General features: G+C 35.8%; 48 protein-coding genes and 10 pseudogenes (2 of these 58 only partly in view). 31 read left to right on the forward strand and 27 right to left on the reverse strand.

What is annotated here, in order from left to right; genetic code table 11:
- The 3 genes from carB to OPR17_RS06135 all read right to left on the reverse strand — a co-directional run.
- Positions 1–3,239, reverse strand: partial view of a carbamoyl-phosphate synthase large subunit gene (gene carB, locus OPR17_RS06125; RefSeq protein ID WP_265021518.1) — the 5' portion only. It extends 217 nt beyond the left edge of the window; only the first 3,239 of its 3,456 coding nucleotides appear in the window; its start codon is at positions 3,237–3,239; the stop codon falls past the left edge of the window.
- 444 nt (positions 3,240–3,683) lie between these two features.
- On the reverse strand, positions 3,684–4,439 hold the full coding sequence (locus tag OPR17_RS06130) for an SDR family oxidoreductase (RefSeq protein WP_265021519.1): 756 nt from the start codon (positions 4,437–4,439) through the stop codon (positions 3,684–3,686).
- Positions 4,426–5,241, reverse strand: a complete 816-nt coding sequence (locus OPR17_RS06135) for a YihY/virulence factor BrkB family protein (RefSeq protein ID WP_265021520.1) — start codon at positions 5,239–5,241, stop codon at positions 4,426–4,428. Before OPR17_RS06135 ends, OPR17_RS06130 begins: the two co-directional genes overlap by 14 nt.
- 135 nt (positions 5,242–5,376) lie before the next feature.
- Here OPR17_RS06135 and OPR17_RS06140 point away from each other — a divergent pair, with 135 nt between their 5' ends.
- Positions 5,377–5,730 carry a TrbC/VirB2 family protein gene (locus tag OPR17_RS06140; protein WP_265021521.1) on the forward strand — a complete coding sequence of 118 codons (354 nt, stop codon included), beginning with the start codon at positions 5,377–5,379 and terminating at the stop codon, positions 5,728–5,730.
- 207 nt (positions 5,731–5,937) lie between these two features.
- Positions 5,938–6,150, forward strand: a pseudogene (locus tag OPR17_RS06145) (TrbC/VirB2 family protein); the annotation flags it as partial.
- Here OPR17_RS06145 and OPR17_RS06150 read toward each other — a convergent pair.
- The 4 genes from OPR17_RS06150 to OPR17_RS06165 all read right to left on the reverse strand — a co-directional run bounded on the left by OPR17_RS06150 (position 6,149) and on the right by OPR17_RS06165 (position 11,790).
- Complete coding sequence (locus OPR17_RS06150) at positions 6,149–7,033, reverse strand: IS982 family transposase (protein WP_265021522.1); 885 nt, start codon at positions 7,031–7,033, stop codon at positions 6,149–6,151. The pseudogene OPR17_RS06145 and the gene OPR17_RS06150 sit on opposite strands and share 2 nt — an antisense overlap.
- A gap of 442 nt (positions 7,034–7,475) precedes the next feature.
- Entirely contained in the window at positions 7,476–10,139 is a 2,664-nt protein-coding gene (locus OPR17_RS06155) for a 2-oxoglutarate dehydrogenase E1 component (RefSeq protein WP_265021523.1), read from the reverse strand.
- A gap of 600 nt (positions 10,140–10,739) precedes the next feature.
- On the reverse strand, positions 10,740–11,657 hold the full coding sequence (locus OPR17_RS06160) for an IS982 family transposase (protein WP_265021524.1): 918 nt from the start codon (positions 11,655–11,657) through the stop codon (positions 10,740–10,742).
- Positions 11,620–11,790: a hypothetical protein gene (locus OPR17_RS06165; RefSeq protein ID WP_265021525.1), complete on the reverse strand. Its 171-nt coding sequence runs from the start codon at positions 11,788–11,790 to the stop codon at positions 11,620–11,622. The genes OPR17_RS06160 and OPR17_RS06165 overlap by 38 nt, the downstream gene beginning before the upstream one ends.
- 142 nt (positions 11,791–11,932) lie before the next feature.
- On the opposite strand from OPR17_RS06165, the gene OPR17_RS06170 reads away from it, so the two are divergent.
- Positions 11,933–12,505 carry a cell cycle transcriptional regulator TrcR gene (locus OPR17_RS06170; RefSeq protein ID WP_265021526.1) on the forward strand — a complete coding sequence of 191 codons (573 nt, stop codon included), beginning with the start codon at positions 11,933–11,935 and terminating at the stop codon, positions 12,503–12,505.
- A 206-nt stretch (positions 12,506–12,711) separates the two neighbouring features.
- Positions 12,712–14,115 (forward strand): transcription termination factor Rho, encoded by a 1,404-nt coding sequence (rho, locus tag OPR17_RS06175; RefSeq protein WP_007549497.1) that lies wholly within the window; start codon positions 12,712–12,714, stop codon positions 14,113–14,115.
- Between the two features lie 340 nt (positions 14,116–14,455).
- On the opposite strand, the gene OPR17_RS06180 is transcribed toward rho, so the two are convergent.
- Genes OPR17_RS06180 through OPR17_RS06190 form a run of 3 tightly spaced genes read right to left on the reverse strand, consistent with a single transcriptional unit; the run spans position 14,456 to position 15,816 of the window.
- Positions 14,456–14,758, reverse strand: coding sequence for an RDD family protein (locus tag OPR17_RS06180; RefSeq protein WP_265021527.1), 303 nt, complete (start codon positions 14,756–14,758; stop codon positions 14,456–14,458).
- A 22-nt stretch (positions 14,759–14,780) separates the two neighbouring features.
- Entirely contained in the window at positions 14,781–15,203 is a 423-nt protein-coding gene (locus tag OPR17_RS06185) for an RDD family protein (RefSeq protein WP_265021528.1), read from the reverse strand.
- Positions 15,193–15,816, reverse strand: a complete 624-nt coding sequence (locus OPR17_RS06190) for an RDD family protein (protein ID WP_265021529.1) — start codon at positions 15,814–15,816, stop codon at positions 15,193–15,195. The genes OPR17_RS06185 and OPR17_RS06190 overlap by 11 nt, the downstream gene beginning before the upstream one ends.
- Positions 15,817–15,964: 148 nt before the next feature.
- On the opposite strand from OPR17_RS06190, the gene icd reads away from it, so the two are divergent.
- The 5 genes and pseudogenes from icd (at position 15,965) to secA (ending at position 23,693) form a co-directional block, all read left to right on the forward strand.
- On the forward strand, positions 15,965–17,392 hold the full coding sequence (gene icd / locus OPR17_RS06195) for an isocitrate dehydrogenase (protein WP_265021530.1): 1,428 nt from the start codon (positions 15,965–15,967) through the stop codon (positions 17,390–17,392).
- Between the two features lie 169 nt (positions 17,393–17,561).
- A pseudogene (locus OPR17_RS06200) lies at positions 17,562–18,215 on the forward strand (IS982 family transposase); the annotation flags it as partial.
- Positions 18,216–18,633: 418 nt separating this feature from the next.
- The gene (gene odhB / locus OPR17_RS06205; RefSeq protein WP_265021531.1) at positions 18,634–19,806 is read left to right on the forward strand and encodes a 2-oxoglutarate dehydrogenase complex dihydrolipoyllysine-residue succinyltransferase; all 1,173 of its coding nucleotides are present in this window, start codon (positions 18,634–18,636) and stop codon (positions 19,804–19,806) included.
- Between the two features lie 103 nt (positions 19,807–19,909).
- On the forward strand, positions 19,910–20,797 hold the full coding sequence (locus OPR17_RS06210) for an aminoglycoside phosphotransferase family protein (RefSeq protein ID WP_265021532.1): 888 nt from the start codon (positions 19,910–19,912) through the stop codon (positions 20,795–20,797).
- Positions 20,798–21,032: 235 nt separating this feature from the next.
- The gene (gene secA, locus OPR17_RS06215) at positions 21,033–23,693 is read left to right on the forward strand and encodes a preprotein translocase subunit SecA (protein ID WP_265021533.1); all 2,661 of its coding nucleotides are present in this window, start codon (positions 21,033–21,035) and stop codon (positions 23,691–23,693) included.
- Between the two features lie 116 nt (positions 23,694–23,809).
- On the opposite strand, the pseudogene OPR17_RS06220 reads toward secA, so the two are convergent.
- The 4 genes and pseudogenes from OPR17_RS06220 to OPR17_RS06235 all read right to left on the reverse strand — a co-directional run.
- Positions 23,810–24,369, reverse strand: a pseudogene (locus tag OPR17_RS06220) (S49 family peptidase); the annotation flags it as partial.
- A 21-nt stretch (positions 24,370–24,390) separates the two neighbouring features.
- Positions 24,391–25,808: pseudogene (locus OPR17_RS06225) on the reverse strand (phage portal protein).
- 121 nt (positions 25,809–25,929) lie between these two features.
- Positions 25,930–26,190 (reverse strand): type II toxin-antitoxin system RelE family toxin, encoded by a 261-nt coding sequence (locus OPR17_RS07500; RefSeq protein WP_253303276.1) that lies wholly within the window; start codon positions 26,188–26,190, stop codon positions 25,930–25,932.
- Positions 26,187–26,444, reverse strand: coding sequence for a hypothetical protein (locus OPR17_RS06235; protein WP_265021534.1), 258 nt, complete (start codon positions 26,442–26,444; stop codon positions 26,187–26,189). The genes OPR17_RS07500 and OPR17_RS06235 overlap by 4 nt, the downstream gene beginning before the upstream one ends.
- Positions 26,445–26,621: 177 nt before the next feature.
- On the opposite strand from OPR17_RS06235, the gene OPR17_RS06240 reads away from it, so the two are divergent.
- Both OPR17_RS06240 and OPR17_RS06245 read left to right on the forward strand, forming a co-directional pair.
- Positions 26,622–26,801, forward strand: a complete 180-nt coding sequence (locus tag OPR17_RS06240) for a hypothetical protein (protein ID WP_265021535.1) — start codon at positions 26,622–26,624, stop codon at positions 26,799–26,801.
- Complete coding sequence (locus OPR17_RS06245) at positions 26,764–27,690, forward strand: IS982 family transposase (RefSeq protein WP_458694331.1); 927 nt, start codon at positions 26,764–26,766, stop codon at positions 27,688–27,690. Before OPR17_RS06240 ends, OPR17_RS06245 begins: the two co-directional genes overlap by 38 nt.
- Here OPR17_RS06245 and uvrC read toward each other — a convergent pair.
- The 8 genes from uvrC to OPR17_RS06285 form a co-directional block, all read right to left on the reverse strand.
- Complete coding sequence (uvrC, locus tag OPR17_RS06250; RefSeq protein WP_265021536.1) at positions 27,666–29,483, reverse strand: excinuclease ABC subunit UvrC; 1,818 nt, start codon at positions 29,481–29,483, stop codon at positions 27,666–27,668. The two genes, OPR17_RS06245 and uvrC, sit on opposite strands and share 25 nt — an antisense overlap.
- Positions 29,467–31,584, reverse strand: coding sequence for a glycine--tRNA ligase subunit beta (glyS, locus tag OPR17_RS06255; protein ID WP_265021537.1), 2,118 nt, complete (start codon positions 31,582–31,584; stop codon positions 29,467–29,469). Before glyS ends, uvrC begins: the two co-directional genes overlap by 17 nt.
- 3 nt (positions 31,585–31,587) lie before the next feature.
- The gene (locus OPR17_RS06260) at positions 31,588–32,427 is read right to left on the reverse strand and encodes a glycine--tRNA ligase subunit alpha (protein ID WP_265021538.1); all 840 of its coding nucleotides are present in this window, start codon (positions 32,425–32,427) and stop codon (positions 31,588–31,590) included.
- A gap of 44 nt (positions 32,428–32,471) precedes the next feature.
- Entirely contained in the window at positions 32,472–33,230 is a 759-nt protein-coding gene (locus OPR17_RS06265; RefSeq protein WP_265021539.1) for a phosphatidylglycerophosphatase, read from the reverse strand.
- A 137-nt stretch (positions 33,231–33,367) separates the two neighbouring features.
- On the reverse strand, positions 33,368–34,372 hold the full coding sequence (gene hemB, locus OPR17_RS06270) for a porphobilinogen synthase (protein WP_265021540.1): 1,005 nt from the start codon (positions 34,370–34,372) through the stop codon (positions 33,368–33,370).
- A complete protein-coding gene (gene nuoH, locus OPR17_RS06275) occupies positions 34,365–35,390 on the reverse strand; it encodes an NADH-quinone oxidoreductase subunit NuoH (RefSeq protein WP_265021541.1) in 1,026 nt (341 codons plus the stop codon). The genes hemB and nuoH overlap by 8 nt, the downstream gene beginning before the upstream one ends.
- Positions 35,374–37,422, reverse strand: a complete 2,049-nt coding sequence (gene nuoG / locus OPR17_RS06280) for an NADH-quinone oxidoreductase subunit NuoG (protein WP_458694352.1) — start codon at positions 37,420–37,422, stop codon at positions 35,374–35,376. The genes nuoH and nuoG overlap by 17 nt, the downstream gene beginning before the upstream one ends.
- Before the next feature lie 5 nt (positions 37,423–37,427).
- A complete protein-coding gene (locus tag OPR17_RS06285) occupies positions 37,428–37,640 on the reverse strand; it encodes a hypothetical protein (protein ID WP_182319003.1) in 213 nt (70 codons plus the stop codon).
- Positions 37,641–37,975: 335 nt separating this feature from the next.
- On the opposite strand from OPR17_RS06285, the gene OPR17_RS06290 reads away from it, so the two are divergent.
- The 8 genes and pseudogenes from OPR17_RS06290 to OPR17_RS06320 form a co-directional block, all read left to right on the forward strand.
- Positions 37,976–38,860, forward strand: a complete 885-nt coding sequence (locus OPR17_RS06290) for an IS982 family transposase (RefSeq protein WP_265021329.1) — start codon at positions 37,976–37,978, stop codon at positions 38,858–38,860.
- 551 nt (positions 38,861–39,411) lie between these two features.
- A complete protein-coding gene (locus tag OPR17_RS06295; RefSeq protein WP_265021543.1) occupies positions 39,412–39,600 on the forward strand; it encodes a hypothetical protein in 189 nt (62 codons plus the stop codon).
- Positions 39,563–40,420, forward strand: a complete 858-nt coding sequence (locus OPR17_RS06300; protein WP_265021544.1) for an ankyrin repeat domain-containing protein — start codon at positions 39,563–39,565, stop codon at positions 40,418–40,420. The genes OPR17_RS06295 and OPR17_RS06300 overlap by 38 nt, the downstream gene beginning before the upstream one ends.
- A 632-nt stretch (positions 40,421–41,052) precedes the next feature.
- A pseudogene (locus OPR17_RS06305) lies at positions 41,053–42,047 on the forward strand (IS630 family transposase).
- A gap of 68 nt (positions 42,048–42,115) precedes the next feature.
- Complete coding sequence (locus OPR17_RS06310; RefSeq protein WP_265021545.1) at positions 42,116–42,922, forward strand: PDDEXK nuclease domain-containing protein; 807 nt, start codon at positions 42,116–42,118, stop codon at positions 42,920–42,922.
- Positions 42,923–42,990: 68 nt separating this feature from the next.
- A complete protein-coding gene (locus OPR17_RS07505; RefSeq protein ID WP_265027521.1) occupies positions 42,991–43,182 on the forward strand; it encodes a hypothetical protein in 192 nt (63 codons plus the stop codon).
- A gap of 8 nt (positions 43,183–43,190) precedes the next feature.
- Complete coding sequence (locus tag OPR17_RS06315) at positions 43,191–43,526, forward strand: GPW/gp25 family protein (protein WP_265022185.1); 336 nt, start codon at positions 43,191–43,193, stop codon at positions 43,524–43,526.
- 2 nt (positions 43,527–43,528) lie between these two features.
- Positions 43,529–44,293: pseudogene (locus OPR17_RS06320) on the forward strand (baseplate assembly protein); the annotation flags it as partial.
- Here OPR17_RS06320 and OPR17_RS06325 read toward each other — a convergent pair.
- Positions 44,293–44,424: pseudogene (locus OPR17_RS06325) on the reverse strand (IS256 family transposase); the annotation flags it as partial. The pseudogenes OPR17_RS06320 and OPR17_RS06325 overlap by 1 nt on opposite strands.
- 225 nt (positions 44,425–44,649) lie before the next feature.
- Positions 44,650–45,456: a CAF17-like 4Fe-4S cluster assembly/insertion protein YgfZ gene (ygfZ, locus tag OPR17_RS06330; protein ID WP_265021546.1), complete on the reverse strand. Its 807-nt coding sequence runs from the start codon at positions 45,454–45,456 to the stop codon at positions 44,650–44,652.
- A gap of 165 nt (positions 45,457–45,621) precedes the next feature.
- On the opposite strand from ygfZ, the gene OPR17_RS06335 reads away from it, so the two are divergent.
- From OPR17_RS06335 to OPR17_RS06395, 12 genes and pseudogenes are all read left to right on the forward strand, one after another.
- Positions 45,622–45,903, forward strand: a complete 282-nt coding sequence (locus OPR17_RS06335) for a co-chaperone GroES (RefSeq protein WP_265022186.1) — start codon at positions 45,622–45,624, stop codon at positions 45,901–45,903.
- A 100-nt stretch (positions 45,904–46,003) separates the two neighbouring features.
- Positions 46,004–47,653, forward strand: a complete 1,650-nt coding sequence (gene groL / locus OPR17_RS06340) for a chaperonin GroEL (RefSeq protein ID WP_265021547.1) — start codon at positions 46,004–46,006, stop codon at positions 47,651–47,653.
- A gap of 450 nt (positions 47,654–48,103) precedes the next feature.
- The gene (locus OPR17_RS06345) at positions 48,104–48,445 is read left to right on the forward strand and encodes a protein-disulfide reductase DsbD domain-containing protein (RefSeq protein ID WP_265022187.1); all 342 of its coding nucleotides are present in this window, start codon (positions 48,104–48,106) and stop codon (positions 48,443–48,445) included.
- Positions 48,446–48,478: 33 nt separating this feature from the next.
- Positions 48,479–48,655: pseudogene (locus tag OPR17_RS06350) on the forward strand (phage major tail tube protein); the annotation flags it as partial.
- Between the two features lie 36 nt (positions 48,656–48,691).
- Complete coding sequence (locus OPR17_RS06355; protein ID WP_265021549.1) at positions 48,692–48,946, forward strand: phage tail assembly protein; 255 nt, start codon at positions 48,692–48,694, stop codon at positions 48,944–48,946.
- A 115-nt stretch (positions 48,947–49,061) separates the two neighbouring features.
- Positions 49,062–51,331, forward strand: a pseudogene (locus tag OPR17_RS06365) (phage tail tape measure protein).
- Positions 51,331–51,687, forward strand: coding sequence for a phage tail protein (locus OPR17_RS06370; protein WP_265021552.1), 357 nt, complete (start codon positions 51,331–51,333; stop codon positions 51,685–51,687). Before OPR17_RS06365 ends, OPR17_RS06370 begins: the two are co-directional and overlap by 1 nt.
- Entirely contained in the window at positions 51,684–51,893 is a 210-nt protein-coding gene (locus OPR17_RS06375) for a tail protein X (RefSeq protein WP_265021553.1), read from the forward strand. Before OPR17_RS06370 ends, OPR17_RS06375 begins: the two co-directional genes overlap by 4 nt.
- Positions 51,894–52,829: a contractile injection system protein, VgrG/Pvc8 family gene (locus OPR17_RS06380; protein ID WP_265021554.1), complete on the forward strand. Its 936-nt coding sequence runs from the start codon at positions 51,894–51,896 to the stop codon at positions 52,827–52,829.
- A 13-nt stretch (positions 52,830–52,842) separates the two neighbouring features.
- A complete protein-coding gene (locus OPR17_RS06385) occupies positions 52,843–53,424 on the forward strand; it encodes an ankyrin repeat domain-containing protein (RefSeq protein ID WP_265021555.1) in 582 nt (193 codons plus the stop codon).
- Positions 53,425–53,491: 67 nt separating this feature from the next.
- Positions 53,492–53,713 carry a hypothetical protein gene (locus OPR17_RS06390; protein ID WP_265021556.1) on the forward strand — a complete coding sequence of 74 codons (222 nt, stop codon included), beginning with the start codon at positions 53,492–53,494 and terminating at the stop codon, positions 53,711–53,713.
- Positions 53,714–53,728: 15 nt separating this feature from the next.
- Positions 53,729–54,658, forward strand: a complete 930-nt coding sequence (locus OPR17_RS06395) for a patatin-like phospholipase family protein (RefSeq protein WP_265022188.1) — start codon at positions 53,729–53,731, stop codon at positions 54,656–54,658.
- 39 nt (positions 54,659–54,697) lie between these two features.
- Here OPR17_RS06395 and wmk (OPR17_RS06400) read toward each other — a convergent pair whose 3' ends face one another.
- From wmk (OPR17_RS06400) to OPR17_RS06410, 3 genes and pseudogenes are all read right to left on the reverse strand, one after another.
- Positions 54,698–55,618, reverse strand: a complete 921-nt coding sequence (gene wmk, locus OPR17_RS06400) for a WO male-killing family protein Wmk (RefSeq protein WP_265021557.1) — start codon at positions 55,616–55,618, stop codon at positions 54,698–54,700.
- Positions 55,619–55,643: 25 nt separating this feature from the next.
- Positions 55,644–56,531: a WO male-killing family protein Wmk gene (gene wmk, locus OPR17_RS06405; protein ID WP_265021558.1), complete on the reverse strand. Its 888-nt coding sequence runs from the start codon at positions 56,529–56,531 to the stop codon at positions 55,644–55,646.
- An 87-nt stretch (positions 56,532–56,618) separates the two neighbouring features.
- Positions 56,619–57,671: pseudogene (locus tag OPR17_RS06410) on the reverse strand (hypothetical protein); it runs 86 nt beyond the window's last position.

The following is a 57,671-nucleotide window of genomic DNA, read 5'->3' on the forward strand; positions in this document are numbered from 1 at the left end:
ACTATGTGGGGTCTGCCTTCTCTCACTTTATTTACAGTTTGTGCAGCAATGCCATTATTATTCAGATAAGAAGCTGTACCTTTGGTTGCATATATTTCAAAACTCAGTTCTTTCAACATTCGTACAACAGGCAATATATACTCTTTATCATCATCTTTTACTGAAACCAGAGCTGCTCCTTCTGTTGGTAACTTGTATCCCGCAGCTATATGCACTTTTGCAAGTGCAGCTTCGAAAGATGAGTCAATTCCCATCACTTCTCCTGTTGATTTCATTTCAGGACCAAGTAGAATATCAATTCCCGAAAAGCGCGTGAATGGAAAAACAGCAGCTTTAACTGCAAAATGATTGAAAGGCTCGTTTTCCTGATTCAATTTTTTACCCAAAATAACTTGAGTGGCAAGTTTTGCAATAGGGATGTTAATTACTTTGGAAATAAAAGGAACTGTGCGACTAGCCCTTAGATTCACTTCAAGTATGTATACATCACTAGACCTCTTGCATAACTCGATTTCTGAAGGCAATTTTGTCGTCAAAGCTTGTCTGCGCTCCTCAAATACATTCGAGTATTCTGTGGTGCTCATCTGCACTTTTTCTAAAAATTTCTCATCACAAACAGGTTCTGCAAGAGGTCTATTCTCTTGAACAGCAAACTGAATGTTTATCAGACCTTTCACTTCTAGTGCAAGAGCTATTCTTTCAGTTTGTAGCTTAATCTCTTTTATTACTTCGTCACTCAATGTATTTGTCGGTATTGAGCATGTTGAATCACCAGAGTGGATACCAGCTTCTTCAATATGCTCCATGACCGCTGCAATGAAAACTTTTTCCCCATCACATACAGCATCAACGTCAACCTCAACTGCATTGACTAAAAATTTATCAAGAAGCAGCGAACCATGCTCAAAGATTTTAGTTTGATCTAAGACGTACTCTTTAAAGCTCTGAGTATCGTGTCTAATCGACATAGACTGACCGCCGAGGACATATGATGGCCTGACTACTAGTGGAAACCCCACCTTTTCTGCGTTGGTTAACGCTTCTTCTACTGAATGGCAGATAGAATTTTCAGGTTGTTTTAAATTAAGTTGCAAAGCAAGGTTTTTAAACCTCATGCGATCTTCTGCAAGGTCAATAGAATCAAACGAAGTTCCCAGAATTTTGAAACCTCTCTCGTTAAGCACTTTGGCTAACTTTAAAGGTGTTTGACCGCCTATTTGAACTATTACACCAACCAATGTGCCATTTTCTTGCTCTTTACTTAGTATTTCAAGCACATCCTCTGCAATGAGTGGTGCAAAATATAAACGATCAGCGGTATCGTAGTCAGTTGAGACAGTTTCGGGATTACAGTTGATCATTATTGTTTCATACCCCATTTCTTTGGCGGCAGAAGCTGCATGTACGCATGCATAATCAAACTCAATACCTTGACCAATGCGATTTGGACCACTTCCTAAAATGACAACCTTTTCTCGGTCAGAAATATTCGCCTCACATTCCGTTTTGTTTTCAACATCACCCTCATAGCAGCCATACATATAAGCAGTGCTCGATTCAAATTCAGCTGCACAGGTGTCTACGCGTTTATAAACTTGTTTAATGCCAAATTTTTTTCTTATTTCTTCGATTTGTTTTACTCGATCTCCAGCGTGTAACGCTGGCTGGATCCCAGTGTCACGCACTGGGATGACATTAGAGGGTACTGGAATGACAGAGGTAGGTCTATTACTTAACTTTGCTAATCTTGCATCTGAAAATCCCATTTTTTTCAGCTCTAACATTTCGTACGCAGTTCCAGGAAATCCATTTTCCTTGATTTTTTGTTCAGTTAATATAATTTGCTGTATATTTTGCAGAAACCATAAGTCATATCCTGTAATCGAATTTATTTCTTCTATGCTAATTCCGTGGCGCATTGCGTCAGCAGCAATCAGCAATCTGTTTGGTAGCAATTTTGCTAATTGAGATTTTACGTGATCAATATCAATGTTCTCAGGAAATACTTCATCAAGTCCTGTAAGATCAGTTTCAAGTGAACGAAAAGCTTTCTGCAGTGACTCATTAAAAGTGCGGCCTATAGACATTACTTCTCCCACTGATTTCATGGAGGTTGATAGTTCACAATTCGTTCCTTTAAATTTCTCAAACTCAAATCGAGGAATTTTAGTGACGATATAATCAATCACTGGTTCGAATGCTGCTGGTATTATTGGAGCACAGTCGTTACGTATTTCGTCGAGCGAATAGCCAATAGCAAGTTTAGTTACAACTTTTGCAATAGGATAGCCTGTTGCTTTCGAAGCAAGTGCAGAAGAGCGAGAAACCCTTGGATTCATCTCAATCACAACGAGGCTTCCATCTTCTTTAGGATTCACTGCAAATTGAACATTTGCACCACCGGCACTAACATCAATTTCTCTCAGCACTGCTATAGATGCATTTCTCATCTGTTGGTATTCTACGTCACGCAGAGTCAAAGCAGGAGCAACAGTTATGCTATCCCCAGTGTGCACTCCCATCGGATCAACATTTTCTATCGAACAGACTATTATGCAGTTATCTTTACAATCGCGGATAACTTCCATTTCATATTCTTTCCAGCCAATAATTGATTCATCTATCTGAACTTCATTTATTGGCGAAATTTTGAGAGCACTTTCTGCGATATTGAAAAACTCCTCTTTATTATATGCTATACCACTACCTGCGCCACCAAGAGTGAATGATGAACGGATGATTGCTGGTAATCCAACGTAGTCCAAAGCCTTTTTTATTTGTTCTTGATTTTTTATAATGATGCTTTTGGGGTATTTCAGTCCTATTCTATCCATGGACTGACGGAATAACTCTCTATCCTCTGCTTTTTTTATTGCTTCTCTATTTACCCCTATTAATTCTACATTGTATTTGTCTAACACTCCATCATCTGCAAGTTTTATTGCACAATTAAGTGCTGTTTGCCCGCCCATTGTTGGCAATATTGCATCTGGCATCTCCTTAATTATAATTTTCTCTATGATTTCAGGCAGTACCGGCTCAATATAAGTTGCATCAGAAAACTGAGGATCTGTCATTATAGTTGCGGGGTTGGAGTTAACTAAAATGACTTTATAACCTTCACTTTTTAATACTTTACAGCTTTGCGTTCCGGAATAATCAAACTCGCATGCCTGACCTATAACTATTGGGCCTGCTCCTATTACTAATATAGATTCTATATCTGTACGTTTTGGCATAATTACAATAACGGTCTTTATTCAAGTAATGTTACCAATCTTTCCTGTATATGTGAATTTTTATTAAACCTATTAGCTAATTACTTTTAGGCTTGACGCATAACTGTACGAACATTGCAATTTGCGTGGCAGATTCCAGTGCTTGACACACAGCTGTACAAACATTCATTTTTGAAGGTAAATTGCACAGCAAATGATGTCATTCAAGTAGCTGACACTGGTTCCTTTATGACGGCAGTGCCCAGAGGTGTCATCCCAGTCTGGGATCCAGAAAACTTAACTTTAAATAAGTGGCTGCATAATAAAGACTAGATTCCAGTGTCAAGCACTGGAATGACACCATAGAGGCACTGGGATGACATCCTTCCTAGTGGAGATTACTCTCAAATCACAATGTTCATACAGTTGTGGGCTTAACGGTATCTTTGCAGATACTATGGTAATTTATTCGGGAGATTTGCTGAGCGGTAAGATTTTTCCTGATACGCTGCAATCGTTAGAAGCTAATTCCACAAATTTATCTGTTAGTTCATCAGGTGACACCAATTCAGATCCAGGAAATGCCTGCTCACTACCCACAGGTCCTTCCGTGTATACAGCATTTGCACATAATTTTGTATGTTTTGTCTCAGATGCATATATTTTCACCATTATTTCCAGTGCAGCTTTACTTGCAGCATACGGCATCCAATATGGATAAGAGGAAGGAGAAAGTGTCACTTCTGAAGTCATGAATATCGCTCTTCCAGCATTAGACTTTTTTAGCATTGGATCTAAGTTTTTTAGTAAGTACCAATTGGCAGTAAAATTTGTATTCATTACGTTCTGTAGCTCTTCAATCTCACAGTCATGAATGGGGTTCAGTTTGCCTAAAATTCCAGCACACGCAACTAATATATCAAGTGCTCCAGATTCTGATAATTTCAGGCTTTCTATCATGTTTGTCAGTATCTTTACATTCTCAAAGTCTAAAAGATCAAGCTGAATTAGTTTCACAGAGCCTTCTTTAAATTCTTCAAGCTCTTCAATTTCATTATATAGTGGCCTGAGATTATCAAGAGATCTTGAAATCAGAATCACACATGCACCTTCTCTTATAAACCTTTTTGCAACAGCAGAGCCTATTCCACCTGAAGCTCCGGTGATTAAAGCTACTTTACCTTCTAACTTACCCATTTCTTTCTCCTTAGCGAGATCCATTGAAATATTTTAGCTGAAAATTGAATTTTGCTCCATATATAAAAATCAAACTTAGCATATAAAAAAATAGTAATGACATTACCACACCACCTAAACTTCCATATATCAAATCCAGTTGGTCAAAGGAAGCTTTTAAGTATTGCTTAAAAGCTGAAGCAGAAATCGTCCAAAGAATAACAGCTACACAAGATCCAGGAAATACGTCTGATAAGTTTTGTTTTATGTTTGGCAACATAAAATATAGCCAAGAGACTATCATAAAAAGTACAAATTCAATAAGTAAATACCTAGTATAACTTAGTCCCTGATAGGAAAAATCAATTAGCATTGGCACTAATGTAGAGAACACTATAGTTAGAGTTATAATAAGCGTGATCACTAAAAATTGTAATATACTGAGTACCCTTCTCCATATATAAGGCGGCGAAACCGGAATTTTATAAGCTTTGTTCAATACTGTTCTTAGCCCTTCAATTGTTGACGAGGCGGTCCAAATAGCACCTACAATTGCTAAAGTTAGTAAGCTTTGTGGCGGGCCTGATATTATCTCCCTAATACGCGGCATCAAAGATGATAAAATATCCTGTGGCATGTTATCAATGATAAATACCCAGCCAATGTTATACTGGTCTAAGAAATTTGCAGATGTTGACGCCACAGCCATTAAAACGATGAGAAAAGGAAATATCGATAACAGGATTAAAAATGACAAATACCCTGCGTGCTCCACTCCATCATTATAAATTGTGTCAATCAAAGCACGATAAAGGCAATAAACGATGCTGTAAAATTTCTGTAGCATGTAATATAAATGAACCAAGAAAAGTATTCTAAATGAAATAAAGGATACTTTTAAGCAAAAAAATCCTCACCGTTTACTTAAATTTAATCAAAGTGAAGGATAATCCAGCGTTAAATAGAAATTATCGGAGGCGTAATGAAAAATTTTCTTCTACTTGTGGCTTTAATTTTCTCCTTTGCGTTTGATAATGCTTTTGCTAGCAGTGTTACTGATGACGCAACGTCAAATACAATATGCAAAATAGTAGGCTATACTCACGGCATAGGTGGACCGATGATCACAATAGTAATAATTGGTGCAGCATTGCTTGCAATATTTGGCAGAATGCCGTGGCCAGCGCTTTTTGCACTCGGTGCATTTACTGCTGTGTTTTTTGGTGCGCCTGTAGTTGTTTCAAAAATAGTACCAGGCGGTGTGATTTGTAAAAATGGTGCAACTGCTTGCCCTGATGGTAAAGTATGGAATGCAACAACAAATACATGCAACTAGGCACTAAAATTTCAGAAAAACATTAGCTAAATGGTGCTCCTTAAAGGAGCACCATTATTCCACAATTGTATAAATGTTGTCCAAGTGAATAACACTGAGATCCGGGAATTTTTATAAACTGATAGGATGACAAATTTACTAGAACCCTTACCATTTACTCAAATTGCAGAATAATCTAACTTAGGATAGAAATGATTGGAGGGTATAATGAAAAATTTTCTTCTACTTGCGGTTTTAATTTTCTCCTTTGCGTTTGATGCAAATGCTGCAGATGCTTTTGTTGATACAAGTGATACAACATCATCAGTGATATGCAAGATAATAGGCTATACTCATGGCATAGGTGGACCAATGATCACAATAGTAATAATTGGTGCAGCGTTGCTTGCAATATTCGGCAGAATGCCGTGGCCAGCGCTTATAACGCAAATTCTGGATTAAGGAAGGAAGTATAGGAAATAGAAGGCTTTTTGGATTTGATGGAATAGGAGATGAGAGTAGAAAAGATATGAACCAAGAAATCAACAGGGGATCTATGGCGAGTGTGTTCAATTTCTAGTCTATTTTTTAGGTAACCAAAAACAGTCTCAATGATAGACCTTTTTCTCAGTAAAATCTTCTCATTTAGCGAAATTAATGTATTTTTCATACCTTTTTTCACCTTGGTAACAAGTTTCAAACCTCGGTCAAACAGCTTCTGAAAAAGCTCTTTTGCAATATAACCTTTGTCACCAAACAAAAGGCCGGTTAATTTTTCCGTCAAATTTGGCACAGGTATCCTATCATCAACATTGTCTTTTGTTAGCGTAAGTGCATGAATTTCACCATTTTCATTGATTACCATATGTAATTTGAAACCAAAAAACCAGCCGTAAGTACTCTTGCTTAATTTTGCAATTCCAGCAAAAACTTTGTTTTTGGATATTCTTTTTGCATGACAAACTGCAATGGGAGTTGTGTCTATATATGAAATTCCAGTGTTTTCTGACTGTCCACAAAGCCAATGCAACAACATTGCTAAATGCCACAAAACCCTAGGCTTTAGAGCAACAAACCTGGTATATGAAGGCAACTTTGGAAACTCTGATTTGTAGAGCAACGTTAGGTAATGTAGATAGAAAGTTTTGAAATTTTTACACGGAGATTGTTGATATAGCAGGATTATTGTCATGATTTCAGAGTGCTCAATTTCCGTTGTTCTTGTGGGTTTTTTACCATTTGGCAGTAGTTTGCCTGCAAAATTTTTCTCTATATCTCTGCAAAAATCATCGACCAAACAAAACAGTTTTGTTATATCTTCCATGGGTAACCTCATCTATTTTTTTATAATTGCTGAGTTACCCTGTTTTCTGCCTTTTCTATTCTCCTTTAATCCAGAATTCGCGTGTTAAGTGTTATAGCCGATTTTGCCTCAAACACAAAGGTGTCATCCCAGTGCCCAGACACTGGGATCCAGAAAAATTGTAAACAAACGCACTATACAACATTTTCGATCAAAAGCTGGATTCCAGTGTCAAGCACTGGAATGACACCATTTATTGTAAGGACTTACCTCACATTTACTCTATGGTCTTGCCGCTATCCTGAACAGATACGAATGAAAGTCTTTTTATATTTGTCTGAGCATCAAAGAGGTTTGATTGGTGTGATACGTTTTCTATCGCGCCTGGCTACAGTGCCCAGCGTCAAGATCTGATGAACAATGTTCGCTTGCCAGCTTTCGCTTCAATATTTGCACAATTGTGCTAGATCCCCTGCATAACCTGCTTTAAAATTTCCTCCTGCTGCTGAGTGTGAACACTAACATAACCACATGCAGGAGATGCAGCAGCAGGTCTTGCGATACACTTAGGTCTTTTTGCTTGAATATTGAGATTGGATAACACTTCCTCTATCAATGGGTTGACAAAAAACCATCCTCCCATATTTTTTGGTTCTTCTTGACACCATATAATTTCAGCGTTCTCGTATTTCTCAAGTTCACTGCTTAGTTTATCGGCCGGAAACGGATAGAATTGCTCCAAACGTATTACTGCTATATCGTTTATTTTTTGTGCTTCACATACTTCAATTATGTCGTAGTAAACTTTACCACTGCATATTACAACTTTACGTATTTTATCATTTAGAACCAAATCTGTTCTATATTCTGGGATTACCGTGAGGAATTTTCCTTCAAAGTCAGATAGGTTAGAAACTGCTCTTTTATGACGCAATAGTGATTTAGGTGTAAACACTACTAAAGGCTTGCGAAAGTCTCTGTGGATTTGCCTGCGTAAAGCATGAAAATAATTTGCTGGAGTAGAGCAATTAACAACTTGCATGTTATCTTCTGCGCAGAGTTGCAAAAATCTCTCTATACGCGCGGAGCTATGCTCAGGTCCCTGTCCTTCATAACCATGAGGCAGCAACAAAACTAGACCGCTTGATCGCAACCACTTTGTTTCTGCAGATGCAATAAACTGGTCGATCATAATTTGTGCACCATTTGCAAAATCACCAAATTGTCCTTCCCAGAGCACCAGTGAATATGGGGAATCAAGGCTATATCCATATTCAAAGCCCATTACAGCATACTCTGATAAAGCGCTATCTATGACCTCAAAGTGAGCTTGCTTTTCATTTATATTGTTTAGCGGAATAAACGCTTCTTCTGTTACCTGATCAACAAGCCTTGAATGACGGTGCGAGAAAGTTCCACGACCAGAGTCTTGTCCTGATAAACGCACTCCTATTCCTTCTGTGAGCAGTGATGCAAACGCAAGACTTTCGGCAGTTGCCCAGTCTATATTACTACCGGAATTTATGCTGTCTATTCTGCCATCAAGTATTTTTCTAACCTTATTGTTAATGTTAAAGCTACTTGGGATGTTGCTATTTATATGTACACCTAATTTTTTCAACTCATCTGGCGGAACACCAGAATCTGTATAGTATTCGCTCAAATCGTTCAACCTTGCCTTTCTTAATTTTGACCATACTCCACAAAACCAGTCAGCTTTTTTTGGAGTATAAGCCGCTGATTCAGCAAGACTTTTATCCAATCTTGCCCTGAACTCACTGCGCAATTTATTTACCTCATCACCACTTAATACTTTCTCTGCGATCAACTTCTCTTCATACAGTGTTCCTGGAGTTTTATGCTTTGATATTACCTTATACATGAGTGGCTGAGTGAAATTTGGTTCATCACCTTCATTATGGCCATATTTGCGGTAACATATTATGTCAATCACTACGTCCTTTTTAAATTTCTGCCTATATTCCATCGCCAGACTTGTAGCAAAACTCACAGCTTCTGGGTTATCTCCATTAACGTGAAACAATGGAGCTTCTATTGATTTTGCTACATCAGTACAGTAAAAAGAGGATCGCGCACAACACGGATTAGCAGTAAAACCAACTTGGTTATTAATAACAATGTGCACAATGCCATCTACCTTATAACCTTCAATATTGCTTAAGGTTAGAGTTTCAGCAACCACTCCTTGGCCGATGAAAGCCGCATCACCATGAATTGATATGCCAAGCACAGATCTTATATTCTGTTTTGCTCTTATTCTTCCAGCCAAAACCGGATTTACCGCTTCAAGGTGAGATGGATTAGGGCATAAACTTAAATGTATTTTCTTACCACTGGCAAGTGTTTGATCAGAAGAGTAACCAAGGTGATATTTAACATCACCGGACACCTCAAGACCACCTGGATATGCAAGATTGCCTTGAAATTCAGATAGCATTGCCGCATATTCTTTGCCCATAACTTTGGTTAGAACATTGAGTCGTCCGCGGTGAGCCATGCCAAGGACTATTTCTTCAATACCAAAAGCTGCAGAATCACTAATGATTCTCTCAATTGCAACAATAGCTGACTCTCCACCTTCGATAGAAAAACGCTTATATCCAGGAAATTTCATATGGAGAAATTGTTCGAACATCTCAGATTCAATTAAGTGCCTCAGTATTTCCTTTTTATCTTGTGAACTCAGCGTATAGGTTTGATTTTCGATCTTTTCCTGCAGCCACATTCTCTCCTCATAAGAGGAGATATGCATAAATTCAAAACCGATGTTCTTGCAGTAAATATCTCTATAGATTCCAGCGTCACTTGCCGGATATAGATTCGAATATTTCTGATAATCTACTTCCTTATTCACATTGAGTGATAACGGATTAAGATCCGCAAAAAAATGACCGTAAGATCTGAAAAAATTTGCTAAACTAGAAACTGAATCATCCACCTTAGTTACATGTTGTGCACCGCAGGTCTCTGCTTTATTAACTTCTAAATTGCTTGAAAAAATTCTATACCAATCCTCCCCGATTGATTTATCACCCTGCAAATAACGGCTATACATTTCTTCCACAAATTCTGCATTATCACCATAAAGGCAGCTTAAACTCGACATAATCACTATAAAAAGTATCAAATACTTATAAGTATAACTTAAGTTTTTTAAAAAAGAACTTTTTTAGTTTCTATACGTCATACCGCGATTCATTCGCGGTATCTCTTAACATAGATCCCGCTAACACGTAGCGGGATGACGATTGTCAGGGTGTCATTCCAGCGCGTGACGCTGGAATCCAGTTTTTATTTGCAGCCTACTTGACTCGAAGCTAAGTTTTCTGGATCCAAATAGTCAAGGCACTGGGATGACAAAAAAGGAGCACTGGAATGACAAAGCTATAGGTTGCAAGCGAGAAGTCATACCGCCGCGGCGCTAACAAGAGATCCCGCTAACACGTAGCGGGATGACGGTTGTCGTTTAGCTATAAACATTAAGAAATTTACTAAGCGAAAAAAAATGCAAAAGAAGCCCCGTGGTTGGCTAATTACTTACATTATACTTTCAAGTATGGCGTTTTTTTATTCTAAACGCTTAATAACCGTGATTTAGCTGCTTTTTAATGCAACTAACCTTTAGTCATAAATGTTTAAGAAATTTACTAAACAGAAAAAAAGACAAAAGAAACCCTAGGGTAGCTAATTATTCACTATCCATTTTTTAAGTTGGCGTTTTTTTATGTTTTAAATGCTTTATAAACGCAAATTCTGGATTAAGGAAGGAAGTATAGGAAATAGAAGGCTTTTTGGATTTGATGGAATAGGAGATGAGAGTAGAAAAGATATGAACCAAGAAATCAACAGGGGATCTATGGCGAGTGTGTTCAATTTCTAGTCTATTTTTTAGGTAACCAAAAACAGTCTCAATGATAGACCTTTTTCTCAGTAAAATCTTCTCATTTAGCGAAATTAATGTATTTTTCATACCTTTTTTCACCTTGGTAACAAGTTTCAAACCTCGGTCAAACAGCTTCTGAAAAAGCTCTTTTGCAATATAACCTTTGTCACCAAACAAAAGGCCGGTTAATTTTTCCGTCAAATTTGGCACAGGTATCCTATCATCAACATTGCCTTTTGTTAGCGTAAGTGCATGAATTTCACCATTTTCATTGATTACCATATGTAATTTGAAACCAAAAAACCAGCCGTAAGTACTCTTGCTTAATTTTGCAATTCCAGCAAAAACTTTGTTTTTGGATATTCTTTTTGCATGACAAACTGCAATGGGAGTTGTGTCTATATATGAGATTCCAGTGTTTTCTGACTGTCCACAAAGCCAATGCAACAACATTGCTAAATGCCACAAAACCCTAGGCTTTAGAGCAACAAACCTGCTATATGAAGGCAACTTTGGAAACTCTGATTTGTAGAGCAACGTTAGGTAATGTAGATAGAAAGTTTTGAAATTTTTACACGGAGATTGTTGATATAGCAGGATTATTGTCATGATTTCAGAGTGCTCAATTTCCGTTGTTCTTGTGGGTTTTTTACCATTTGGCAGTAGTTTGCCTGCAAAATTTTTCTCTATATCTCTGCAAAAATCATCGACCAAACAAAACAGTTTTGTTATATCTTCCATGGGTAACCTCATCTATTTTTTTATAATTGCTGAGTTTACCCTGTTTTCTGCCTTTTCTATTCTCCTTTAATCCAGAATTCGCGTTTAGGAAGGGGAAATATTTTGTTTGAAATATGCTTAAAGGTAAGCGCATTTAATTAACTTAAGAGGCGGGAAGTGACAAACAAAAAGTTATTGAATGACAAAATTAATGCTTTTTTAGTTTTAATAGTTTATATTTTAGCTCTGTATAACAGTAACGGATACTTTAAATGGGAGATGCTTTTTTGATGTCAATGGAATCTTCTAAGGGCAATAACGATAGAAATAAACAGTTTCTAGTGCAAATAGCTGCTTGGTTAGTAGACAACACTGGTTTAACTTTTAATCAAATAGCACAATGTTGCAGATTGGCCCTTGAAGAAGTACAAGACATAGCTGATGAGGAAATAGAAGTAGAAAAATATAACCCTATTATTTCTGGAATAATTACTGAAAAAGAAATCGATGATTGCAAAAAAAATCCAAATCGTGTACCAAATTTGATTATAAAAAATATAAAAAAAAGGAGTAAAGCGATTGGTAGCATTCTTGGCTTTGCCTCTACGGCAAGACGTAGAGATAAACCTGATGCGATTTATTATTTAGTAAAAAAATTTCCTATCTTGGACAATAACGTTATAGCTAAATTAATTAGTACAACAAATTACACAGTTGAGCAGGTAAGAGATGGATCTCATCATAACATGCAAAATATAAAACCCCAAGATCCTGTACTACTCGGCTTATGTAGTCAAGAAAATTTAGAAGCAGAAGTGGAAAAAGCAAAAGTAGAAGAGGAGAAGCAAGAAAGGTTAAAAAAAATATAAAGAATAGCTATTGAAAATCCTCAAATTTTTGTGCTTTGTTAACATTAAATTAACTTGACTTGCTAGTGTTTATTAGTATAATGTAAGTAAAGTACGGGGTTTAATGATAATTAAGCTTAATACGCACTGAAACTAACTCAGCCTAATTTATTATCTTATAGTCACATTTTAGGTTAGTAAGCATCAATTAAAATTTTTGGAGGATTATGACAACAATCAATGAAGATGTTTTGGCAAAAGGAAAGGTTACAGCTCAACCTGAAAAAAGTGAGCAAATTTACAATAACGATACAGTAAAACAGATGGTTAATGAAGGTACTGAGAAAAACAGAAAAACATTAGATCTGAGCGAATTAAAAGAGAAAACAGCAGAAGAATTGTTAGAGTTAGCTGAAGAAAGAAAAATTTCAACTAACGGTAAAAGCAATGGTAGAATGCTAAAGCAGGAAATAATATTCAGCTTAATGAAAAAAATGAGTGAAGAAGGAGGCATAACCACAGGGAGTGGAATAGTGGAAATATTGCCTGATGGTTTTGGTTTCTTACGTTCAGCAAGTGCAAATTATGCCCCAAGTACCGATGATGTTTATATTTCTAACGGGCAAATAAAGAAGTTTAATTTACGTACAGGAGATATGGCATATGGAGAAATAAGGCCACCTGGTGATAAAGAGAGATATTTTACTTTAACTAAGGTTCAAAGTATAAACTCTACTGAAGTAAGTGAATTAAGAAAGTACGTCCATTTTGATAATTTGCTTCCTCTTTATCCTGAGGAAAGCATAGTACTTGAGTGTAATAATGGTGATGATAAAAAAGGCTTAAGCATGCGTGCTATAGATATAGTAGCTCCTCTTGGAAAAGGGCAAAGAGCGTTAGTAGTTGCTCCACCTCGCACAGGAAAAACTGTATTGCTTCAGCAAATGGCTAACTCTATAGCTATAAATCATCCTGAAGTAGAATTAATAGTGTTACTTATAGATGAAAGACCTGAAGAAGTAACAGATATGATACGTTCTGTAAAAGGTGAGGTAGTAAGTTCTACGTTCGATGAGCCTGCTTACCGTCACGTACAGCTTGCTGAAATAGTAATAGAAAAAGCTAAAAGAATGGTTGAGCATAAAAAAGATGTGGTAATTCTACTTGACAATATTACTAGACTTGCACGTGCTTATAATGCGGTTATTCCTTCGTCTGGGAAAGTTCTAACTGGTGGTGTAGATTCAAACGCACTGCAGAGACCAAAACGCTTTTTTGGAGCAGCTCGTAATATTGAGAATGGGGGTTCTTTAACTATAATCGCCACAGCTCTTATAGAGACTGGTTCAAAAATGGATGAAGTTATTTTTGAAGAGTTTAAAGGTACAGGAAATGCTGAGATCATACTTGATAGAAAACTTTCTGATAAACGTATATTTCCAGCTATTGATATTACAAAATCCGGAACAAGGAAGGAAGAGCTATTAGTTGATAAGGCTATACTAAATAAAATATGGGTGGTGCGTAGGATACTCAATCCTATGGGACCCGTTGAAGCAATGGAATTTTTACGTGACAAACTACTTTTAACAAAGAGCAATGCTGACTTTTTTAACTCCATGAATCACTAAAAGTAAGCCAGTTATGATGGATATGCTGAGCAAAAAGTAAAACGCTCTTATAGCTAAAATAATTCGGATTTACCAAAATATATTTATAGTTAAGTTGGCAATCTACCTCAAGTTAGCGCGTGACACTGAAATGACACCCTTGGTGGCAGATAGCTAAAGGAAAATATCAACTAGGTTTATAATCTATCACTACCGTGTTTGCAATTTTGTCGTGAAAAGCTTCTTTATGTTCATCACCTACTGCACATACTAAAACTAAGATTAGTATAGCTAAGAATAAAATGGGATTACAAAGTGATATGCAATAAATTATAAAAAGAGCTATAGTCCTTTTCATTGCTTACATTGTAGTGATTGACTCAAATGTATCTTTGTCTTTTACACGCATGCTAAATAACAAGTGTCCTGGAGTGCCGCCAAATTTTACTAGCATGAATATATGAAATATACATGGTATCATTAAAAATAAAGAAAATATAATCGTGGTGATTACAATTATTGCACCCATGATCCCTTGTATTGCGTGTGTAAGTGAGAAACCCACCGCCATTAAACCAAATGGTATTGCAATAAATAAAATACAATCAACTATAAATGCTAGAACACGTCTTGTCATCGTTGAGTAGTTTACTTTTTTATCCATGTACTACCTATAAAGAAAAATATCAACTAGGTTTATAGTCTATTGCCACTGTCTTTGTAATTCTATCATAAAAAAACTGCTTGCGTTGGTTAAATACTGCATATATAAAAATTAGTATTATAGCTATAATTATAGTTATGGAGACTAAGTTTACTGGAAGTAAAAACCACCATTCATAAGGGTTATCAAGAGATTCGTTTATAATGCCCACAATAACTATAAAGCTCAATACAAATAAGCTAGGCACTTTAGATAAAACATACCTAGTTGTTGCTTGCACTAGAGTAATATTTTCAAGCATATTTGCATCTTTTATACAAATACAGCACAGCAATTGCCCTGGAGTGCCACTGAACCTCCTTACTATGAATACTCCGAATATTATTGATAGCAAAAAGCACAGGCATATAGTCAACAGTTTAGATCCATCAGGATCAAAAACCATCTTTGCAAGAGAAAAAAAAGACTAAAGAAATTCCTGTAATAATAAAAAGGTCAATAATATATGCTATTACACGCCTAGTTATTCCCACATAGTTTAAATTTAAGTGGCATTCTTCAGGTTTTTTTGCAGTTTTATCATATACTGCTGTTTTTGCAATTTTGTCGTAAAAAGTCTGTTTGCGTCGATCAAATACTGCAAATATTAAAACCAAGATTGGTAAAATAAAAAACCAACCAGAAATATAGCAAGGTACACATAAAAACACTTTAAAAGTACTTCTTATTACTCCTTGCATTAAAGCAACATTTTTAGGTGTATTTGCATCTTTTATATATATACCACATAACAATTTCCCTGGAGTCCAGCCAAGTTTTATTATCATTAATACTTCTAATACTATATATATTAATGCTTCTAGTACTTCATTTTGCACTGAAGGGGCTGTCTCAGTATCAGAAAAGAAATCGCTAAAAAAGTCAGCATAGGGTTTACCTGATAACATGAACAAAATGAATAAATAAAAGGCTAGAAATATTATTTGGTCAACTACATACGCTGTAACGCGTTTAGTAAATTTCGCATAATTTACTTTAACACTCGTTTCAGTATTCATATACGCCTCACTTATGTTTCATAATATCATCATATAATATAAAAATACGTTATTAAATAACCGTAAATATACTAATTTGGGTAATATTAGCTACTTGTGCCACTCTATTATTTAAATTAATATTAAATCATTTATAACTAGGAAAGTTATGTCAACACTAATCACAGTTGCATATGGCGACGGTATCGGACCAGAAATTATGGAAGCGGTGCTGTCGGTATTGCGCGAAGCAGAAGCAAAGATCTCAGTAGATATTATTGAAATAGGTGAGCGTGTTTATAGTAAAGAATGGTCTCACGGAATTTCTCCAAGTGGTTGGGAATCAATTGAAAGGACAAAAATATTATTAAAATCTCCGACAACAACTCCTCAAGGTAAAGGCCACAAGAGCTTAAATGTAGCGCTCAGAAAGAACCTAGGGTTATATGCAAATATCAGACCATGCATTTCATATCATCCTGTGATAGAAAATAAATTCGATAAGTTTGATATCGTAGTGATACGTGAAAATGAAGAGGACGTTTACACCGGAATAGAGCATAGGCTCACCGGTGACTCTTACCAATGCACTAAAATTATTACTAGATCTGGCTCAGAGAAAATATGCAGGTACGCTTTTGAATACGCGAAAAAACACAACAGAAAAAAAGTAACTTGCCTGACTAAAGATAACATCATGAAAATGACTGACGGAACTTTCCATGCAGCGTTTGATCGTATTGCAAAAGAATACCCAGATATAAAGGCAGAACATTATATAGTTGATATTGGAATGGCGCGTGTTGCAACAGAACCGGAGAATTTTGATGTTATAGTAACCGAGAACTTATATGGCGACATATTATCAGATATAGTCGCACAAACCTCTGGATCTGTGGGGCTTGCCGGAAGTAGCAACATCGGGAATGAATACGCAATGTTTGAAGCAGTGCACGGTTCTGCCCCTGATATTGCAGGAAAAAACATAGCCAATCCTTCTGGTCTTTTAAATGCTGCAGTGCATATGCTAATTTACATAGGTCAAGTAGGTACTGCAAAACTAATCTACGATGCATGGCTGAAGACTTTAGAGGATGGAATACACACTGCCGATTTGTACAAGGAGAAAAGAAGTAAACAGAAAGTTGGTACAAAAGAGTTTGCAGAAGCTGTTATAGATAACCTAGGAAAGAAACCTACAACATTACCTGAGCTTATAATTAGCAGTGGTTCAGATAGTAAAATAAATAAAGTACAAGACAATTACGAACAAGATTACAAAGTTAAAAAGCTAGTGGGTAGTGATATAGTACTTGCTTGGAACAAATCTAGCAACTTTGACCAAATAGTTAGGTTATTTGAATCGAGTAATCTGCAAATGATAGCAATATATTCAAAAGGCCTTGCAATTTGGCCAGGAAGTTCAGAATCTTCAAGTGATCAAATAACCTGTAGGTTTATCGCAAATAATGAAAAACAAGCTATTACAAATAGTGATGTGAATAACTTGCTAATCAAACTTGAAGAACACAATTTTGATGTTGTAAGGATGGATAAATTGTATTTATATGATGGGAAAGAGGGGTTTTTCTCTTAATGATCGTTTGACATTCTTATGATTGCATAAAACATTTAAATAGATTATACTAGAGATATAATTTATTTATGTGAGATGTAGTAATACGCGAATTCTGGATTAAAGGAGAATAGAAAAGGCAGAAAACAGGGTAAACTCAGCAATTATAAAAAAATAGATGAGGTTACCCATGGAAGATATAACAAAACTGTTTTGTTTGGTCGATGATTTTTGCAGAGATATAGAGAAAAATTTTGCAGGCAAACTACTGCCAAATGGTAAAAAACCCACAAGAACAACGGAAATTGAGCACTCTGAAATCATGACAATAATCCTGCTATATCAACAATCTCCGTGTAAAAATTTCAAAACTTTCTATCTACATTACCTAACGTTGCTCTACAAATCAGAGTTTCCAAAGTTGCCTTCATATACCAGGTTTGTTGCTCTAAAGCCTAGGGTTTTGTGGCATTTAGCAATGTTGTTGCATTGGCTTTGTGGACAGTCAGAAAACACTGGAATTTCATATATAGACACAACTCCCATTGCAGTTTGTCATGCAAAAAGAATATCCAAAAACAAAGTTTTTGCTGGAATTGCAAAATTAAGCAAGAGTACTTACGGCTGGTTTTTTGGTTTCAAATTACATATGGTAATCAATGAAAATGGTGAAATTCATGCACTTACGCTAACAAAAGGCAATGTTGATGATAGGATACCTGTGCCAAATTTGACGGAAAAATTAACCGGCCTTTTGTTTGGTGACAAAGGTTATATTGCAAAAGAGCTTTTTCAGAAGCTGTTTGACCGAGGTTTGAAACTTGTTACCAAGGTGAAAAAAGGCAAAGAAACCCCGTAGTAGCTAGCATTCAAATTCTCCCTTGTCAATTTGACGTTTTTTGCTGTCTTAAACGCTTTGTAAGCGCGTTTCGGCTTATATAGGTAAAAACCTAAAAATTTTTAAAGACATGCGATGCACGTAGTGCGAAAAATTAAACATGAGACGCCAAATACCCTAAGTTTTTTGTCATTAACCTGCACAGATTGCGAAGATAAATAAATAGCTTCAGTACCATGATAGGGGGGCTGACAAAGCTTGTCAAGGAATTTTTATGGCCTAGCGTCACGTGCTGGAATGACATTTGGGAATATGTTATCCGTTTGTCACTTCTAAATGATAAGAGCCTCAATGAATTTATTAGTTTATTACATGTCTCTTTTCATGTATAAATCTATAGAAAGTTTTATATGGAAGTTGTTTTATGAGCAAAATTATAGAAATCAGAGCACCAAAAACTCTTGGTGGTGAGTCAGTTACGGAAGGTATAGTAAAAATAAAGAAAAATATTGGTGAAGCAGTAAAAGTAGATGATCTGATTTTTGAAATTGAAACTGACAAAACAGCACTCGAATTAACTGCAGAAGCTTCAGGGCAAATAACTGAATTTCTTGTAAAGGAAGATGATGTGATAAGTCCTGATCAATTGTTAGCGAAGCTTTCCGTGGGAGAAGTAAAAGAGGAAGCGAAAAAAGAAGATAAAAGCGAAAGTTCTGCCAAAAAAGATGCTCCGTCAGCTCGTAAAATTATGGAAGAAAATGCAATTAATGCAAAAGGTGTCAAAGGAACTGGCATGGGAGATAGAATAACAAAAGCAGATGTGATAGGCCACATGAACAAAGCTGAACAGCCTGCAATAAAACAATATGAATTGCCAAAAAGTATAGTAAGTGGAGAGCAAAGAGAGGAACGAGTAAAAATGAGCAAAATAAGGCAAGTAATTGCCGCTCGTTTGAAGGCGTCGCAAAATACTGCCGCAATACTGACCACGTTCAATGAAATTGACATGAAAAATGTCATGGATCTCAGGGCGAAATATAAAGAAACTTTTGAAAAGAAATATGGAATAAAACTAGGTTTTATGTCGTTCTTTATAAAAGCAGCAGTACAAGCGCTGAAAGAGATTCCTGAAATTAACGCTGAAATCTCAGGCGATGAAATCGTGTATAAACATTACTATGACATAGGTGTTGCTGTTGGTACCGATAAAGGCCTTGTTGTGCCAGTTATTCGGGGTGCTGATCAGATGTCATTTGCCGAAATCGAGTTGATCTTGGCTGCCCTTGGCAAAAAAGCGCGGGAAGGCAAGCTGCAAGTGTCAGAAATGGAAGGTGCAACATTTACCATCTCAAATGGCGGAGTATACGGTTCGCTCCTTTCCACCCCGATAATAAACCCTCCACAATCTGGGATACTTGGAATGCATTCAATACAAAACAGGCCAGTTGCCGTGGGCAACTCGATTGAAATTAGACCTATGATGTACATTGCCCTCTCTTACGACCACAGAATAGTTGATGGCAAAGGAGCAGTAACTTTTCTTGTTAAAATAAAAAATTATATAGAAGATCCAAATAGGTTGGTTTTGGAAGTGTAAATTGGTATTAACTTAAACAATGTCAGCAATTAAAAATGACAAGTAAGTTTTTCTGGGATCAGAAGGTTTCTAAGGCGGATGGTAAAATAGGAGAAATCGGCAAATGGCATCAAAAATTGATAGTCGCTCTTGGTTATTACTTGTTACCGAACTTGTTGCACAGCAATTTCCAAAGTGGGCTCACTTAGAGATCAAACCTGTTGAACTCAGTGGTATAGACAATAGAACTTTTCGCTTGGGTGAAGAGATGTTGATCAGGCTACCAAGCGCAGAAGATTATGCGCTACAAGTTCTAAAGGAGCAAAAATGGCTTGAGGTACTTGCACCACATTTGTCATTTTCTATTCCTAAGCCACTTGCAATGGGACAACCATCAAAGCATTATCCCTGGAATTGGTCAATATATAAGTGGATCGAAGGGGAAAGCATAAATGCATTGTCTATAGATGATCTGGATTTACAGATTATTGCTTCTCAGCTTGCACAATTTTTGAATGAGTTACATAAAATTGATGTTAAAGGAGGCCCTAATCCTGGACTCCATAACTTCTGGCGCGGCGATCACGTATCAGTCTATGACACAGAGGTAAGATCGGCCATTAAGGAATTGCAAGGTTTTATTGATGCTAGAACTATAATGTCCTTTTGGGAAAAAGCTATAAGCTCAAGATGGAACAAGAATCCAGTATGGATTCATGGTGACTTTGCAAGCGGGAATATCCTAGCGAAAGATGGATGTGTAGTTGCTGTAATCGATTTTGGATGTGTGGGTGTCGGCGATCCAGCCTGTGACTTGGTAATTGCCTGGACACTTTTGAACAACGAAAATCGGAGAATCTTCAAGTCACATCTATGTTTAGATCCAGACACATGGACCAGAGCAAGCGGCTGGGCTTTATGGAAGGCACTAATTACAATGCGTGACTGGAAGACAACAGAAGTTATGAAACAACAGAAAATTATTAATGAAATTCTAAATGAAGAAGCTTAGTTTAACCAAAGATTTTCAGTCCTATTTTTGCATACCTACCTTTCTTTGCTGTTCTCAAGTGAATTACTCTTAATCTAGCATAACTAACAACTTAAACGAACAACTATTTTCAGCAAACTAAACAATGCCTGTGATAGGTTCTTAATTTGAAAAGATTCCCCAAATCTAATATATCATTGCTGTAGGCTGCATTTAGTAATATAATCTCATATTAAATAAGACTTTACTTAAGTTTATGCTAGATTCTCCGCTAATTTTGACAGCCATTCTTATATTTTTCATTTTTACGTTGTCATTCTTTTTTATAAGAAAGATATTTGGGTCAACAAATAAGAAGATAATAAAATCCTTTAGGAAAATTGTTCAGCAAATAAATGCATTAGAAACAGAAATGCAGAGCTTATCTGATGAGGAGCTTGCTGGTAAAACTGAAGAATTCAAACGAGAATTGAAAAATGGGAAAACGTTAAATGATCTTCTCGTACCTGCATTTGCAGTTGTGCGTGAAGCCTCTCGAAGGTTTCTTAACATGAGGCACTTTGATGTTCAACTGATTGGTGGAATGGTGCTCCACAATGGCATGATATCAGAAATGAAAACAGGAGAGGGAAAGACACTCGTTGCAACTTTAGCAGCATATCTAAATTCCTTAGAAGGGAAAGGCGTACATGTCGTAACTGTTAACGACTATCTTGCAAAACGGGACACAGAGTGGATGAGCAAATTATATAATTCTCTTGGGGTTTCTGTTGCGTTTATTACGAATAACTTGACAGACGAAGAGAGGAAAGAGGCTTACAGTGCAGATATCGTGTATTCCACAAATAACGAGCTTGCCTTTGATTACCTGCGAGACAATATGAAATTTTCTCAAGAAGACATGGTTCAGAGAGGCTTTCACTACGGAATAGTTGATGAAGTGGACTCAATACTCATTGATGAAGCTCGCACTCCGCTTATTATTTCTGGCCCGGTTGAGGAAAACAATCAGATATATAAGCATATCAATAAAATAGTAACCAAATTAGTTGACTCCGATTATGAAGTAGATGAAAAAGGTAGAACGGTATTCTTGACTGAAGATGGTATTTCACGAGTGGAGGAACTACTAAGGTCATACAATCTCATTCCTGAAAATTCCTCGCTCTATGATACTGACAGCATGATAATGACTCATTATATAGACCAAGCATTACGTGCATATAAGCTGTTTACTGCTGATAAAGATTATATAGTAAAGGATGGCAAGGTAGTGATTATTGATGAATTTACTGGGCGTATGATGGAGGGCAGGAGATATTCCGATGGTCTTCATCAGGCACTTGAAGCGAAGGAGAATCTTGAAATTCAGCATGAAAACCAAACTTTAGCATCGGTCACATTTCAGAATTACTTTCGTATGTACAATAAACTTTCCGGAATGACGGGAACAGCAGCAACAGAGGCAGAAGAGTTTTGTGATATATACAGATTAAATGTAGTAAAAATTCCAACCAATGTACCTGTAAAAAGAGTTGATATTGATGATGAAATTTACGGTACAGAAAAGGAAAAATTTAATGCTGTACTAAAATTTATAGAAGAATGCCACAAACGCCTTCAACCGGTCCTTGTTGGCACGGTAAGCATTGAAAACTCTGAGAAGCTTTCTGCGCTTTTGCAAAGCCATTCTCTTAAGCACTCAGTATTGAATGCTCGTTATCATGAACAAGAGGCGTACATAATAGCACAAGCTGGAGTGCCAGGCAGTGTCACCATAGCAACTAACATGGCAGGGCGTGGAACTGATATTCAGCTTGGTGGAAATGCTGAAATGATCGCAAAGGTGGAGCTAAAGAAGATAAAAAATGCTGATGAAAGAGAAAAAAAATACCAAGAAATAGTCGAAAGAGTAAAAAAAGATAAGGAAATTGCTATAAAAGCTGGTGGTTTATGTGTGGTTGGAACTGAAAGACATGAAAGCAGGAGAATAGATGATCAATTACGTGGCCGTTCTGGCCGTCAGGGTGATCTTGGACTTTCTAAGTTCTTTTTATCACTTGAAGATGACCTAATGAGAATATTTGGTTCTGATAGAATGAGAAGCTTTTTACAAAAAGTAGGGTTAAAGAATAACGAAGCTATTCATCATCCATGGATCAATAAGGCACTCGAGAAAGCGCAAAAGAAAGTTGAAGCTAGAAATTATGATGTGCGGAAGTCTTTGCTTAAGTTTGATGACGTAATTAACAACCAACGTAAAGTTATTTTTAAACAGAGAAACAATATCTTAGGCAACGAAATTAATGATTTACTTGAAGTATATAGCGAAGTAAATGAGAGCGTAGTAGAAGGTATAATCCAAAGTGGCTATTATGAGGATTATATTGAAAATATAGTCAAAGAATTCCATACAAGGTATGGAATAACGCTCGATAAAGAAGATTTAGCAACGTTTTTAAACAAACAAGAAGCTTTGAATTATATAAATGATAAGATACAAGAATTCTTTACTGAGAAAGAAAAATATTTCAACAGTCAGCACACTACAGATTTGTGGAATACGATCGTGAAGCAAATGATGATCATGACACTCGATCATTTATGGAGGGAGCACCTTTCAGTTCTAGAGAGCCTAAGACAAAGCATAAGCTTACGTGCCATGGGGCAGAAAGATCCACTGAATGAATTTAAACGCGAAGCTTTCTTGATGTTTGAGTCAATGCTTGAAAAATGGAAGGAACTCACCATTCATCGCTTAGCACACTTTAAGTTGGTAGACAACCAAGAGATAGGCAATAGGTTACATTCTGCTAGAAATAGCAGACTTCCCAAAATCTCAAGAAACGACAAATGTCCTTGCAACTCCGGAAAGAAATACAAACACTGCCATGGTGCGGTTACTGTGGTGAGCTAATAATTATGGTTATACAGTTTGTTTATTTCCATCAACATTACTGCATCTAACCTCACTTAGCTTACTGTTTAATGAGTGCTCTGATGACTTATACGCAGCTCCATAGAACATTCCCCCTCTCTCAAACTTTCTAAACCTTCAGAGTTAATAGGCTCATGCGGATTTAAATCGTTTTTTCTCTTTCCTGCAAATAATGTGGTATATTTTATCCCTTGCTTTTCATCAAATCCACTTTGATCTATATGACTTGCTATTACTCCTATACTTCCCACTCCTGATGTTCTCGTTACCAATACTTTTTCAGCACTTGATGCAATTGCATACGCCGCAGAATACGCATCATCATTTGCTATTGCTACGATCTTTTTTAATCCCCTTGCTTCGTAAATAAAATCAGAAAGGTCGAATAAACCGTTTACTTCCCCTCCGGGGCTGTCTATGTCCAAAATTATTGTTTCTACTTCTTTATCTATTAAAGCTTCTTCTATCTCTTCACGTATCTTCTCGTATGATGTCATCCCCAACACATCATCAAAAGCTTCTGAATTCTTCGTCAAGATTCCATGCACCTTTATTCCCCTTTCACTATTTCTTACTGCATGTTTTATATTTTTAAACGTTGATGCTTCTCTGCATGTAATGACAACAAATCAAAGCTTCTTTGCTCTATCATCATCGGTTTATTGAGCCAGTTCACTTATATTATTTCAGTATTAGAATCAAAACTACTGACGTCCGAGTCAAAACTTAAGCCCAGTTCACTTGCACGTCTTTGATCTTCAGCAATTTCCTGGTCTATTTCTTCTATATCGTAACCTAGCTCTGAAACCACCTCTGACCTACTTTTACCCATTTCTTACCGCCATTTGCTGTGCTTGCTGGTCTTTCAGCGGATCTACCCAATCAAACCCTTGCGCTATCCATTTTACCTTTTCTTTTCCCCCTTTTTTCACCTATATCCAGTTCTCCAGATAGTATTGCTAATTCTAACCACCTATCCCATACCGGACGGCAAAATTGAAATACCATTACGTTATGCTGTAACATTCCGCACCTCCGGCGAAACTCTATTAACCCTGCTCTTATCGATGAATAATTAACGTTGGTAAGATCTCCTGTTAGCTGCTCGTAAGTTATCCCTGTGCCTACTGCTATTGCCCTGAGCTGCTATTTCATAAATGCTTCGTAACTTCCTCCAACATCTGATGGTTCTGAGAACTTGATATCTTCCCCTGGATCTAAAAGTTGCATAGTCCCTGGCTCTAAACCTGATAGTGCTACTCCATGCTCATTTGCTTCACCTTCTCCTAAAATATTTGCTTCTGGATCGAGTCTGGTAATAAACCCAGCAAACATTGCAGCAGTCTTTTTTCTGACTAATTCCGCATCATCGTATTGATCAAGTTCATAGAGCTTTAACAGTACACTGGACAACCATGGTACTCCTCGAATCTGCCCAGGTCTTAGTGGTCTGTAAATATGTAAAACATCATTTGCTGGTACTCTCACTGATTCGCCAAACGAGCCTTCTCCAGGATGTTCTCTAAATAGGTGATATGCTTCTCTTTGCCCAAGTCGGTTAAATTCAATGCCGTTTCTTATTACATTACCATTGGCAAGGGTTTGATTGCTCTTATTGTCTAAATGCTCTGATTCAAGTACTTGCAGTTGCAACGGCACACAAAGACCATCTTCTCGTTTTCTTGTTCGGAGTCTTACAAAACATTCTCCTCCTTCTATCATGCTCCTACAGACCAAAGCTTGTAATCCATAAAAATCACTTACTCCGCTACTGTCTGCTTCATCTGTCCATCTTAGCCATAATTCTTGCACTTTTTTCCGAAATTTTGCATCTTTCGCCTTTGATTGCGGCTTTATTCCTGTTCCAACGCAATTACTCACTATCGTATCGATGATGTTTGCTGCATAGGAATTCTTTCTTACCATGTCACGTGAACGACTACGCAGATGTTCAAGGCTCTGGGAAAGTAAGCTATTTATACTTCCTGCTTCTCCTTGCCAATACATCACCCTTCTTCCAGATCCAGCCGCATCCCATGCTGAGCTCTTGATTTTTGGTTTGCGGAATAATTGTTTGAATGATTTTAGTAACATTTAGCCTCTGATTGTTCTAATTATGCAGCGGGTTGTTGCACAAATTTATAGTTTAATATTGAGAAATTCCGGCAAGCTGCTGGAGAATTTGGTCAATAAGTCGTTACAGTGCATTTACCTCTTAATAAATGGTACTTCTGTGTCCTATTTCTGTGATGATTACTGTGTTCTCTAATTTATCTACTTTATAAATAATCCGATAATCGCCTACTCTTAATCTTTTGCTTCCTACTAATCTACCACTTAATGGTTTACCAAGATTAATGGGATCAATTGTAAGCCGTTCGTCTATAGCTCTTCTAATTCTTGATCTTATTGTTGGTGGTAAAGTAAGGAAATCTCTCTCAAGAACCTTTTCTGAATAGATAATATTGTATTTCACTCATCTTTAATTGTCTTTGCAGATAATATTTTATCCCAGTCAACATCCTCATTTCTGACCATCTTTGCATCTGGCACATCACGTTCTTTTATAATTTTAGCCATCTCTTTCTCTGCTTCAAATTCTTCTTTCACAAGACACACTAAAACTTCTGGTATAGTTTTATTCCATGCTTTTGCGACCTCTGTAAGATATTGAGCAAATTCACCCTCGAAACTTACATTAATATTGAGCTTTTTTTGACTTTGAGCCATATGATTAACCAGAAAACATCAACTATAAACTATAACATTTTTACACAATTTTGTCAATCCCCTTACTCGTTGAAAACACAATCTTTCTCTTCGGCTTCACACCTGCGACTTTCAATTCAGATTTAATGCGTTGTCTTAAGCTCAAGAGGTCATTTATCTGCACTTCTCCATACGGGAGTGTTAAATAAACTGTGTCAAACCGCATTTTTAGTTCAACTCAATTTTCAATCTATTAACGCGAATTCTGGATTAAAGGAGAATAGAAAAGGCAGAAAACAGGGTAAACTCAGCAGTTATAAAAAAATAGATGAGGTTACCCATGGAAGATATAACAAAACTGTTTTGTTTGGTCGATGATTTTTGCAGAGATATAGAGAAAAATTTTGCAGGCAAACTACTGCCAAATGGTAAAAAACCCACAAGAACAACGGAAATTGAGCACTCTGAAATCATGACAATAATCCTGCTATATCAACAATCTCCGTGTAAAAATTTCAAAACTTTCTATCTACATTACCTAACGTTGCTCTACAAATCAGAGTTTCCAAAGTTGCCTTCATATACCAGGTTTGTTGCTCTAAAGCCTAGGGTTTTGTGGCATTTAGCAATGTTGTTGCATTGGCTTTGTGGACAGTCAGAAAACACTGGAATTTCATATATAGACACAACTCCCATTGCAGTTTGTCATGCAAAAAGAATATCCAAAAACAAAGTTTTTGCTGGAATTGCAAAATTAAGCAAGAGTACTTACGGCTGGTTTTTTGGTTTCAAATTACATATGGTAATCAATGAAAATGGTGAAATTCATGCACTTACGCTAACAAAAGGCAATGTTGATGATAGGATACCTGTGCCAAATTTGACGGAAAAATTAACCGGCCTTTTGTTTGGTGACAAAGGTTATATTGCAAAAGAGCTTTTTCAGAAGCTGTTTGACCGAGGTTTGAAACTTGTTACCAAGGTGAAAAAAGGTATGAAAAATACATTAATTTCGCTAAATGAGAAGATTTTACTGAGAAAAAGGTCTATCATTGAGACTGTTTTTGGTTACCTAAAAAATAGACTAGAAATTGAACACACTCGCCATAGATCCCCTGTTGATTTCTTGGTTCATATCTTTTCTACTCTCATCTCCTATTCCATCAAATCCAAAAAGCCTTCTATTTCCTATACTTCCTTCCTTAATCCAGAATTTGCGTTAATAATAAAACGGGTTTTGTGTCATTCCAGTACTCCTCTCTTATAATTCACGTATTTAAGAATGACTTCTGCTAAACCTTTACTAATTCCAGGTACGTTTTGAATTTTAGCCAGAGAAGCTTTGCTTATATTTTTCACTGAACCAAAATAAGACATCAACGCTTTTTTTCTTTTGTTGCCAATGCCGGGTATTTTGCTTAATTGTGAAACTATAAACTGTTTATCGCGTTTTTTTCTATGTGAAGTTATCGCAAAACGGTGGGCTTCATTACGCAGCGATTGTAAGTAAAGCATGACTTTGCTGTCATTTGCCAGACTGAATTCTCCCCTGCCCAGCATATAAAATCTTTCATTTCCTGCGTTACGATCAGGACCTTTTGCCATACAAGCAAAAGGAACGTTTATATTCAATACTTCCAGTACATTCTGTACTATGGAAACATATCCTGGTCCACCATCAATCAGTAAAAAATCAGGTATTATGCCTTTTATATTGCCGGAGAAACGTCTGGTTAGCACTTCCCTCATCATTTTATAATCATCGCCTGAAAATTTTTCCTTTATAGTAAATTTTCTGTACTCACTCTTTAAAAAACCCTCCTGCCCTGCAACAACCATTACACCAATTTGTTGATTTCCAAATATATGGCTATTGTCATAAACCTCAATACGCTTTGGAATATTTGGTAACAAGAAGATTTTGCTAAGCTCCTCAAGCTTTTCTAGGTTATTTCTATAATCGATAAGCTTCTGCTCTAAGCTATGCTGAGAGTTATCATAAACAAATTTCAATAAATCACGCTCTTTTTTATTCTTTACATGCAGAACTTTTACTGGCTTTTGAGCAACCTTATATAGTGCTTGTTCTATAATTTCCTTATCCACAATAGAATCTGGAACGTAAATTTGCATTGGAGGTATGTTAGCTGAATTATAAAAATCGACCAAAAAGGTGGATAAAATTTCATCATTTGAGTGATCACCACAGTTCTCGGCAAAGTAAGGAGTGCTGCCGTAGTTGTCTTTATTTCTGAACGATAACACACTAATACATGCTAGATCCTCTTCACGTACAATACTGAAGAAATCTGCATCTTTTTCAAAAGAAAAATCCGTGTGCTGTATTTGAATTTGCTCAAGAAACTTTACCCGATCTCTATATATAGCAGCAAGCTCATAGTTTTCTTCACTGCTGCACTTTCTCATTGTGAAAAGTAACTGTTCTTTCACTTCCTTATTTCTTCCAAGCAATGTATTTCGTGCCTGTTTTACTGATTGGCAGTAGTCGTCTTTTGTGATTTTGTTTATGCATGGTGCTGAGCAGCGCTTAATTTGATATTCAATACATGGTCTTTTTGTTGAGGAAAAGTATTGATCTGAACATACTCTTAGGAGAAAAGCTTTTTGCAATGACAATATAGTTTGCTTAACAGCAGCGGCAGATGTAAAGGGACCATAATAATGAAACTCATTCTTCTTAAATTTGCCTCTATATTTTGCTATTCTTGGATAATCGTGCTTGGAAATTGTTATATAAGGATAAAATTTTCCATCCTTGAGCACAATATTATAAAGTGGTTTCAATGATTTTATTAACTGTGCTTCAAGAAACAGTGCTTCGATTTCATTCTCAGTGATGAATATTTCAACCTTAATAACCTGTAAGAGCATAACTCTAATTCGTTCAGAAAGGTTTTCGAATTGAAGGTAGTCGGATAACCTCGACTTCAAGTTTTTTGCTTTTCCAACATATAAAACTTTATTCTTATCTCCAACCATCTTATACACGCCACAGGAATGTGGAGATGATTTGATTTGTTCTTTATATTGCCTGAGCATTTATCCATTGCTTAACCTGTATGAGGTTAAAATCTGCTACTAAATGAAAGATGGAAACTACATTTTCAAGCAAAGATAATCTGTTTCTTCTCAGCTTATCAGAATCACAGTTAATCTTTATACTGTCCATAAACTGATTGATAAACGGAGCAAAACCAGCAAGTTCATCAAGTGCTACATTAAAGTGGTTATTTTTTATCGCTTGTTTTATGTTTTTACAAGCAGTTATAGCACAATTTGATAGCGCAATTTCTTCACTTTCAATCAAAAACCTCTTACCGTAAGATGCACTATAAGTAGTGCCATCACTTTTCCTTGCTTTGCTCATCATGTTACTAACTCTTTTGTAAGTGCTTAGAATTTGTTCACCTTCTGGAGTACTAAGATAACGATCCAATATAACAGTTTGCTTTTCTGCTGTCAGCAGATCATTAATATCGATTTTATATAGTATTGAATCTACAACATCTTGCCTTATATCTCTATTTTTTAAAATAACCTTGAATCTTTCTAAGCAGAATCTAAATACTAGTTCTAAAATTTGTTTTCTATTTGGCTTATCAACTGACGCTGTATTTTTATTAAATAGAAGCCTTGAATATAAAGATACTGACTTGTCTATCATTAGCCTAATTGGAACATGCAAATTATTTTCAAGTATTGTCCTAATTATACCAATTGTCATTCTCCGCAAACCAAATTGATCATACGAACCAGAGATTTTCTCACCTGCTGCAATTAAACCAACTAAGCTATCCACTTTGTCTGCAATTGACACAGCAATTGCAGAAGGAGATTTAGGACACTCCTGCTCTGGCCCGATTGGCTTATAATGCTCAGTTATAGCTTCCACTATTTCTCTATCTTCTTGAAAATAAGAAGCATAATATCCACCCATTACTCCTTGTAATTCTGGAAACTCTCTTACTATCGATGTTGCCAAATCAGCTTTTGCCAAATATGCAGCACGTTCAACTTTTATCAGCGAAGCATGTGGAATAAATATAGCTATATACTTTGACAGAGCCGTAATACGCTTCACCTTTTCCCCCACGCTGACAAGTGAAGCATGAAATAATATTGAACCTAATCTTTTGACATAATAATCTAGATTTTCCTTTTTATCTTGAGATATTAAAAATTGGGCATCAGCAAGACGTGCTTCTAATATTCTTTCGTGTCCTTTAACAACTTCACCATTGTTGACGTTGACAACAGTGACAAAGTGTGAAATTCTCTTTCCATTACTCAAAGCAAGGTATTTTTGTTGTGTATTAACTATACTAATTATTACTTCCTTCGGTAATCCAAATGACTTTTCTTGATTCACTTCACCAAACAGTACGATTGGCCACTCTATAAGCCCTGTCAATTCATTTAGTAAATAATCATTTTTCTCAAGTTGTAAATTCTGCTCTTTTGTGAATTTATTAATCTGATCTAGTGTAAATTGCTTTCTTTTGTCCATTTGGAGAATTACACTGTTTTTTTCTAGCAATTCAAAATAGTCTTTAGGTGTTTTAACAGTAAGCGCCGTACCACTTGAGAGAAATCGATGGCCATATGTTGTGTTAGATGCTGTAATCCCGGCAAAAGATACAGGTATTATTTCATCATTTAAAATGCATAAAATGTTTTTAATTGGCCTAACCCACCTTTCTTTTCCTTTGCCCCATCTCATACTTTTTGGCCAAGAGAAATTTTTTAATATTTCTCCTAGTTGATTTTTGAGGAATTCTCTGATGTTAAATGAGCAGCTTTCTCTTTTAATGAAGTAAAAATCCTCATTATTTACTTTTCGAACGAGCAAATCTTCTTCATTTTTCTGATATTTTCTTAAAAAACCTTCGATAGCACTTTTTGGTGCGTTAATGTTTGGTCCCTTAACTTCGTTATTGGAATCCTTTAGCTCCAAAGCATTTATGTTGTCAACAAATAGGGTAATGCGACGTGCCGTTACAAAAACCTCCATTGATGTAAATTTTACATTATTTTTGTTAAAAACATTGGCAATACAACTCTTAACTTGAGTTGCAGCTACATTCTGCATTCTCGGTGGTATTTCTTCTGAAAGGCACTCAAATAATAACTGCAATGACATACGCTATTTACTCATGTACAATTCACAACATTTTTTTGTCAGCTCTCTAACTCTACCAATATAAGCTGTACGTTCATTTACACCAAGCACACCTCTTGCATCAAGCAGATTAAGTAGGTGACTAGTTTTAATACATTGGTCATAAGCTGCCATTGGTAGCTCCTTTTCAATAAGGAACTTACACAATTTTTCCGTATCTTCGAATTGCTGCTGTACCACTTTAGTATCATAATAATCTAACGCTAGATAAGAAAATTCATATTCTCTTTGTTTAAAAATATCTCCGTAAGTTACACCGTTATCGTTCCAAGTTATATCGTAAACATTATCTACACCTTGTATGCACATTGCTAAACGTTCCAACCCATATGCCACCTCACCAGGAATCATCTTGCAGTCAATCCCTCCAACTTGCTGTATATAAGTAAGCTGTGTTACTTCCATTCCATTGCATGTAACTTCCCATCCAAGTCCTGATGCACCAACACTTGGATTTTCCCAATCATCTTCAACAAACTTAATATCATATTTTTCTGTAGATATGCCAAGAACTTTTAAGCTATCTAAATAGACGTCTTGTAAATTATTACCAGATGGCTTTATTATAACTTGATATTGGTGATGTTGATATAAGCGATTAGGGTTATCACCATAGCGCCCATCTGCTGGCCTAATTACTGGTTGTAGATATGCAATTTTTGTCGGTTTTGTATCAATTGCAGACATAATTGTTGCAGGGTGTAATGTGCCAGCACCAACTTCAGATGTGTATGGGTGAAGTATAACGCACCCTTCACCAGCCCAAAAATCTTGCAACTCTTTTATTATACTTTGTAAGTTCACACAAATTGTACACTTTTTATACTAAATATATAAATAAATAAGTACTATTCAATACCTATTTTTTTAACAGTATCATGTAAATAATCACCTAAAACTGCTGAACTTTCCCTCACATACTGAATTATGCTTTTATTTAGGACAATTGCATCATGCATAGTTAAATCGCAGAATATAAATGCTGTTAAATACAGTAAAATCACCGCATAAAATGTGTGAAAAATCCCCTCAAATGTAATTGACATTGCATTATTATAGCTGAGCTGTATTGAACTTATCGGCCATGGTTTTATCGCTTCTACGACATTAAAAAATACGTAAGGTATCATAAGAAAAAAGAAAAAGTGCATAAAATCATTAAACCAAAATGGGCATTGAAGCATCTGCTTACATATACTCCCATAGAGGTTACTTACAGCATAATAAATCGACATTATTGCTGGCATTGAAAGTGCTACAGTCAGCACTTGCCCTGATGCTATTTGTATTACTATATCTTCACCACTGTTTGCTGAAGGGTCCTGAGCATGAAAAATAAATATTCCAAGTAATTGCATTACTAACATAACTATTGCCAATTTTGTAAAAATAGCAGCTACAACTATTCCTGAATTTGGCATTTTATATAGTAAATATTCGCCCCCATATGTAAGAATTAATATAATATCGACAATAAGTAATATAAAGAAAGCAGACCAATAGTTCTGCCAACCTGGTAAATATCCTATTCCCAAAAAAGAGCTTACTGTTTTGGCAGGAAAAACCTTACCTAGCATCTTTCCCAAAAATTCAAAAAAAATCCCCATGCTCTAAGTAACACTTGGTTTATATTATTTATAATACTGTATTGTAACGGACTTATCAATAACTTAAAACATGTATTGGAAAATTTTAGGTAATATGCAGCGACAGTAGAAGAACATGCGCCAAAAATTTAGTAATTTTATAGGGCTTGTGCACTTAAATTTTTTGCAATATCAAGTGCAGCGTAAGTGAATATTGCACTTGCACCCGCACGTTTGAAACTAATCAAAGATTCATAAATCACCTTGTCATAATCCAGCCAGCCATTATTTGCTGCAGCTTTTATCATTGCGTACTCACCGCTTACTTGGTAAGCAAAAATCGGAAAGTTAAACTTATCGCTTGCTGTTTTTATCACATCCAAATATGGCATGCCTGGTTTAATCATAATAAAATCTGCACCTTCATTTATATCCATTTCAATTTCGCACATTGCTTCGTGCGCATTTTTATAATCCATTTGATAACCACTTTTGTCTATAGAATGTGATAGCCCACATGAACCAACGACTTGCCTGAATGGAGCATAGAAGCTAGAGCAATATTTCACTGCATAAGATAATATTAATACGTCTTGAAAGTTATTATCATCTAATGATTTTCTGATTCTTCCTATTCTACCATCCATCATATCAGAAGGAGCAACTATATCACATCCTGCCTTCGCTAAAGCAAGTGCTTGCTTACACAGTACTGATATAGTTTCATCGTTTTCTACATCCATCTGATTATCTTTTAAAATGCCGTCATGGCCATGAATAGTGTATGGATCCAGTGCAACGTCTGCAATAACACCAATTTCAGGTACCTTTAATTTTACAGCACGAATTGCTTTGCAGATTAAGTTGTCAGAATTATATGCTCCCTCAGCGTTTTCAGATTTTAGTTTACTATCAACTACAGGAAAAATTGCAACAGCATTAATTCCTAAATCTTTAGCTTCCTTAACTATAGACACTAATCCATCTATTGAATAACACTTTACGCCTGGTAAGCCAGAAATTGGTTCAGTTGTTTCTTCTCTGTCGTGAACAAACAGAGGAAGAACCAGATCATTCACTGATAAACTATTTTCACTTGTTAAATTGCGAACCCATTTGCTCGAGCGCCTGCGCCTTAATCTTGTATTTGGAAAATTAAACATTGGACCCAGGTAAATTCCCAGCAAAGAGCAACACTCCTGAAATGAGTACCACCCAAAGCACCGATATTGGCAGAAACACTTTCCAACCAAGGCGCATTAGCTGATCATATCGATAACGAGGTATTGTTGCTCTAATCCAAATAAATACGAACAAAAGTATAACTATTTTTAAAATAAACCAAACTAAACCTGGAACTTTATAAAATAAACTAAGCTCCAATGGTGGATACCACCCTCCCAAAAAGAATATAGTCATCATAGCACTTGCTAGAATCATATTTGCATATTCTCCAAGAAAAAAGAGGGCAAAAGGCATGGATGAATATTCAACGTTATATCCAGAGACAAGCTCTGCTTCAGCTTCTGGTAAATCAAATGGGTGACGATTAGTTTCTGCAAGCAAAGAAATAAAAAATATTGTTCCTATAGGCATTAGTAGCAAATCAACCCAAAATGGCATATTGTGTTTCGCTACCACCATCTCTCCAAGGTTTAACGTACCAGTTGTAACAACAACTGTAGCAACTATTAAACCTATTGAAACTTCATATGAAATCATCTGAGCAGCCGACCGTATAGCGCCAAGAAATGCATAATTAGAATTGCTTGACCAGCCTGCAATAATTACGCCGTATACTCCCAGCGACGATATAGCTAGCACATAAAGCACTCCAACATTAATATTTGCTATAACCTTAGGAATCACTACTTGCTGGCCATTTTCTACAATTACTTCAGCACCAAACGGCATAACTGCCCAGGCAATCAACGCTAAAATAAAGGTCAGCATTGGAGCCATAATAAATAGTATGGTGCTCGCTCTAAAGGGTATTATCGGCTCTTTAATTATTAGCTTGATAGCATCTGCAAACGGTTGCAATAACCCAAATGGCCCAACCACACTTGGACCATGTCTCAGTTGAATTGCAGCAATAACTTTACGCTCAAAATATACCAAGTACGCAACTGAAAGTAGTAGCGGTACTAAAATAAATAAAATATTAACTAGCGTGTTCATAAAAAGCTTTAGTACAATCTGCCATTATTTTTGAAGCGCGACTTATTGAATCCGTCATATAGAAATTACACTCCTTTAAAGTAAAAGGTGTATTACTTAAGCTTATCTCACCATTGCTAATTGGCATCCATGTGTTTTTTACCACTTGATCGGCATTTCTAAACTGTGGACCGATAGTATCTAATTTTTTTCTCACATCAAATAAACTATCATACGGTAAAGAAAGGTCTAAATATTGTGAAAGATTTTTAATAATTAACCAATCCTCCTTTGCTTCACCTGGAGGAAACACAGCTAAATTTGTTCTTTGCACTCGACCTTCAGTATTTACATAAGTTGCATATTTTTCTGTATATGCAGCACCAGGCAAGATAACATCTGCCACATGTGCACCCTTATCACCGTGATGACCTTGATAAATTACAAATGTATTTTCTAATTTTGATGTATCAATTTCATCTGCACCAAGAAGATAAACCACTTCTATTTCACCACTTTCTGCATGTTCCAATATTTGATTAATATCCCTTTCGCCTTTTTTAGGAACAAACCCAGTATCTAGCCCACCAACTCTTGCTGCAGCTTTATGCAGCATATTAAAGCCATTCCAGTCATCTCTGACCATGTTAAATTTTTCTGCAATTTTGCCAGCTAGAACTAGAACTGATTCAGAATCGTCTCTTACTAATGCATCTTGACCAATAATCAGCATAGGGCTCTGAGCAGCACTCAGCAGCTCACAGAACTTATGATTTCCATTTGCTATTTCACTCAAAATATCAGGATTATCGCCCAATTTCTCAACATAATACAAATATTCAATGTTAGGACCAACACTTGCAACAGGAAAGTTGCCCTGTAAATATCTCTTTCTCAATCTTACGTTAATGATCGGTGCTTCTATCCTTGGATTTGTATTTATAAGCAGACATAAATCTGCATTTTCTATACCTTCAATAGTGGTATTGAACACATACGATCCACGATTACTTGGTATAAGCTTTGCACCATCTTGCCTACAGTCTATATTCCCCGAGCCGAGCTTCTGCATCACTTCTTTGAGTAGAAGCATAGACTCACAATCTGCTAAATCACCTGCAATTGCAGCTATTTTATTTGATTTTGTATTCTTTAATTTCTTTGCAGCAACAGTTAATGCTTCATTCCAATCAACTGGGGCTAATTTACCATCTTTTTTTATATAAGGTCGATCAAGACGCTGAACTTTTAGTCCATCATAGGCAAAGCGGGTTTTATCTGATATCCATTCTTCATTTACCTCTTCGCTCAGCCTTGGTAATATCCTCATAACCTCCGGGCCACGATAATCAACTCTAATTGCGCTACCCACAGCATCTAGCACATCTATAGTCTCACAATGTGATAGCTCCCATGGACGCGCTGTAAAGGAGTAAGGCTTTGAAGTTAAAGCCCCTACCGGGCAGAGATCTATGATATTTCCAGATAATTCAGAACTAATATGCCTTTTTATGTAAGTGCTAATCTCTACATTTTCTCCCCTTCCGATTCCTCCAAGTTCATTTGTACCTGCAACATCAGACAAAAATCTAACACACCGAGTGCAATGAATGCATCGATTCATCGCAGTCTCAATCAGTGGTCCGAAGTGTTTTTTTGGCACAGCCCTCTTATGCTCATCAAGTCTGCTGGTTCCTTTCCCATAAGCCATCGTGATATCTTGCAAATCGCATTCACCACCTTGATCGCAAATTGGGCAATCAAGCGGGTGGTTAATTAGCAAAAACTCAAGCACACCTTCACGTGCTTTTTTAACCTTAGGGGTATCAGTGTGAATAACCATCCCTTCTGCAACTGGCATTGCACAAGAGGCTACTGGTTTTGGAGGTCCACCCTCCACTTCAACCAAACACATTCTGCAGTTACCAGCAATTGCTAAACGCTCATGATAACAAAAACGTGGAATTTCAACGCCCACAACTTCACAAGCTTGAATTATAGTGAGCCCATGCTCTACTTCACATTCCTTAGAATTAATAGTAACTTTAACCACAACTATTATACAGCTTCCCACTTTATAGGGTTGCCGCTTATCTCATCTTCAACCAGATTGCCGTTGTCATATTGAGCAGACATATAATTCATGCGCGAATCACGATCTATATATCTAACAGGTTTTACCGGTTTATCTTTATACACTTTTTGCTCAGCTTTCTTACGCTGAGTAGGGTTATTTTTACTAGCTGTCTTTGCTTTCCCACCTGCTGCCATATAAACTCCTAAAAACTTTTCATTCTATTTTAACACTTAAGTATACAGCGTCAATATTTAATAACTTTAAAATTTCAATAGATCTCTTGTTATAATCATTTTACAATCATTGTTTAAATAAAAAGTTACCCCTTGATGCCATTCCAGCGCATGACGCACAGCTGTACGAACATTGCAATTTGCAGGCAATTTGCGTGGCAGATTCAAGTAGCTGACACTGGTTTCCATCCAAGACAGCAGTAGCCCTTTTGACGCGAATTCTGGATTAAAGGAGAATAGAAAAGGCAGAAAACAGGGTAAACTCAGCAGTTATAAAAAAATAGATGAGGTTACCCATGGAAGATATAACAAAACTGTTTTGTTTGGTCGATGATTTTTGCAGAGATATAGAGAAAAATTTTGCAGGCAAACTACTGCCAAATGGTAAAAAACCCACAAGAACAACGGAAATTGAGCACTCTGAAATCATGACAATAATCCTGCTATATCAACAATCTCCGTGTAAAAATTTCAAAACTTTCTATCTACATTACCTAACGTTGCTCTACAAATCAGAGTTTCCAAAGTTGCCTTCATATACCAGGTTTGTTGCTCTAAAGCCTAGGGTTTTGTGGCATTTAGCAATGTTGTTGCATTGGCTTTGTGGACAGTCAGAAAACACTGGAATTTCATATATAGACACAACTCCCATTGCAGTTTGTCATGCAAAAAGAATATCCAAAAACAAAGTTTTTGCTGGAATTGCAAAATTAAGCAAGAGTACTTACGGCTGGTTTTTTGGTTTCAAATTACATATGGTAATCAATGAAAATGGTGAAATTCATGCACTTACGCTAACAAAAGGCAATGTTGATGATAGGATACCTGTGCCAAATTTGACGGAAAAATTAACCGGCCTTTTGTTTGGTGACAAAGGTTATATTGCAAAAGAGCTTTTTCAGAAGCTGTTTGACCGAGGTTTGAAACTTGTTACCAAGGTGAAAAAAGGTATGAAAAATACATTAATTTCGCTAAATGAGAAGATTTTACTGAGAAAAAGGTCTATCATTGAGACTGTTTTTGGTTACCTAAAAAATAGACTAGAAATTGAACACACTCGCCATAGATCCCCTGTTGATTTCTTGGTTCATATCTTTTCTACTCTCATCTCCTATTCCATCAAATCCAAAAAGCCTTCTATTTCCTATACTTCCTTCCTTAATCCAGAATTTGCGTTATAAATAGAGTGAGTTCGCCGGCTGTTGCTTTTTTTTTGGTTTGACTTCTAGCATTACTGGGCCCGCCTTTGTTTTACCATATGCTGCTAGCCCCTTGTATGCTGGATTTTTACATCTTATGGATGGTGCTTGGATGCCACATCTCTACCGCTGGATCCGTGCGAATCTTTGTTTATAGCAACTTTACTATACCGCAAAACCAGCTATATTAGCCTACTTTAACTAAATTTATATATGAACTAATTTGCTTGGCTTTGTTGCAACAATTTTATGTTTTTATTTTCACAACCCTATTTTTACACAACGCGTTCTCGCAAAGGTACATACTATTTTCGTGTTTTTGGGGAAAGTCAATAATTAAAAATTTTGTGATGCTACGGAGCTGAGTATTTTCTATAAATTCCCATGTGGCTTGTTAACATCATACAAAGTAATTGACAGTTACTAAAATGTCAGTTCTAATATGCTATGTATATAGAAATCAGTCATTGATTATGTATTGCCTGTTTTTCTAGTTATAGTATAATTAAAATAAATAGTTTAAGGTCTGAGTCATGGAGTATAAGAAGTGGTCAGATGTATTCAGTACAATAAATGCTGACGATGAGAGTAACGTAATTGAAAAAATAAAAGAGGAATTAAAGGAAAAAGACAAAGGTGAGTATAAAAAGTGGGAAAGAGCTAATTTTAATGTAAATTACCAGTTTGAATGTAAAGGTTGTAAATTTACGTTATTGCGTTAGAAGCGGTTGCAAAGATATAGTAAATGCTCTAATAGATAAAGGTGCAGATGTTAATGCAAAAGGTAAGAATGAAAAAACTCCTTTACACTGGGCTGCTGAAAATGGTTACTTAGGGATAGTTAAAGCTCTAATAAAAGCAGGGGCTAATGTTAATATAAGAGGTAAAGGTGAAGAGACTCCTTTACATTTGGCTACTATAATTGCTCATGAAGATGTAATAGAAGCCCTAATTCGAAGAACATTAATACAAGATTTTAGTATACAAAGACCATATTACTTGACAGATACATTTTCTACCTATTGGAATAGATGCCTAGATGAAATCAAGGAGCTTGAGGAAGAAAATGAGCCACTATATGACTTTTTAAGAGAAAGCAACATTAATAATCTAGTTAGTATATGGGAAAGAAATGAAAATGTATGCAGTAGATTTGATAACCAAGAAAGCTTACAAGAACAATATCCAGAATATGCTCATATTTTGATTAATAAAGCTAATGAAGTGGAAAAAGAAATTTTTCTGCATAATCATAAACCATTAATTGATGTTTTATCACAACTGGGTTACCATGAAGGTAAGACACCTGATAGGATAAGAGCTTTTCTGGAAGAAAACAGAGATAGGTTTAAAGTGGAATTTGGAAATCCTAACCGTTCTCTGATTGATTTTGTTAGCTTTGAAGATATTAAAGCACGACACGTTCCAGAACTGGAATTGCGTGCAGTTGTTTCACGAGTTATCGGAAAGAATACACCAAGCAGAAACCTCCTTAATCCAAACAGTGAGCAGCATCAAGCAGTTGGTTTGTTGTATAGCTAATTAACAAGCAGAAGCATAGCAGGTTCAGAGGTCAATGTCAGTGAAGTTTGTGGGAGTGTCAAGCTAAAGAATACAAAAGTTAGAAAAATTATGCTTGCAATAGCTTTTATTCTTGCTATTTATCATACATAATATCTTTACAGGCTGGGTGTTAATTGAAGATATTTTTAAGTCTGGGCAAGTCTGTAATAATGTGGTTAGCTAAGGGGCTTTTATTATGGGTGCGCCAAGTAAGCGTTTAGAATACGGTTGGTGAAAATCCAACTTAGGCAAAGTCTAGCCAACAGCCTAGAACAGACCATTATGCTGCGTGAGGTAACGAGCGTAGTAAAGCTAATGGAATGGACAATATAGGGTGCAATGAAAATGAAGGTATTGATTCCCGAAATAAAAAATAAAGTGATGGAGGTCGACATTTTCCATAAAATGGAAGGCAGCATGGAGGGTAACAATAAGGCAAGTTATCACTCACTCTATCGGGATCGGAGGCCGTGTCATGTATTGAAATGGATTCTAAATGAACTTGGGAGATCCTTTGTATTCCTACTAATACCAATTCCCATTACACGGCAAACAGATGGACAATGATGGAAGAAAAGCCATACTGAAGTAAGTAAAATAGCGAGGTTTAAATGGCATTAAGATCAAAATTATTAGATGAAAAAGTAGTAGAATCAGCAAAAGAAATGCTGAAGAAAGCAAGGAATAATGCATATGTTTCAAAAAAAACTAAATGCTGTAATTGCAGCAAAAAAGCACAGTATAACGGCTGTAGCAAAAATATATTGCATTTCAAGAAGCGCACTAACTTCGTGGGTAAAACTCTTGAAAATTGGCAGAGAAGAAAAACTGTTTGCTCCTTCACAACGTCGTAGAAAAACTAAATTAAATCAGGCTCAACTACAGCAAATTGAAGAGTGGATAGAAGAAAATCCTAGTATCACCATTAAAGAAATGAGAATAAGAATCCAGGAAAAGTTCAGATTAAATATCAGCAAATCTACAGTACACCGCCATATGCAAAAGATGAAATTCTCATATATTACACCAAGACCAGTTCATAATGGACAAGATAAAAGCAAACAAGAGGAATTCAAAAAAAAATCTCAATGGAGCTATTAGCAAGTATCCAGAAAAGAGCTATTTTTCTTTGATGAATCACAGTTTGGCACACATTCAAAAGTTGGACATGGGTGGTTTAAAAAGGGGATTAGAACACAGGTTAAAACAAAATTAGGTAGGCAAAATTTCTATCTCTATAGTGCAGTTAATCCTAGAAATGGAGAGAGTTCTAGCTCAAATGTCAACACTGATTGCATGAACATATTTCTTGAGCAAATTTCGCAATATCTAGAAACACGAGAGGCTTTTCTCGTTATGGATTGTGCTAGTTGGAAAAAATTTAAAGGTACCTAAAAATATCGATATTATATACCTACCTCCGTACTCACCTGAGCTAAATCCTGTTGAGAGACTTTGGTTATATATAAAACAGAACATTTTACGCAATAAAATATACGATACAATTGCTCTGCTTGAGGGTGCTTTGTGCAAATTTATTACTTCTCTTGCCAGCTCCACAATTAAACAACTCTGCAATGTCTCCTATTTGACTGGCCAACAATGAGAGTTGGTATAAGCGGAAGTAGTAATGTTTTTTCGGGGTAAAAGTGTATACATTAAAATCGAAAGTTTTTGTGCTATAATGGTTCTTTATTGAAAATAGCGTTGATGGATATCACTACTAGCTTATTAGGGGATATTAGTAATTTAATAGATAGAGCAAAGAATCATCTTGCTACACATTTCAATTCTACTCTAGTATTGTTAAATTGGGAAATTGGCTTTAGAATTGATCAATATATCTTAAAGCACAAACGTGCAGACTATGGCCAACGAATCATCTTCCAACTTGCAAAAGAACTTCAAATTAAATATGGACGTGGGTTTGATAGAGCTTCATTATTTCGGATGGTGCAATTTTCCAAATTTTTTCCCGATCAAGAAATTGTCGCGACACTGTCACAACAATTAAGTTGGTTACATTTTGTAGAAATTATTGCAATTTCTGATGACTTGAAGCGTAGCTACTATTTAGAAATGTGTCGTATTGAAAGATGGAGTGTTAGAGCACTACGTAGTAGAATCGATACCATGTTGTATGAACGTACAGCACTAGCAAAAAAACCTGAGGACTTCATAAGACAAAGCATCAAACAATTACGTGAAGAAAATACGTTAGCACCAGAATTCATTTTTCATGATCCATACTTCCTTAACTTTGTGGAATTGCCATCAAGTCATAGCGAGACTGATCTAGAAAATACGATTTTGGATGAACTGATAAAATTTTTACAAGAGTTTGGTAATGATTTTTGCTTTGTAACACGCCAAAAAAGGATGAGCACTGATGCAACTGATAGGTATTTAGACCTGCTATTTTTTCATAGAGGATTAAGACGTCTTGTTGCAATAAAACTAAAAATTGGTCCCAGCTTATAAAGGACAGATGCTTAAATTGGTTAGATAAAAATGAACGAAAACCAGATGAAGAAAAACCTCCAGGGATTATTTTATGTGCTGATAAGGATCAAGAAGATATAGAATACCTTGAACTTGAAGGCTCTAATATTCACGTTGCACAGTATTTAACACAGCTTCCTTCTAAAGAAATTCTTGAAAAGAAGTTGAGAAAGGCTATCTCTATAGCGCGTGAAAAATACGAACGACTCAAAGTACTAGGTCAAAGTCATGAAAAATGAAAAAATATATGCAAGGAATGGATGCTAAAACAGGAAAGGAATTAGAAGGCTTAGAGCACTTAAAGCAATCAATTATTGATATATTAACCACGCCAATTGGATCACGTGTTATGAGAAGAGAGTATGGTTCCCGATTGTTTGAATTAGTAGATCGGCCAATAAATCGTGATTTTACGCTGGAAATTTATGCAGCAGTAGCTGAAGCACTACAAAAGTGGGAAACAAGGTTCAAACTCGAGAAAGTAAAAATCACAGAAGTAAAAGAAGGGAAAGTCACTATTGCCCTGGAAGGGATATATACATCAAATGGAGAAAAAATTCGCTTTGACGGAGTTGTGGTATAAAGATGCAGCAGCCAAATATTATCGAACTACTGAACTTCGAAGAAATCTTTTCGCGGATGAAAGAAGAGTTAGTAAATCGAGATAAAAGTTTTACAGGATTGGTGGAAAGTGACCCAGCAATAAAGATTTTAGAGGTAGCAGCATGGCGAGAACTTTTGCTCAGAGAAAGAATAAACGAAGCAGCAAAAAGCAATTTACTGAAGTTTGCAAGGGGAGAAGAACTTGATAATTTAGCTGAGTTTTACGGAGTTGAAAGAGAAAAAGAAGAGGATGACGAACGTTTCAGAAAAAGAATTAAAGCAAAGATAGTTGGCTGGTCAACAGGAGGAAATTATCGGTATTATGCATTATCAGCAGATACGAGAGTAAAAGATGCATTAGTAGAATCACATGTACCAGGAAAAGTACAAGTTTCAATCTTATCAACAGAATTATCCACAACTGGCATACCCCCAGAAGAATTACTAGAAATTGTCAGAAATCAGCTAAACATGGAGGATGTGAGGATTTTAACAGATACAATTGAAGTGGTAAGTTGCAATATTATTGAAATAGATATCCACAGTAAAATTAGCATTAACAGACCAGATATTATTGAAACAGTGAAGAAGCAATTTATAGAAAAATTTGAAACAACGAAAAGATTAGGATGGAATGTTGCAAGGTCGTGGATAATAGCCAATTTGTTCGTAGAAGGAGTAGAAAACGTGGAATTAATAGAGCCAAGAGAGGACGTTGTGGTACTGGGAAATGACCTCCAGCAGCTTTTTATAAATGGTGTAAATGCTCCATCCCTTCCTGTTAATGGCCTTCCTTCTCGTATAGACGACAGGATATTTGTTTCTAATTCTTTATAATCTACCAATCCGGTAATTCTGTTTACTATTTTTTGACTCATTGTCAAACCTCCATTTTTTTATATCAATTTATTACTTTTTTTTCGGTTTGACACACTTTTTTGAACATTCCCGGAAATGCAGAAAAAAAATGTTCAACATTATATCAGGAGTCCTTGTCGTTTTAATCTGCACAGATTGCGAAGTTAAATGAAATAGCTTCACTGTTATGATAAGGGCGCTGGCGAAGGGTGTCAAGCAAGTTTTTCGTTTCTATATGCGCTACCTTAAGACTTCAACGTCTTAACGCACCTAACTCCATCTGCATATAAATTTGCATGGCTCTTTCCAGTATTAAGCAATGCAAATCCAATGTTGTCTACACTAGAGCGCAGTTCCCCTATTTCCTCATTGTTTTCATTTGTCACTTTAGTGCCAATATCTGGAAGTGCGTTATCCCCCTCAACAAGGTAAAGTTTTCTTCTGAATATTTCTTGTCTGCTCATTCGATTTACAACTTCCTGACCTATATAACACCCCTTATTAAAGCTTATACCGTTTACTTTATCGATTAAAAATTGCAGCGGAAACGATGAATTCTGCACCATATCTTTCGCTCCATCTGGAACGAGATTTTGAATTCTGACTTTTTCATACTGAGTAAAATCCCCAACCGGCTCTTTTATTTCATCTTTATGTATGATCCTCATTCCTAGCAGCTTGTGCCTTGGATCTTGAAAAATAACTTGTGATTCACTACTACACTCCGCCAACTTAGTATTAAACAAAACTCCAACCTTATATAGTGCGCTAACGTCTTTAATTTTCACTTTCAAATAAGTTTTAAGCAAATCCAGTTTCTCGATTATTTGCTGCAAGTGCATGTTTTCGCACTCCAAGAGGGTGTATTTACCATATTCAATAAGAAAAAAATCATATAGATATTTTCCCTGAGGGCTAAGCAATAAAGAGTAAATGGCTTTTTGGCTATCCAACTTATTAATATCATTAGTTATAATACCCTGCAGAAAATCTCTAGTATCAGGCCCATATAGCACTATCACACCACGACTTAAAAATGGTATATAACTCATGAAATCTCTATAAATAAATCTAAATTCTATTATATAACATTATGCTCTTTTAGAAACTGCTTTTGGCGTGCATATTTTACAAGCTCCAGCCCTTGAAATCTAACTTACGAGTATATATATAAACTTATAAGTTAATTTGTTGATGAGGAAAAACAAATGTCAAGTATAAGTTTAAATGTATTAGATGATAGCGTGCTGATCAAGCCTATTAGCAAAGAAAAGCAAGGTGGAATTGTGCTTCCATCAAGTGCTGAAAAGAAACCTACTAAAGGTGAAGTTATAGCAATTGGTGAAGGTTCACGCAATTCAAGTGGCGAACGCGTAACTTTAACTGTGAAAGCTGGTGATAAAGTGTTCTATCGCCAATGGGCTGGTACAGAAATAGAACATAATAATGAGAAGCTTATCGTGATGAAGGAATCCGATATACTTGCTGTCATTAAGTAGCAGTCTTTATTTTACTAAACTGAAACAAAGCGCAACATAGCGCATTGTAAATGGTTTTATTATAGTTTTCTAAATTTTTTATTAACAAGAGGTGATAAAAATGACTAATGTAGTAGTATCAGGTGAGCAGTTGCAAGAAGCCTTTCGTGAAGTTGCAGCAATAGTGGATTCAACGGTAGCAATAACTGCAGGACCTAGAGGAAAAACAGTAGGGATTAATAAGCCCTATGGAGCACCAGAAATTACAAAAGATGGTTATAAGGTGATGAAGGGTATCAAGCCTGAAAAACCATTAAACGCTGCGATAGCAAGCATCTTTGCACAAAGTTGTTCTCAATGTAACGACAAAGTTGGTGATGGTACAACAACGTGCTCAATACTAACTAGCAACATGATAATGGAAGCTTCAAAATCAATTGCTGCTGGAAACGATCGTGTTGGTATTAAAAACGGAATACAGAAGGCAAAAGATGTAATATTAAAGAAAATTGCGTCAATGTCTCGTACAATTTCTCTAGAGAAAATAGACGAAGTGGCACAAGTTGCAATAATCTCTGCAAATGGTGATAAGGATATAGGTAACAGTATCGCTGATTCCGTGAAAAAAGTTGGAAAAGAGGGTGTAATAACTGTTGAAGAGAGTAAAGGTTCAAAAGAGTTAGAAGTTGAGCTGACTACTGGCATGCAATTTGATCGCGGTTATCTCTCTCCGTATTTTATTACAAATAATGAAAAAATGATCGTGGAGCTTGATAATCCTTATCTATTAATTACAGAGAAAAAATTAAATATTATTCAACCTTTACTTCCTATTCTTGAAGCTATTGTTAAATCTGGTAAACCTTTGGTTATTATTGCAGAGGATATCGAAGGTGAAGCATTAAGCACTTTAGTTATCAATAAATTGCGTGGTGGTTTAAAAGTTGCTGCAGTAAAAGCTCCAGGTTTTGGTGACAGAAGAAAGGAGATGCTCGAAGACATAGCAACTTTAACTGGTGCTAAGTACGTCATAAAAGATGAACTTGGAATCAAGATGGAAGATCTCACGCTTGATGATCTTGGTACGGCTAAAAATGTTAAAATTACTAAAGATAATACCACAGTTGTCAGCGAAAATAGCGATTCTGACAGTGTGAAAGCTAGAATCGAGCAGATTAAATCTCAAATTGAAACTTCAACTTCTGATTATGATAAAGAAAAGCTAAGAGAGCGTTTAGCGAAATTATCAGGTGGCGTTGCTGTGCTAAAAGTTGGTGGAGCAACTGAAGTGGAAGTTAAAGAACGTAGAGATAGAGTCGAAGATGCGCTGCATGCAACAAGAGCTGCAATTGAAGAAGGCATAGTTCCAGGTGGTGGAGTTGCACTTCTTTATGCTTCATCTGTTCTCGACAAATTAAAAGGTGCAAGTGACGAAGAGCAAATAGGCATAAACATTATCAAGAAAGTTCTCAGTGCTCCAATTAGAAGGTTAGTTAAAAATGCTGGTCTTGAGTCTGCTGTTATAATTGACCATTTGATTAAGCAGAATGATAAAGAGCTTATATACAACGTTGAGGCTATGAATTATGCTAATGCATTTACAGCTGGTGTGATCGATCCAGCAAAAGTGGTGCGCATTGCTTTTGAAACAGCGATATCTGTTGCGAGTGTGTTGATCACTACTGAATCTATGATAGTTGATGTACCAAGCAAAGAAAATGCTTCATCTCCTATGGGTGCAGGAGAAATGGGTGGCATGGGTGGATTCTAAGTAAGAGTGGCACCGTGGAGCAATTGCTCCACGGTGGTTCCAAAAAATCTCACATTTTACTATTCGTTAAAGCTAATACGTTTGGTGCAGAAAGGCACTATTGTTTGCATTTGCTTCATCCCTTTATATTGTGGTTGTCTAATAACAAAAACGCAGCATAAGAAAACTATAACCCCTGGTATATTTATACTAGCATAATGCTATATTAATAAATAATCTATATAATGCTATTAAATATAATACTTAAAATCTAAATCACTTTCTCTATAAAAGGAGAAATTTGCCTTAATGAAAATACATATATATTTAATATTGTTTTTATTTTTTTCTTGCACCCAACTATATGCTGACGAGGAAATTGCAAAATTTGATTTACTTATTGGCGAGATAAATGAAGCAAGCCTTACTCTTAAAGGTGCAATAAAGGTTACAATAAAATCAGGTTGACATATATATTACAAAAATCCTGGAGATTTCGGCCTTCCCACTTCCTTTGATTGTAAGGGTAACACATCAAATATAGATATCCATTGGCCTACTCACAAGGAACATGAAGATAAAGTAGGACAAGTTACATTTGTTAGTAACATATATGAAAACATCGTGTTATTTCCTTTTAAAACTAACATACTTCCAAATCAGGAATACGTTGATATTAACTTTCATATAAAGTATGCGATATGTAAAGATAGGTGTATCCCTAAAAATGCTGAGATAAAAACCAGAAAGCCACTAAAGGATTTTATAGATTCTGATGTCGATAAACTTATAAATGAGTGGTATGAAAAATAGAGTTCTCATGGGGTAAGTGTCATTCCAGTGCGTGACACTGGTAGCTGGAAACCTGCTGAAAAAGCCACTCTAAAATGCACTGTAGCTGCTCATTACTATAAACTTACTATAGGTGGTAATGAATTAATAGAGATCGATGCTGAAAATATGATTAGAAAAATAAATGGCGTTGATCAGATGGCCTTGCTGCAAACGGTTTTAGGAATATGAAAACTTATTTGAAATTTTATTTTTTTAGAGGAAAATATGAAAACAATTACACTTAGTGAATCAATAACAGTTGATAGTATCTCTGTCTCAGAGTTATCGATGCGTGAACCTAAAGTAAGAGATTTACTTGCTATAGAACGCATAGAAGGCGAAGCTTTGAAAGAGGTAGCTTTAATTGCTAATCTAGCATCTGTGCCAAAAGAAGCAGTTGAAGATTTATGTATTAAAGATTATGTAGAAATACAAAAGGTGCTAAAAGATTTTTTGTCGCCTTTAGAACAGAGGAGTTAAGATTCAATATTTTAAAACTTAGCTCAACAACAGGAAGTGGAATTGAGCAAATTATTAATATGAGTATAAAAGAGTTTCTAAAGTGGTTAGAAGTAAGTGAAGGAGTAACAAAAAAATGTCAATGCTTTCAATAAAGATCGGTGCAACGTTAGATAGCAGTTTTAATAGTGCAATGACAGGTAGTGCAGCAAAGCTTTCTAAGTTGGGTGATAGTATAAAGCAGCTTGATTCGTCAATGAAATCTGTTTCCAAATTTAAGCAACTAAATCATGATGCCCTTGAAGCCATGAAGAATTGGAAGGAAGCGGAGAAGAAAGCAAAAGAATCAGCTGCAGTAATTGCTAAAGAAAAGAAGGAAAAAAAGAACCAAGCAAAGCACTGAGAAATGAATTCGAAAAATTGAAAGCATCGGCATCAAAGGCAAAAGAGGCTTATATCAAAAAGAGAGATGCACTTCACACATTAAATGAAGAAATCAGGAAAAGTGGAAAGGATATTAAATCTTTAGTGAGGGATCAAACTAAACTTGGTTCATCTATTGAAATACTAAAAGGAAAATACAGTAAATTAGGATCTGTAATACAAAAACAGCAAAATGCTTTGGCAAAAAAAGCGCATTATAGATCACAAGCAATGGAGACTATAGGACTAGGTCTTTCACTTGCAGCTCCAATTAAAGTTGCGATTGATTTTGAAAGTGCCATGGCTGATATTAAAAAGGTCGTAGACTTTACTTCTGGTACAAATGAAGCTGAAGAATTTGCTCAAAAATTGAAGAAATTATCCCGTGAAATACCATTATCAGCTGCAGAGTTAGCACAAATAGCTGCAAGTGGTGGACAGCTTGGTATCAACAAAGGTAAGCTACTTGAATTTACCACAACAGTAGCTAAAATGGCCACAGCATTTGATATGTCTGCCGAACAAGCTGGTGATTCCATAGCTAAACTCGCTAACATTTATGGAATTGCAGTAGAGAAGATGGAAGGAGTTGGTGATGTTATAAATTACCTCTCAGATAATACTGCAGCTAAGGCAAACGATATGATTGAAGCACTCGCTAGAGTGGGTGGTAATGCAAAACAATTTGGTTTAGATATTAATCAGACAAGTAGTTTAGTAAATGCCTTCATTAGTTTAGGTAAACAACCTGAAAAAGCAGCAACTGCTGTCAATGCTCTGCTTTCTAAACTTCAAACTGCTGAAGGGCAAGGAAAAGAGTTCAAAGCAGCATTGGAATCCATAGGAATAACTGCAGAAGAGATGTCACAAAAAGTTGCTCAAAACGGTCAAGAAGCATTACTCTACTTTTTTAAAACTTTAGAGAAAATAGATAAACAGGAACGTTCGCAAATTCTTCTCAACCTCTTCGGTCAAGAATATCAAGATGATATTGCATTGATAGTTGGGAGTTTGGAAGAATATAAAAAAGCAATAGATTTTGTGGCTGATAAAGAAAAGTATAACAAATCTATGCAAAAGGAATTTAATAACCGTGCAAGTACTACAGCAAATAATTTGCAGCTACTTAAAAATACAATAGCAGAGCTAGGAATGAACTTAGGGTCAGTTATGCTACCTACTTTAAATTGGATAAGTAAGATTTTGAGGTCTATATCTACAGGTATAGCTTGGTTCGCAGAGAAGTGTCCAATTTTGACTACAGGAGTTATGAGCATAATTTCAGCTCTTATTATTGGCAAGATTGCAGTGGTAGGTTTTGGTTATGCATTTGCATTGGCTGGAGGTGGAATATTAACTTTTAAGGCTATTTTGCAGGGAACACTTTTACCAGTATTAACTTCGTTATCAGCTCGAGTAATTCCAGCAGTGATCATGGGACTGAAAGCTTTAACGCTAACCAATCCTATAGGAGCTGCTATTGCTGGACTATCAGTTGGTGCAGCGCTTGTAATTGCTAATTGGCAAAAGGTGAAGGACTTTTTCTCAAGTATCTGGAAATCAATTGCAAAACCTATAGAAAATTGGATTGGTATAGGAAAATTTTTTAATGATAGTCCAATAAAAGCATTAGAGAAACCAGTAGAAGCAAAAATAGGCAGTGCAACTAGTGAAAATAGAAATGTTTTTAGTAAAGGAAATCCTTTATTGAATAATAATGCTTTTAGTGGAGTTTCGAATAGTAGAACGAATATTATTGAAAGTGTGATTACAGAAAAAGGTTCTATAGCAGATAATTCAGAGAAAGTTTTAAAAGACTGTGAAAAGTGTGAACAAAAAATTTTCAATCAAACTTTCACATTCAATATAAGTATAAAAGCAGAGCCTAACCAAGATGTCCGTAGTCTTGCTGATGCAGTAATAAAAAGAATAAGAGAAAAATCGCGTGACGTTCTGTTTGATTCAATAGAACCAATTTACTAATGCTATCACTTGGTCAGCATAAGCTTTCTCCAACAAGTGTAAGGTATAGTAAAGAAAATCGTTGGAGTACAATTGAGTGTATTGGTAAAATACCTTCATTACAAAATATTGGCCAAGGTACAGAAAATATAGACTTAGAAGGAATAATTTATTTCCATAATCTGAATGATTTAAATCAATTAAAAAGCATGAAAGAAGCTGAGAAAAATCATGAACCAAGTATCTTAGTAGACAGTTTAGGAAATGTTTTGGGAAGATTTGTTACTGTGCGGTTAGAAGAAAAGCAAACGTCGTATTTTCCATGTGGATTACCAAAAAAGGTTCAATTTAGCTTAAGTTTAAGGAGTTGTGTATGACAGTACATTATATAGCACGAGAAAATGAAATGTTGGATTATATATGCTTTAAACACTATGGACATAGCTCTGGAGCAGTAGAAATAGTATTGGAAGAAAATCCTGGACTTGCAGATTATGGAAGTTTTTTGCCTGCAGGATTAAAAATCAAGTTACCTACAATACAAGAGCAGTTGAAAAAATCGAAGTTAAAAGTGTGGGAATAAATGAAACCTGAATTTAGCATCGAAGGAATAAAAGATCATGTAATATCGGTGCATCTTACTGATGGATCTGGTACTATAGATGATGTTGCAGAGGTATGCGTTGATTATGGCAATGAAAATGTAGAAGTTCCAAATGAATTGAACATAGCACTAGGTTATAAGGAAACTGGAATCTTTCCAATGGGTATATATACAGTCAACGAAGTTACGATACAAGGTCCACCTAAGACTCTACTAATCAAAGCTCATGCAACAAATTTAAGAATATCTTTAAAAGCAAAGGTATCAAAAGAATGGCATCAAATTACCATAGAAAACTTAGTGAAAGAAATAGCTCAAAAACATGGATATGGACATAAAGTTGCTGAGGAATTTAAGAATGTATTGATACCCCATATTAATCAGGCAGATGAAAGTGATATAAGTCTGTTAACAAAGATCGCAACAGAGCGTGAAGCAATGGCAAAATTAGCTGGTGGGTATATATTGTTTATTTCAAAGAATATGGCAAAATCAGCCACAGGAAAAGCTTTAGGAACAACGACTATTAGACCTCAAGACACAATTAATTGGAAAGTGCATTTTACCGTACGTGATAAGTATAATTCAGTAGTAGCAAAATGGCACAGCTATGAAAAGGGCGAAACTATTAAAGAAACAGTTGGTAGTAGCGAGCCAAGTTATATTATGCTGGAACTTTACTCTAATGCAGAGTCAGCGCTGAGTGCAGCAAATGCCAAACTGAAACAATTGAAGCGTAACAATGAAGCTTTAGATATAACTATACCTGGTAATCCTCAAATTTTTGCAGAAGCTAAACTTAATCTTATAGACTTTAACCAAGCGGTAGATGGTGAATGGATAGTTAATAGAGCGGAGCATACTCTAAATAGCTCAGGCTACCTTACTATGTTATCAGCATCTTTGAGTAAGTAACGTTAAGAAAAAAATGAGTAATGATCTATTTAATATGAAGAAACTGTGTGCCAAATATGAAAAAATAAAGTATAATGAAAGAGATAAACTACATTTCGTATGGTGCATACTATTAATAGTATGCATTGGTATTACTTATTGCTATCAAAAATCTAGAGCTAACTCCTATTATAGGAAAATATTACAGACAGCGGCTGAAAGCTGCAGTTATGAGGTTATTGAGCTTTTGGTAGGAAAAAATGTAGTATATGTTGATGAAATAGGGTCTTCTGGTTTAACACCTCTTGGCTATGCATCAAGTTCAGGATGTCTAAAAGTTGTAAGATTTTTAGTAGATAAAGAAGCAAATATACATGTTACTAGTAAGTATGGAAGTACAGCACTACATAATGCTACACACTCGGGAAACTTAGAGGTTATCGAGTTTTTATTAGAGAAAGGAGTAAACCCTAATACCATAGATAATAACGGAAAGACACCAAGAGGAATTGCCGCACTAAGGTCACGACACAATAAAGACAAGCCCTATGATCAAATAATAAAGCTACTTGCAGAAGCAGAGGACCGATACAAATCAACAAAAAGTAATCACTAAAGCTGTAAGTTTTCTATAATCTGTATATAAACTTCTAAAACTATCCATAACAAGTTAATATTTTTACATGAAAAAGCAAAAAATCCCTATAGCGGTAATAATAACAATAGTTGTACAGACTGTAGGGTTAATCTGGTGGTTGGCAAAACTTGACCTACGTGTACATATCCATGATAAATTTGTAGAAAAAAACCAAGAACTAATAGAAATAGTCTATCGACTTGAGGAGAGAGTGAAAAGCCTCACTGAAGAAGTCAATGAACTTGAAGCTATTCACAAACACAAATAACGAATGAATTTCACAATGACTAGATATATCTTGTCTGTTGACTGCGGAGGCATAAGGGGCATAATACCAGCCATTATTCTAGCAGAAATAGAAAAAAGAACAAGAAAGAGGGTAGCTGAAATCTTTGATCTGATTGCAGGGACCTCAACTGGTGGAATTGTTGTAGCGGGATTATGTAAAAAAGATGAACGGGGAAATCCCCAATACTCAGCCAACGACCTAGTTGAGTTTTACCAAAAGTACGGAGCATATATTTTTAAGTCTTCATTTTTTAGGCGATCAATATTATCTTGGTTTAACTGTGCACAATACCCATATAAAAATATTGAATTTGTACTGAATAAATATTTTGGTGATGATACTTTACAAAACACCTTAAGTAATGTACTGATAACAAGTTATGATATTCACAATAATCGTCCATTTTTCTTTAAAAGCTGGAAAGAAGGTAATATTAAGCTGAAAGATGCACTCAGAGCTGCAACGGCTGCACCTACTTATTTCATACCAAAACATCTAAAAATTGACCAGATAGACAGAGTATTAGTGGATGGCGGGGTATTTGCCAATAATCCAGCGGCTTGTGCATATGCAAGTGGTAAGAGGTTATTTCCTAATGATGATATTATAATTTTATCAATTGGTAGTGGCAGGACGACTAGAAGCATAAAGTATACTAATTCAAAGAGATTTGGAAAAATAGGCTGGATAAAACCTTTGTTAAATGTGATGTTTGCCTCTGGATTGGACTGCGTAAATTATCAGATGAATCAAGTAATAGGCAATAGATACGTAAGAATACAATCGCAATTGAAGCTAGCGTCGGCTGACATGGATAACATTACATCAAAAAACATCAAACCTCTGCAGGAGGAGGCAAATGCAATGATAGAGGAAAATCAAAAAGTGATAAACAAATTCTGTATAGAAATATTAAATATATAACTATTTTTACTTATATCTTAGTATATTGTTTAACACAATTCAATTTTCACACTCATCAGCAGTTAGGCCACTTGCTCGCACAATAATATCAATAGCAATACCTGCCTCTGCTAGATTTTTTGCAACCTTGATTTTTTCTGTTTTTTTAACTTTTTTCTTGCCACTTTTCATACTTTCAGATAGAGATTTGACTAGTGATTCTTGAGTCTCATCTTCTCTGTACTCATCCATTAAACTCAATAGCTTACTTTCCTCTTTGCTTTCTCTTGTTTTAGGTAGCAAAACTTTAATATTCACTGATAATGCTCTTGCTATTTTATATAATTTATCAAATGATATGGTGGTATAACCTCTTTCATATTCATGTATTTCCTTGAGTGTTACACCAATTTTATCCGCTAAATCTTTTTGAGTATACCTTCTTATTAACCTCCATTCTCTTATTCTTTGCCCTATTCTGTAATATATAGAATCAGTGCAGATTTCTCTCTCTGTATTATCATACTCGTAAATAGATAAGCCGGTTGCCTGGGAAATTATGTCAACTGAAACTCCTTCTTTCACTAGATTTTTTGCTATTTCCAACCTTGCCTCTTCTTGATTAATTTTCTCGCTAATATGAACAAACCTGACTAATGAAGGTACTATTTTGCCTAACTTTTGATTCTCGTATATTTTCGTTAGATAAAATATTTCCTCATCTTCATAATTGTCTTCTTTTACTATTACTGGTTCGGGTAGTAGATCTGTAACACTAACTGATAATGCTCTTGCTATTACATATAGTACTCCAACTAGAATAGGAATATACCCATTTTCATAGCTGTTTACTTCTTGGTATGTTAAACCTATTTTACCTGCTAATCCTATTTGAGTATGCCCTCGCATTAACCTACAATTTTCTATTTTTTGCCCTATTTTGTAGCGTATAGGACTAACATCACTTAGAGAAACAAACATATATACCTTATTTAGAAATAAATTTTCATGCAATTTGATCAGCAGATAAACCAACTATTTGCAAAATAATATCAATAGGAATTCCCCCTTTTACTAGATCCTTTGCAACTTTCATCCTTTCTATCTTTCTCACTTTCTCCCCACAACCTTCAAACAAAGATTTCATTAGTGCATTACGTAATTCTTGGCTCTCAATTTCTTTGTATTCTTTAATCAAATCAGGTAGTTCATTTTCTACTGCCTCATCTTCTTCTATTAGCAGATCTGTAATGCTAATTGATAATGTTCCTGCTATTGCATATAATTTTTCCAGTGGAATGGCCACACGTCCTTGCTCATAATTGCTTATTTCATCACGTGTTGTATCCATTTTCTCAGCCAAATCCTTTTGAGTATACTTTCTTACCAGTCTCCATTCTTTTATCTTTTTTCCTATTTGGTAGTAGATAGAACCAACTTTTTCTTCAATACATTCATCAGCAGAGAGACCTATTGTTTGCGAGACAATATTGATAGAAATTCCTGCTTTAACCAAACCCTTTACAATTTTTACTTTCTCTGCTTTTTTACTACTTTTCTCACTAACTTGAACAAATTTGGTTAGTAAACAAAACATCTTACGTAACTCTTGGTCATTAATCTTTTTATATTCTCTTACTAAATCTAATATTTCTTCTTCCTCATCTTCAAGACAGCTTTTTGATACAGGAATAAGATCCGTAATACTGATTGATAGTGCCTCAGCTATAGCATATAACCTTTCAATTGGAACTCTACGATTCCCTTTCTCATATTGCAATATTACCCAGTACTTTACACCAATTTTCTCAGCTAAATCCTTCTGAGTATAACCTCGCTCTAACCTCCAATTTTTTACTTTTTGCCCTACTTCATAGTCTAAATTTCTTTCCACAAAAAGAACCTTGCATATAATATTTTCTATTATAGCTCAAAGGCTCCAGATATAATAGCTAGACTCTGGAACCTTTAAATTGATGAATTAAAGTGCCCTACAAGTTTCTTTACTATTTTCACGTACTTTGTCTGCCCATGAAAACAATTTTTCACTTACTTCCTTCTGCTTTTCACTCCATATGCCACATCTAGTGAAACTACCTTTTTCTACTGCTTCTTTAACCGTTATTCCAGCAAAAAGACAATTTTTTCCTATTTCTTCTCCTATTTGTTGTAATTCAGCCCACATTTCCTTATTTGCTATTCTCACTTGTACCTGACTGCAGTTTTTTACGTCCTGGTACAATACAATATTTAGCTTACCAATGCTCGTAGGAAATTCTAACATGACAGAGCTGCCATCTGAAATATCGGTATAGTTTCTTATACCTCCCTTCTCACTTTTAACCTCAACTGCATCATTGCCAATTTTTAAAATATTACTTCCTAACTCTCTGTTTGCTTCCAGTATTTTAGCTACCTCTACCTTGCTATCCCCAGAAAATTCTATATACGATGTTGTATTATCTATCTCAACATCTATTAATTCTCCTTCTTGCACAGCACTTTCGTCAGCTTTCTCTAGTTCTTCTATTCTCTTATCTTATCTATCTGTGGCTGAACTTCTGGTTGTAGCTCATCATAGATTTCACCTATCAGTTTATTCTGCAATAAAGTATCATGAAACTCTGCACCGCTTAGCATTAATTTTCGTATTAGCTTTTTTCGATCACTTTTTTCTAATCTGTGAAAATGTGTACCTAATACTACATATTCTGCAAAGCTCCATTCCCCATCATTACATGCATTTATTCTCATTTCATTAGCTAGTACTTGGTCTATATTTTTGTGTAATTCATTTACGCTTTTTGCCTCTACTATCGCACTCTTAAACCAGCTCAACTTTTCACTTTCACTTACACTTGGTTTTATTTTTTGCAAGTTTGAAGCAAATGGATTTAAATCTTCTGCTTGATCATTTAAAGGTTTTGTGCCATAAACATAGTCAAATACTTTCCCATAGTTGATTTTGTTTTCGCAAACTTCTCTACCAGGAAAAGGTACTATTTCTTTATCTACAAGCCTTTTAGCCTTATTA

Origin of the sequence: Wolbachia endosymbiont (group A) of Icerya purchasi (genome assembly GCF_947251635.1) — a bacterium.
Taxonomy (GTDB): domain Bacteria; phylum Pseudomonadota; class Alphaproteobacteria; order Rickettsiales; family Anaplasmataceae; genus Wolbachia; species Wolbachia pipientis.

Coding starts and splice junctions, on each gene's coding strand:
- OPR17_RS06130 (WP_265021519.1), bottom strand. CDS start 4,439: ATGGATCTCGCTAAGGAGAAAGAAATGGGTAAGTTAGAAGGTAAAGTA.
- OPR17_RS06135 (WP_265021520.1), bottom strand. CDS start 5,241: ATGCTACAGAAATTTTACAGCATCGTTTATTGCCTTTATCGTGCTTTG.
- OPR17_RS06140 (WP_265021521.1), top strand. CDS start 5,377: ATGAAAAATTTTCTTCTACTTGTGGCTTTAATTTTCTCCTTTGCGTTT.
- OPR17_RS06150 (WP_265021522.1), bottom strand. CDS start 7,033: ATGGAAGATATAACAAAACTGTTTTGTTTGGTCGATGATTTTTGCAGA.
- OPR17_RS06155 (WP_265021523.1), bottom strand. CDS start 10,139: ATGTCGAGTTTAAGCTGCCTTTATGGTGATAATGCAGAATTTGTGGAA.
- OPR17_RS06160 (WP_265021524.1), bottom strand. CDS start 11,657: ATGGAAGATATAACAAAACTGTTTTGTTTGGTCGATGATTTTTGCAGA.
- OPR17_RS06165 (WP_265021525.1), bottom strand. CDS start 11,790: ATGCGCTTACCTTTAAGCATATTTCAAACAAAATATTTCCCCTTCCTA.
- OPR17_RS06170 (WP_265021526.1), top strand. CDS start 11,933: ATGGAATCTTCTAAGGGCAATAACGATAGAAATAAACAGTTTCTAGTG.
- rho (WP_007549497.1), top strand. CDS start 12,712: ATGACAACAATCAATGAAGATGTTTTGGCAAAAGGAAAGGTTACAGCT.
- OPR17_RS06180 (WP_265021527.1), bottom strand. CDS start 14,758: ATGGATAAAAAAGTAAACTACTCAACGATGACAAGACGTGTTCTAGCA.
- OPR17_RS06185 (WP_265021528.1), bottom strand. CDS start 15,203: ATGGTTTTTGATCCTGATGGATCTAAACTGTTGACTATATGCCTGTGC.
- OPR17_RS06190 (WP_265021529.1), bottom strand. CDS start 15,816: ATGAATACTGAAACGAGTGTTAAAGTAAATTATGCGAAATTTACTAAA.
- icd (WP_265021530.1), top strand. CDS start 15,965: ATGTCAACACTAATCACAGTTGCATATGGCGACGGTATCGGACCAGAA.
- odhB (WP_265021531.1), top strand. CDS start 18,634: ATGAGCAAAATTATAGAAATCAGAGCACCAAAAACTCTTGGTGGTGAG.
- OPR17_RS06210 (WP_265021532.1), top strand. CDS start 19,910: ATGGCATCAAAAATTGATAGTCGCTCTTGGTTATTACTTGTTACCGAA.
- secA (WP_265021533.1), top strand. CDS start 21,033: ATGCTAGATTCTCCGCTAATTTTGACAGCCATTCTTATATTTTTCATT.
- OPR17_RS06235 (WP_265021534.1), bottom strand. CDS start 26,444: ATGGCTCAAAGTCAAAAAAAGCTCAATATTAATGTAAGTTTCGAGGGT.
- OPR17_RS06245 (WP_458694331.1), top strand. CDS start 26,764: ATGGAAGATATAACAAAACTGTTTTGTTTGGTCGATGATTTTTGCAGA.
- uvrC (WP_265021536.1), bottom strand. CDS start 29,483: ATGCTCAGGCAATATAAAGAACAAATCAAATCATCTCCACATTCCTGT.
- glyS (WP_265021537.1), bottom strand. CDS start 31,584: ATGTCATTGCAGTTATTATTTGAGTGCCTTTCAGAAGAAATACCACCG.
- OPR17_RS06265 (WP_265021539.1), bottom strand. CDS start 33,230: ATGGGGATTTTTTTTGAATTTTTGGGAAAGATGCTAGGTAAGGTTTTT.
- hemB (WP_265021540.1), bottom strand. CDS start 34,372: ATGTTTAATTTTCCAAATACAAGATTAAGGCGCAGGCGCTCGAGCAAA.
- nuoH (WP_265021541.1), bottom strand. CDS start 35,390: ATGAACACGCTAGTTAATATTTTATTTATTTTAGTACCGCTACTACTT.
- OPR17_RS06285 (WP_182319003.1), bottom strand. CDS start 37,640: ATGGCAGCAGGTGGGAAAGCAAAGACAGCTAGTAAAAATAACCCTACT.
- OPR17_RS06290 (WP_265021329.1), top strand. CDS start 37,976: ATGGAAGATATAACAAAACTGTTTTGTTTGGTCGATGATTTTTGCAGA.
- OPR17_RS06295 (WP_265021543.1), top strand. CDS start 39,412: ATGGAGTATAAGAAGTGGTCAGATGTATTCAGTACAATAAATGCTGAC.
- OPR17_RS06315 (WP_265022185.1), top strand. CDS start 43,191: ATGCAAGGAATGGATGCTAAAACAGGAAAGGAATTAGAAGGCTTAGAG.
- ygfZ (WP_265021546.1), bottom strand. CDS start 45,456: ATGAGTTATATACCATTTTTAAGTCGTGGTGTGATAGTGCTATATGGG.
- groL (WP_265021547.1), top strand. CDS start 46,004: ATGACTAATGTAGTAGTATCAGGTGAGCAGTTGCAAGAAGCCTTTCGT.
- OPR17_RS06355 (WP_265021549.1), top strand. CDS start 48,692: ATGAAAACAATTACACTTAGTGAATCAATAACAGTTGATAGTATCTCT.
- OPR17_RS06370 (WP_265021552.1), top strand. CDS start 51,331: ATGCTATCACTTGGTCAGCATAAGCTTTCTCCAACAAGTGTAAGGTAT.
- OPR17_RS06375 (WP_265021553.1), top strand. CDS start 51,684: ATGACAGTACATTATATAGCACGAGAAAATGAAATGTTGGATTATATA.
- OPR17_RS06380 (WP_265021554.1), top strand. CDS start 51,894: ATGAAACCTGAATTTAGCATCGAAGGAATAAAAGATCATGTAATATCG.
- OPR17_RS06385 (WP_265021555.1), top strand. CDS start 52,843: ATGAGTAATGATCTATTTAATATGAAGAAACTGTGTGCCAAATATGAA.
- OPR17_RS06390 (WP_265021556.1), top strand. CDS start 53,492: ATGAAAAAGCAAAAAATCCCTATAGCGGTAATAATAACAATAGTTGTA.
- OPR17_RS06395 (WP_265022188.1), top strand. CDS start 53,729: ATGACTAGATATATCTTGTCTGTTGACTGCGGAGGCATAAGGGGCATA.
- wmk (WP_265021557.1), bottom strand. CDS start 55,618: ATGTTTGTTTCTCTAAGTGATGTTAGTCCTATACGCTACAAAATAGGG.